This window comes from Psychrobacter sp. DAB_AL32B (assembly GCF_002224105.1).
In the GTDB taxonomy this organism is placed as follows: Bacteria; Pseudomonadota; Gammaproteobacteria; order Pseudomonadales; family Moraxellaceae; genus Psychrobacter.
Genome location: NZ_NEXU01000038.1, coordinates 1 through 44674, shown reverse-complemented (window position 1 = coordinate 44674; position 44674 = coordinate 1). Strand labels below are relative to the sequence as shown.

The 44674-nt window shown below is 42.1% G+C and carries 52 protein-coding genes, 1 other RNA gene and 1 pseudogene; 9 read left to right on the top strand and 45 right to left on the bottom strand.

What is annotated here, in order from left to right; translation table 11 throughout:
• Window positions 1-2 precede the first annotated feature (2 nt).
• The 3 genes from CAN34_RS04680 to ffs all read right to left on the bottom strand — a co-directional run bounded on the left by CAN34_RS04680 (window position 3) and on the right by ffs (window position 3377).
• Complete coding sequence (locus tag CAN34_RS04680; RefSeq protein ID WP_089554658.1) at window positions 3-2411, bottom strand: M48 family metalloprotease; 2409 nt, start codon at window positions 2409-2411, stop codon at window positions 3-5.
• Between the two features lie 58 nt (window positions 2412-2469).
• Window positions 2470-3066 (bottom strand): LemA family protein, encoded by a 597-nt coding sequence (locus tag CAN34_RS04675; RefSeq protein ID WP_089554657.1) that lies wholly within the window; start codon window positions 3064-3066, stop codon window positions 2470-2472.
• A gap of 214 nt (window positions 3067-3280) precedes the next feature.
• Window positions 3281-3377: signal recognition particle sRNA small type (ffs, locus tag CAN34_RS04670), an RNA gene on the bottom strand.
• A 341-nt stretch (window positions 3378-3718) separates the two neighbouring features.
• On the opposite strand from ffs, the gene CAN34_RS04665 reads away from it, so the two are divergent.
• Window positions 3719-4435: an SIMPL domain-containing protein gene (locus CAN34_RS04665; protein ID WP_089554656.1), complete on the top strand. Its 717-nt coding sequence runs from the start codon at window positions 3719-3721 to the stop codon at window positions 4433-4435.
• A 146-nt stretch (window positions 4436-4581) separates the two neighbouring features.
• Here the strand turns inward: CAN34_RS04665 and CAN34_RS04660 are convergent, their stop codons facing one another.
• Window positions 4582-5376: a DUF4124 domain-containing protein gene (locus CAN34_RS04660; RefSeq protein WP_089554655.1), complete on the bottom strand. Its 795-nt coding sequence runs from the start codon at window positions 5374-5376 to the stop codon at window positions 4582-4584.
• A 220-nt stretch (window positions 5377-5596) separates the two neighbouring features.
• On the bottom strand, window positions 5597-7006 hold the full coding sequence (gene glnA, locus CAN34_RS04655) for a type I glutamate--ammonia ligase (protein ID WP_089554654.1): 1410 nt from the start codon (window positions 7004-7006) through the stop codon (window positions 5597-5599).
• Window positions 7007-7852: 846 nt separating this feature from the next.
• On the opposite strand from glnA, the gene CAN34_RS04650 reads away from it, so the two are divergent.
• The 5 genes from CAN34_RS04650 (at window position 7853) to CAN34_RS04630 (ending at window position 14594) form a co-directional block, all read left to right on the top strand.
• Window positions 7853-8476 (top strand): aminodeoxychorismate/anthranilate synthase component II, encoded by a 624-nt coding sequence (locus CAN34_RS04650; protein WP_089554653.1) that lies wholly within the window; start codon window positions 7853-7855, stop codon window positions 8474-8476.
• A gap of 126 nt (window positions 8477-8602) precedes the next feature.
• Complete coding sequence (gene trpD / locus CAN34_RS04645; RefSeq protein WP_089554652.1) at window positions 8603-9739, top strand: anthranilate phosphoribosyltransferase; 1137 nt, start codon at window positions 8603-8605, stop codon at window positions 9737-9739.
• A 94-nt stretch (window positions 9740-9833) separates the two neighbouring features.
• Window positions 9834-10721 (top strand): indole-3-glycerol phosphate synthase TrpC, encoded by an 888-nt coding sequence (gene trpC, locus CAN34_RS04640; protein ID WP_089554651.1) that lies wholly within the window; start codon window positions 9834-9836, stop codon window positions 10719-10721.
• A gap of 141 nt (window positions 10722-10862) precedes the next feature.
• Window positions 10863-11594: a Smr/MutS family protein gene (locus tag CAN34_RS04635; RefSeq protein WP_089554650.1), complete on the top strand. Its 732-nt coding sequence runs from the start codon at window positions 10863-10865 to the stop codon at window positions 11592-11594.
• Between the two features lie 2325 nt (window positions 11595-13919).
• Window positions 13920-14594, top strand: a complete 675-nt coding sequence (locus CAN34_RS04630; RefSeq protein WP_089554649.1) for a hypothetical protein — start codon at window positions 13920-13922, stop codon at window positions 14592-14594.
• 116 nt (window positions 14595-14710) lie between these two features.
• Here the strand turns inward: CAN34_RS04630 and CAN34_RS04625 are convergent, their stop codons facing one another.
• The 39 genes from CAN34_RS04625 to CAN34_RS04445 form a co-directional block, all read right to left on the bottom strand.
• Window positions 14711-15049 (bottom strand): phage tail protein, encoded by a 339-nt coding sequence (locus tag CAN34_RS04625; protein ID WP_089554648.1) that lies wholly within the window; start codon window positions 15047-15049, stop codon window positions 14711-14713.
• Between the two features lie 58 nt (window positions 15050-15107).
• A complete protein-coding gene (locus CAN34_RS04620) occupies window positions 15108-15344 on the bottom strand; it encodes a hypothetical protein (RefSeq protein WP_089554647.1) in 237 nt (78 codons plus the stop codon).
• A gap of 41 nt (window positions 15345-15385) precedes the next feature.
• Window positions 15386-18529 (bottom strand): transglycosylase SLT domain-containing protein, encoded by a 3144-nt coding sequence (locus CAN34_RS04615; protein WP_089554646.1) that lies wholly within the window; start codon window positions 18527-18529, stop codon window positions 15386-15388.
• 70 nt (window positions 18530-18599) lie between these two features.
• On the bottom strand, window positions 18600-18956 hold the full coding sequence (locus CAN34_RS04610) for a hypothetical protein (protein WP_089554645.1): 357 nt from the start codon (window positions 18954-18956) through the stop codon (window positions 18600-18602).
• Between the two features lie 57 nt (window positions 18957-19013).
• A complete protein-coding gene (locus CAN34_RS04605) occupies window positions 19014-19286 on the bottom strand; it encodes a hypothetical protein (protein ID WP_254423089.1) in 273 nt (90 codons plus the stop codon).
• A 14-nt stretch (window positions 19287-19300) separates the two neighbouring features.
• Entirely contained in the window at window positions 19301-19654 is a 354-nt protein-coding gene (locus CAN34_RS04600) for a phage tail assembly chaperone family protein, TAC (RefSeq protein ID WP_089554644.1), read from the bottom strand.
• 61 nt (window positions 19655-19715) lie between these two features.
• Entirely contained in the window at window positions 19716-20201 is a 486-nt protein-coding gene (locus tag CAN34_RS04595; RefSeq protein ID WP_089554643.1) for a phage tail tube protein, read from the bottom strand.
• A gap of 29 nt (window positions 20202-20230) precedes the next feature.
• The gene (locus tag CAN34_RS04590) at window positions 20231-20593 is read right to left on the bottom strand and encodes a DUF3168 domain-containing protein (RefSeq protein WP_089554642.1); all 363 of its coding nucleotides are present in this window, start codon (window positions 20591-20593) and stop codon (window positions 20231-20233) included.
• Window positions 20590-21093, bottom strand: coding sequence for an HK97-gp10 family putative phage morphogenesis protein (locus CAN34_RS04585; protein WP_089554641.1), 504 nt, complete (start codon window positions 21091-21093; stop codon window positions 20590-20592). The genes CAN34_RS04590 and CAN34_RS04585 overlap by 4 nt, the downstream gene beginning before the upstream one ends.
• Before the next feature lie 2 nt (window positions 21094-21095).
• Complete coding sequence (locus CAN34_RS04580; RefSeq protein WP_089554640.1) at window positions 21096-21446, bottom strand: phage head closure protein; 351 nt, start codon at window positions 21444-21446, stop codon at window positions 21096-21098.
• 5 nt (window positions 21447-21451) lie between these two features.
• Window positions 21452-21667 (bottom strand): hypothetical protein, encoded by a 216-nt coding sequence (locus CAN34_RS04575; protein WP_089554639.1) that lies wholly within the window; start codon window positions 21665-21667, stop codon window positions 21452-21454.
• Between the two features lie 60 nt (window positions 21668-21727).
• On the bottom strand, window positions 21728-22018 hold the full coding sequence (locus CAN34_RS04570; protein ID WP_089554638.1) for a head-tail connector protein: 291 nt from the start codon (window positions 22016-22018) through the stop codon (window positions 21728-21730).
• A complete protein-coding gene (locus tag CAN34_RS04565) occupies window positions 21999-23303 on the bottom strand; it encodes a phage portal protein (protein WP_089554637.1) in 1305 nt (434 codons plus the stop codon). Before CAN34_RS04565 ends, CAN34_RS04570 begins: the two co-directional genes overlap by 20 nt.
• Before the next feature lie 5 nt (window positions 23304-23308).
• Entirely contained in the window at window positions 23309-23482 is a 174-nt protein-coding gene (locus CAN34_RS14210; protein WP_165767612.1) for a hypothetical protein, read from the bottom strand.
• Between the two features lie 132 nt (window positions 23483-23614).
• The gene (locus CAN34_RS04560) at window positions 23615-25006 is read right to left on the bottom strand and encodes a phage major capsid protein (protein WP_089554636.1); all 1392 of its coding nucleotides are present in this window, start codon (window positions 25004-25006) and stop codon (window positions 23615-23617) included.
• Window positions 25003-25650 carry an HK97 family phage prohead protease gene (locus CAN34_RS04555; protein ID WP_089554635.1) on the bottom strand — a complete coding sequence of 216 codons (648 nt, stop codon included), beginning with the start codon at window positions 25648-25650 and terminating at the stop codon, window positions 25003-25005. The genes CAN34_RS04560 and CAN34_RS04555 overlap by 4 nt, the downstream gene beginning before the upstream one ends.
• Before the next feature lie 74 nt (window positions 25651-25724).
• Window positions 25725-25979 (bottom strand): hypothetical protein, encoded by a 255-nt coding sequence (locus CAN34_RS04550; protein WP_089554634.1) that lies wholly within the window; start codon window positions 25977-25979, stop codon window positions 25725-25727.
• A 166-nt stretch (window positions 25980-26145) separates the two neighbouring features.
• Window positions 26146-26358: a hypothetical protein gene (locus CAN34_RS04545; RefSeq protein ID WP_089554633.1), complete on the bottom strand. Its 213-nt coding sequence runs from the start codon at window positions 26356-26358 to the stop codon at window positions 26146-26148.
• Window positions 26359-26426: 68 nt separating this feature from the next.
• Window positions 26427-28145, bottom strand: coding sequence for a terminase large subunit (locus CAN34_RS04540; protein ID WP_089554632.1), 1719 nt, complete (start codon window positions 28143-28145; stop codon window positions 26427-26429).
• A gap of 60 nt (window positions 28146-28205) precedes the next feature.
• The gene (locus CAN34_RS04535) at window positions 28206-28442 is read right to left on the bottom strand and encodes a hypothetical protein (protein ID WP_254423088.1); all 237 of its coding nucleotides are present in this window, start codon (window positions 28440-28442) and stop codon (window positions 28206-28208) included.
• A gap of 9 nt (window positions 28443-28451) precedes the next feature.
• Window positions 28452-28871, bottom strand: coding sequence for a terminase small subunit (locus tag CAN34_RS04530; RefSeq protein WP_089554630.1), 420 nt, complete (start codon window positions 28869-28871; stop codon window positions 28452-28454).
• A 111-nt stretch (window positions 28872-28982) separates the two neighbouring features.
• Window positions 28983-29288 carry an HNH endonuclease gene (locus CAN34_RS04525; protein ID WP_089554629.1) on the bottom strand — a complete coding sequence of 102 codons (306 nt, stop codon included), beginning with the start codon at window positions 29286-29288 and terminating at the stop codon, window positions 28983-28985.
• Between the two features lie 61 nt (window positions 29289-29349).
• Window positions 29350-29661 (bottom strand): hypothetical protein, encoded by a 312-nt coding sequence (locus tag CAN34_RS04520; protein ID WP_123891900.1) that lies wholly within the window; start codon window positions 29659-29661, stop codon window positions 29350-29352.
• 174 nt (window positions 29662-29835) lie between these two features.
• Window positions 29836-30303, bottom strand: coding sequence for a hypothetical protein (locus CAN34_RS04515; RefSeq protein ID WP_089554627.1), 468 nt, complete (start codon window positions 30301-30303; stop codon window positions 29836-29838).
• Between the two features lie 38 nt (window positions 30304-30341).
• Entirely contained in the window at window positions 30342-31700 is a 1359-nt protein-coding gene (locus CAN34_RS04510) for a replicative DNA helicase (protein ID WP_089554626.1), read from the bottom strand.
• On the bottom strand, window positions 31697-32248 hold the full coding sequence (locus CAN34_RS04505; RefSeq protein WP_089554625.1) for a hypothetical protein: 552 nt from the start codon (window positions 32246-32248) through the stop codon (window positions 31697-31699). Before CAN34_RS04505 ends, CAN34_RS04510 begins: the two co-directional genes overlap by 4 nt.
• Window positions 32229-33068, bottom strand: coding sequence for a hypothetical protein (locus CAN34_RS04500; RefSeq protein ID WP_089554624.1), 840 nt, complete (start codon window positions 33066-33068; stop codon window positions 32229-32231). The genes CAN34_RS04505 and CAN34_RS04500 overlap by 20 nt, the downstream gene beginning before the upstream one ends.
• Window positions 33034-33474: a DUF1376 domain-containing protein gene (locus CAN34_RS04495; protein WP_089554623.1), complete on the bottom strand. Its 441-nt coding sequence runs from the start codon at window positions 33472-33474 to the stop codon at window positions 33034-33036. Before CAN34_RS04495 ends, CAN34_RS04500 begins: the two co-directional genes overlap by 35 nt.
• A complete protein-coding gene (locus tag CAN34_RS14205) occupies window positions 33455-33604 on the bottom strand; it encodes a hypothetical protein (protein ID WP_165767611.1) in 150 nt (49 codons plus the stop codon). Before CAN34_RS14205 ends, CAN34_RS04495 begins: the two co-directional genes overlap by 20 nt.
• Window positions 33601-33834, bottom strand: a complete 234-nt coding sequence (locus CAN34_RS04490; protein ID WP_089554622.1) for a hypothetical protein — start codon at window positions 33832-33834, stop codon at window positions 33601-33603. The genes CAN34_RS14205 and CAN34_RS04490 overlap by 4 nt, the downstream gene beginning before the upstream one ends.
• A 4-nt stretch (window positions 33835-33838) precedes the next feature.
• Complete coding sequence (locus tag CAN34_RS04485; protein ID WP_089554621.1) at window positions 33839-34462, bottom strand: hypothetical protein; 624 nt, start codon at window positions 34460-34462, stop codon at window positions 33839-33841.
• The gene (locus CAN34_RS04480) at window positions 34455-35030 is read right to left on the bottom strand and encodes a hypothetical protein (RefSeq protein ID WP_089554620.1); all 576 of its coding nucleotides are present in this window, start codon (window positions 35028-35030) and stop codon (window positions 34455-34457) included. Before CAN34_RS04480 ends, CAN34_RS04485 begins: the two co-directional genes overlap by 8 nt.
• The gene (locus CAN34_RS04475) at window positions 35017-35295 is read right to left on the bottom strand and encodes a hypothetical protein (protein WP_089554619.1); all 279 of its coding nucleotides are present in this window, start codon (window positions 35293-35295) and stop codon (window positions 35017-35019) included. The genes CAN34_RS04480 and CAN34_RS04475 overlap by 14 nt, the downstream gene beginning before the upstream one ends.
• Window positions 35288-35563 (bottom strand): hypothetical protein, encoded by a 276-nt coding sequence (locus CAN34_RS04470; protein ID WP_089554618.1) that lies wholly within the window; start codon window positions 35561-35563, stop codon window positions 35288-35290. Before CAN34_RS04470 ends, CAN34_RS04475 begins: the two co-directional genes overlap by 8 nt.
• The gene (locus tag CAN34_RS04465; RefSeq protein WP_089554617.1) at window positions 35550-36077 is read right to left on the bottom strand and encodes a KilA-N domain-containing protein; all 528 of its coding nucleotides are present in this window, start codon (window positions 36075-36077) and stop codon (window positions 35550-35552) included. The genes CAN34_RS04470 and CAN34_RS04465 overlap by 14 nt, the downstream gene beginning before the upstream one ends.
• Before the next feature lie 2 nt (window positions 36078-36079).
• A complete protein-coding gene (locus CAN34_RS04460; RefSeq protein ID WP_089554616.1) occupies window positions 36080-36364 on the bottom strand; it encodes a helix-turn-helix domain-containing protein in 285 nt (94 codons plus the stop codon).
• Between the two features lie 3 nt (window positions 36365-36367).
• On the bottom strand, window positions 36368-36622 hold the full coding sequence (locus CAN34_RS04455; RefSeq protein WP_089554615.1) for an AlpA family transcriptional regulator: 255 nt from the start codon (window positions 36620-36622) through the stop codon (window positions 36368-36370).
• A gap of 117 nt (window positions 36623-36739) precedes the next feature.
• Window positions 36740-37603, bottom strand: a complete 864-nt coding sequence (locus CAN34_RS04450; RefSeq protein ID WP_089554614.1) for a hypothetical protein — start codon at window positions 37601-37603, stop codon at window positions 36740-36742.
• Between the two features lie 159 nt (window positions 37604-37762).
• Window positions 37763-39094 carry a tyrosine-type recombinase/integrase gene (locus tag CAN34_RS04445; protein WP_165767610.1) on the bottom strand — a complete coding sequence of 444 codons (1332 nt, stop codon included), beginning with the start codon at window positions 39092-39094 and terminating at the stop codon, window positions 37763-37765.
• 325 nt (window positions 39095-39419) lie between these two features.
• Between CAN34_RS04445 and CAN34_RS04440 the strand changes: the two genes are divergently transcribed.
• Window positions 39420-40097, top strand: a complete 678-nt coding sequence (locus CAN34_RS04440; protein ID WP_089554612.1) for a DNA-3-methyladenine glycosylase — start codon at window positions 39420-39422, stop codon at window positions 40095-40097.
• Window positions 40098-40109: 12 nt separating this feature from the next.
• Here CAN34_RS04440 and CAN34_RS04435 read toward each other — a convergent pair whose 3' ends face one another.
• Window positions 40110-42068 (bottom strand): mechanosensitive ion channel family protein, encoded by a 1959-nt coding sequence (locus CAN34_RS04435; protein ID WP_089554611.1) that lies wholly within the window; start codon window positions 42066-42068, stop codon window positions 40110-40112.
• A 411-nt stretch (window positions 42069-42479) separates the two neighbouring features.
• Here CAN34_RS04435 and CAN34_RS04430 point away from each other — a divergent pair, with 411 nt between their 5' ends.
• Entirely contained in the window at window positions 42480-44429 is a 1950-nt protein-coding gene (locus tag CAN34_RS04430) for a TonB-dependent receptor (protein ID WP_089554610.1), read from the top strand.
• Between the two features lie 168 nt (window positions 44430-44597).
• Window positions 44598-44674, top strand: a pseudogene (locus CAN34_RS14070) (IS5/IS1182 family transposase); the annotation flags it as partial.

The following is a 44674-nucleotide window of genomic DNA, read 5'->3' as shown; positions in this document are numbered from 1 at the left end:
CTTCATTCATTTAGTATTGTATTCAATACGGGTAGAAGTTGCTGTAAATGCAGCGCCTGCCATAATGCTAAAATCGATGGGGTTCGTAATTCGCTATTATTCGGATGAGTGAATACTGGTTTAAATTTACCAATATCACCTTTTTCACTCATTAAATTATCAGCAAAATTTTTGTTTAAATTGGCTGTTAGCTGACTTTCAATTAACTCAAGCATGCCTTTCTGATAACGACTAAGCGTCTTACGACATTTTTCTTGCTGAATATAATGCTGGTAACTTTGGTGACTATAGCTGTTTTCAGTCTTTAAGCGTAATTCATTGATAGCGTTTTTGGATAAATCATGCTGACACAGTTTTTTCAAAGCAAGTGTAATTAAAGCACTATCTAAGCGGCGGTCGGTACTGGCAACCATCTCTAATAATTTATGATCTATGGTGTGCGGTAAATTTTTCTCATCGCTAGCAATGCCAGTTTTAGATTTAATATCATCATCGGTCGTAGCATATATTTTATCACTAGGAATCCCAATCCAGATATCAGCCAAATCATAAGTTGCAGTCGTTGAGAGTATGCGACCTTGATGGCATAGGATTACCGTCTCGATAAGTGCGAGTGCCCCTAGCGGATGATGAATGTGATTAAGAGTATACTGGGGTAACGAGACTTTTTGTATATCATCGATACTGACTAAGGCTTTCGCTGGTAGGTCGCTATCAGGTTTTGCTTCCCAAGGCTTTAACAACTTATGAGTACCAATCTCACGCGCCTTTACCTGCAAACGTCCATCGATAATGATATCTGCCTCTACGACAAACTCAAGCCCATCGTCTGTTTCTGCGTCCCTACTCATTTCAGCAGTAGAAAATGCTGTGACTACTTTGTCAGTAGCTTCATCGGGATTGCTAGCAACGCTTTTCTTAGTTGAATAACTGTCTTTATTAGCATTGCTTTTATTAATATTGTTTTCATTAATATCGGATGTTGATTGAGAATTAAGTGGTGGAGATTGACTTGCGGTTTTTCCTTGCGTAATTTTACTTAGGCTATTTGCTGTTATCACTCCCCAATCGCCTAATCGTCGCTGCTCATATATCTCTTTGATTTTGTTTTGATTTACGCGCTTTTCTTTAGCGACTTGTACAGCAAATTTTTGGTAAACATTGGTATTAATCGCACTCATACGTTCAGCTAAGCTTGGATGCGTAGCAAACCACGATACATCACCTAAATCTGCGCCACTACTGGCAAAGAAGAAATGACTGAGTCCATTGATATCAGCGATACCTGATAAACGTGAGCCTAGCGAATCTTTATGAATGGCCTGTAAGGTTTCCATAATCGCCGGCGAACGCGTGAGCTGCACACTGGTGGCATCGGCGAGTAATTCACGCTCACGGTTAAAGCTGTGTTTAATCAGCTGAGCACTGGCCATACTCGAGAAGCTCAATCCATGTATCAGCAATGTCCAAATATTACGAGGCGCTTGCCGATCAGTGTCTCGTCTATTTTGTAACCACATTGCTTGACTTTTAACTGATGACTGCTGGCTTTGGGATTGCTTTTGCCAGTAGGTTACCCACTCACTATGAGTGGTAAAACTTGCCGTTTGTACCTCAGTGCTGCGAGCATGACTATCAATGGCTCTTTGTGGTAAAGGTTTATTTTGATTAACAGCATTATCAAAATAATTGTGATGGCTAGAGCCAATATTATTAACAGAATCACTCCAATCATATAACAGCTGTAATCCTGCCAACACCACCATTAGCTGTAGATTGAACGTAGCGTCACCATGCAATATATGACCATATTCATGTCCAATGAGCCCGTATAGTGCCTCATCAGATAGCTTATCAAGCGCCCCTTGGGTCACCACCAGCACCATATCTTGGCTATAACGACCCGCGACGAAACCATTAATCCCTTGCTCATCAGGCAGCACATATAGAATTGGCATACTCAAACCTGAAGCAATGGCCAGCTGCTGGGCAATTTCATAATACCGGCGGTAAACAGGCGGAAAATCACGCTCATCACGTACCGCGATATGACGCGTGCTAAAGCGAACCTTTTGTACCGGCTCATGCTGATGGCTGACCCCGCGACTATGCTCCCAAGCATCTTGGCTATGGTCAACAAACAACCGAACTGCGCCAACTCGCTGAGCAATCGCACGACCACCTGCTGCTAAGCGTCCATACTCCAAAAAACTACCAATGACGAAGCTACCGATCGTCCATACGACCACCAGTATTAATGCCCAATAATAAATGCCACCGGTAAATATCGTCAGCAGCAGCGCCATGACACCTAGTGCCACCGCGATATGCGCGAATATAATAAGAAAAAATAGCCCATATAGCAGTAGGCTGCGCTGAGTACGTTTGCGCTGTTCGCCAAAAAAATCCATCTATTTGCCTGACCTAAAGAATGCTAAATACATTTGAGCCTATGAATGTAGTACAGCACTAGCTCATATTAACAACCGGTGCTTGAGCAATCGCCTTTCTATCTTCAAACACCAATTGACTTAATGGACGAAAGCCAAAGGTCGTGCTAATCAAATTATTTGGGAATACTTCGCGATCATTGTTGTAAAACATCACGCTATCATTATAATGCTGACGCGCAAAACCAATGCGGTTTTCAGTATTGGTCAGCTCATCCATCAGCTCTTTAATCATACTATCTGCCTTTAACTCAGGATATGCTTCTACCACGGCAGAAAATTGACCTAAAGCTTTAGATAACATGCTCTCTGCTTTAGCAAACAACGCCATATGCTCAAGCGACTCTGGCTGATTCTTACTGGAATCTTGTAAACTTTGAGCATGGTTACGCGCACTAATAACACGAGTCAGCGTTTCTTCTTCGTGAGCTAAATAACGCTTTGCCGTCTCAACTAAGTTTGGAATTAAATCATGACGACGTTTAAGCTGTACATCTATCTGAGCAAAACCGTTTTTTGCCTGATTGCGGGCGCGTATCAGCTTATTAAAGATTGATACCCCAAAGACCACGATCAATATCACTACTGCAATGAACAGCCAAACAAACATTTTCATCATAAAACCCCAAAACGTTTCGCATTGATAACGGAAGTTATTGTTAATAAAGGTTACTACATTGTATTTTAACCCATATTTATAACTCAAAGTTTAAAATCGGATGGAATGCAGGCGAAAAAAAAGCCCTTTACAATGAAGGACTTATTGTCAGAATAAAACATTTCAAACGCTTTTTTAATGCCATCATCAAATTTTAGGCAAAAAAAAGCGACTCCATCAGCACATCCTCGGCACACATTATAACTATTACCGTTGCTACCTTCCGGTCCTGGCGGGATTCATAGAACAATGTTGCGAGGCTACCAATGGAGCCACCAGTTGCAGATTATACAAGAATTTTTCATTATTACAACCCCAATCGTCAAACAGATTGGTTTATATGATAAAGAACCTCGTAATCTAGCTAGCAACTTAGCCAGCAACCTACTCCGTAACACACAGCCCGTAACCGTAAGTGACAAAATTCTCACAGCAACTCATCTGAATTTTGCTATTTTAGCTAATGAAGCTAATGAAGCTAAAAGCACTAAACGTCTTCTAATAAATAAAATGCGCGTCTATAACCTCTAGTACCATCGCTTTTAATACAGAAAATAATTTTTAGTTGAACATAATCAATATTAATATCAATTTTATTTCGGAGATTACCATGAAAACCACTCTAATCAATAAAGCCGCTCTCGCCACTGGCACCGCTTGTCTATTAACCGTCATGATGGGCAGTGCTCATGCAGAACCAACGGGCTATGACCAGCTTACTTTCCAAGCAGAAGTTAAAGAAGAGATTCAAAACGATGAGGTCACTGCCAGCTTATATAAAAAAGCACAGGCAACCGATGCCAAAGCATTGGCAACCACACTAAACACTTCAATTAATAATGCCTTAAAAATCGCTAAACGCTACCCGACTGTTACCGTCAGTACGGGACAACAGCGTACCTACCCACGCTATGATAAAAATAACAAAATCATCGGTTGGACAGGACAGGCGAATATAGATCTAAAAAGTACCGACTTTACCGCGACTAGCCAGCTAATTGCTGACTTGCAAGAAACCTTGGTCATGGAAAACCTCAGCTTCGGGGTTTCAGATATCAAAAAGAATGCGTTAGAGCAAAAACTGATGACTGATGCTTCACGCGCCTTTCAACAACAAGCTAAAAATATGACTCGGGCATGGGATGCGCGCAGCTATCGTGTCGTCAACGTTAACCTAAACACTGGCAGCAACTATCCACGTCCTATGTATAACGCGATGAGCATGAAAGCTGAATCAGCCGATGCGTCAGTACCAAGCCAAAACTTTGAATCTGGTAATAGTACGATTTCAGTGACTGCTAATGGCACGATTGAGTTAACCAAATAAGTTAAAAAGATAGATATCATTAATAGTTTCTAAAAATAAGGGCAGCCGCTGAATCCAGTGACTGCCCTTATTTTATATAGATAGCTTTAGCCTGATGATTTAAACCTATTTGAGATCACTAAATACTTAGCACTATTTACTGCGAGTTATTTTATAGCTGGCTGCTCAAAAGTCATGGGTTTATCAGCGATTGGTTTGGTAAATGATTGCATATTAGGTTGCTTGCCATCTTGACGCAGTTTTAACAATACTTTTTGATGCCAAGGTAGACGTTGATAAGCCAAAAGCTGCTGGGCAATTTTCTTATTGTTTTGCAATGTCTGCGTATTTTGAATCACATAAACGGTACGCTCAGCCTGTTTTAGTATCTGCCCTTTTGCATTTTTAAGCACTACTTTTATATTATGTGCACCCGGTAGAATATCGACAGTTGCAATTGAAACGCTCAGACCTTGCGCCACTTCATTACCATCAAGCATGATACTCACGCTATCACCTGCTTGCAGAGCGGGCTTTACTTGTACATTGACATCGATACTTTGTACTGGGCGACGATAAGCACGTTCTTCGCTAGGCTCAATCATGGATAATTGATAATTTACACGCGGCGCTTTGGTAGCGACCGTCGTCGGTGGTGCTGTACTGGTCGTTTGATTCGTTGCTGTAGACACATTATTAGAGCTACTATTGGAATCAGTAGTGATATGGGTTTCAGTAATCTGCTTACCAGCTTGCTGTTCATAGTTCTGCGGACGATCGGTAAAGGTAACTTGACCCGTTTTTTCATCGACAACTTTATAAATAGCAGCGGCATTTGCCATCGGCGCGTAGAGACTGGCTGTGCAAATTAACAAGCCAGTTAATAACATCTTATTTTTTGTATGGCTGCGTATGGTCATGGCGGTCTGAATCAGTCGTGAATATTTCGAGAGTGAGTGCATAGTCAGTCAACCTAATAAATAAGTGCGCGTGTCTAATAAATATGATAATACTATTATGGGTTATTTTTAAGGTAATAACACTAGCGTCTGTCACATTATTTAAATGGATAAATACTCAAAGTATTTTGTAGCTCGGTTATATGATAGATATTGAAAAAGCCAGCTAAATGCATTTAGCTGGCTTTTATTATTCAAAACAATGGAACGTATTAACTACAGATTAGCAGCTGTAATACAAGTCAAACTCGACTGGATGCACAGTAATATTGACGCGCTGCACTTCTTCTTGTTTCAGTGCAATGTAAGCTTCCAACATCTCTTTGGTGAATACATCGCCTTTTAATAAGAATTCATGATCTTCTTTTAACGCCTGTAGCGCCACTTCTAAATTTTCAGCGACCGTTGGGATTAGTGCTTCTTCTTCTGGTGGTAAGTCATACAAGTTTTTATCAGCCGCCTCACCTGGGTGCATTTTATTCTGAATACCGTCAAGACCCGCCATTAATAATGCAGCAAATGCTAAATACGGATTGGCTGCTGGATCAGGGAATCGCGCTTCAACACGTACCGCTTTTGGGCTACTAACGTGTGGAATACGGATAGATGCTGAACGGTTAGATGCCGAGTATGCCAATTTAATAGGCGCTTCATAATGTGGCACCAGACGCTTATAGCTGTTGGTCGATGGGTTGGTAATTGCATTTAGCGCGCGTGCATGCTTAATGATACCACCGATGAAATATAGCGCCGATTCAGACAGACCCGCATATTCATCGCCTGCAAAAGTATTGACGCCGTCTTTTGAGATTGAGATATGCACGTGCATACCTGAACCATTATCACCAACGACTGGCTTTGGCATAAAGGTGGCTGTTTTACCGAATTGATGCGCGACATTATGTACCGCATACTTTAGCTGTTGCACTTCATCAGCCTTTCGTACTAAGGTATTGAATGCAACGCCAATCTCTAACTGACAAGGGGCAACTTCATGATGATGAACTTCGATGCAACCTTCACCAATCATATCTTCGATACGCTCACACATGACCGTACGCATATCTTGTGAGCTATCGACTGGCGGCACTGGCACGTAAGCACCTTTGACACGTGGACGATGACCCATGTTGCCCCACTCATAGTCTTTATTGGTGGACCAAGCTGCTTCTTCAGCGACAATCTCATGGCTCACACCAGACATGTCAATCGACCATTTTACTTCGTCAAATACAAAGAACTCAGGCTCAGGACCGAAATAAGCGGTGTCGCCGATACCTGTAGATTTCAAATATTCTTCAGCACGGCGCGCGATAGAGCGTGGATCGCGGTCATAGCCTTGTAAGGTTGACGGCTCAATGATGTCACAAGTTACGACAACGGTAACTGCATCGAAGAATGGGTCGATAAATGCGGTCTCTGGATCTGGACGCAAAATCATATCTGACGCTTCAATACCTTTCCAACCAGCAATAGATGAGCCGTCAAACATTTTACCATCTTCCATCGATTCTTCATCAACGCTATGAGCTGGGAAGCTCATATGATGCTCTTTACCGCGGGTATCGGTGAAACGAAAGTCCACCCATTTGGCATTGGCTGATTTGATAAGGTCTAGTAGTTTATTTGACATAGATAGTTTCCCTTGTGGTTATCATGGTACTGAGGTTAAAGGTTAATATTTAAAGCGGTTATAGATAATTTAAAGCGGTTATAGATAGAAAGTGTAAAACCTGTTGCTAAAAAACAGTATGGTTAAACCCAATAATATTTTGAGCTTTATACTTGTTATTAGCGCTATGAACCAGTGTTTTTCTTGATGAGTAGCGGCGAATATTTATTGGCCAAATAAATGCAGCTGCTATTTTAACAACATCTGACTCATAATGCTGAACTCTTCAAATGCTTATTAGTAAAAATCCTCTGCCGCTGAGCGGCATAAGATATTGTTATACAATAAAACTGCAACTGCTATGCCAATCTATCGAGATACTGACACCACCTACCATTAAATATTATATTTATCATTAATAAATACAATAACTTATAGAAAATATAGTAATATTTTAAATTAATATAGTCACATTATGGTTGTTCCTAACGATAACTATCAAGCATTTAACATGTTAATAAACGCACTATAAAAGTGCGACATAAATGCTTTTACTGACTACCTGTGCACCCTTATAGCGCATTAATTTGGTGTATTTAGAAAATACATTTCGTTTAACCCGTTTGATTATGCACTGCTACCTCCAATTAATAATTAACAACACTTTTTATTTATCGCTCGTCAGCATACAGATGCGCTACATTTGATAGACTGCAAAATAGTGGTAAGATAACGACGTCTAAAAGAGCATTTGCTGTAATAAAAGTCAGTTAACCTGGTGAATTAAGATAAGTGAAAAGCAACATAGATAAGCAAAGCACTGCACAGTACTTAAAAGCAAAACCAAATCAATGAGTTGAAGCCATAATGATTCTGATGATCGATAATTACGACAGCTTTACGTACAATATTGTACAGTACTTCGGCGAATTGCAGCAGGACATCACCGTTTGGCGTAACGATCAGATCAATATCAAAGAGATCAAAGCTCTTGCACCTGATATCATTGTCATCGGTCCTGGACCCTGCGACCCTGACCGTGCAGGTATCTCACTAGAGGTCATCGATACCTTTAAAGGTATCATCCCAATATTAGGTATTTGCTTGGGTCATCAGGCTATCGGACAGGCGTTCGGAGGAAAGGTCGTCAAAGCTGGCGAAGTTATGCATGGACGTTTATCTGCGGTCTATCATAATGGTACAGGTGCTTTTACCAACTTACCTAACCCTTCACAATTCACCCGCTATCACTCGCTGGTGGTGGATAAATCAAGCCTACCCGATTGCTTTGAAGTCACCGCTTGGACACAGCATGACGATGGTAGTATTGAAGAAATTATGGGCATTCGCCATCACAAACTTGCTATTGAAGGCGTTCAGTTCCATCCTGAGTCTATTTTAAGCGAAGCGGGCTATCAGTTGCTCAATAACTTTTTGCAAGCGCATGACTTAGCAGTAGTAAACGCAGATGAGTTGCCACAAGTAGGCTAGCTATGTATCAATACTCTTTTTATCAGCAAGCGGTCTATAACCAATGATATAGCAAGAGCTGCTACGTTTAGTTTAACCAATTTATTTAAACCAAAAATATAAAAGATAATAATAAGTGAGAATATTATGACCACTGCGACTATGCAGGATGTATCTTCTACTCTGAATCAGAATCCCGAAGATATCAGTCATCTGTCTGATGAGAGTATTCATCAGCTACTGACTAGCGCCTTAGGTAGAATTTTTCAGCATATTGATTTGACTTTTGATGAGATGTATCAAGTGATGCTCATCATTATGCAAGGTAGATGCAGCGATGCCATGATGGGTGCTATTTTGACCGGTCTGCGTATGAAAGGTGAGTCAATCGATGAGATTACTGCCTCGGCTAGTGCGATGCGTGCTCTAGCGGCCAATATCGTACCGAAAAACTGTCATTATTTGGTCGATATCGTTGGTACAGGCGGTGATGGGGCCAACTTATTTAACGTGTCTACAGCGGCGGCTTTGGTTGCAGCAGCAGCAGGTGCGCAAGTGGCCAAGCATGGTAACCGCGGCGTTTCTAGCAAGTCTGGTAGCTCAGATTTACTTGAGCAGGCTGGTATCAGCTTGTCTTTGACACCTGAGCAAGCACAAGAGTGTATCGAAAATCAAGGTATTGGTTTTTTGTTTGCGCCCAACCATCATAGTGCGATGCGTTACGCCAATCCAGTGCGCCGCGAGCTAAAAGCGCGGACGATTTTTAATATTTTAGGCCCGCTCACCAATCCTGCTGGCACGCCCAACTTGGTCATTGGCGTCTTTACCGCGCAACTGTGTGAACCTTTAGCGAAAGTCATGAAAAACCTAGGCGCACGCCATGTGATGGTCGTCGGCGCAAAAGATGGTTTAGATGAAATCAGTCTTGCGACATCGACCACAGTGGCTGAGCTAAAAGATGGAGAAATATCCGTCTATGAGATGATGCCAGAAGATGCCGGTGTCGAATCACAAACCTTAATCGGTTTGGATGTCGATTCTCCAGAGCAAAGCCTAGAGCTGATTCGTGCCGCTTTATCAGGGTCAGATACCAATGATCGTGCCGTGCTCAAAGCGCGTGATATGATTGCCTTGAATGCAGGTGCTGCAATCTATACCGCAGGGCTTGCCAGCAACTATTCAAATGGTGTAAGCCGAGCACAAAAAGTCATCCAAAATGGTGATGCGTTAACTAAGCTTGAAGCGTTGGCTAATTATACGCAGCAACTAGCAGCGTCAAATTAACGACTATTATTTTTTATGATGATAATTTAAATGTATCAGTACACAGTTCACGCTATGATTGTTTATTTATATTTAACCATATTTGGATACCGCCATGCTTACTAATACGACCTCCCGCTCAGATATTCCTTCGGTATTACAGCGTATCGTCGCCACCAAACACGACGAAGTTGCCACTGCTCGTAATGAGTTATCGCTTGAGGAATTAAAATCACAAGTTGCTGCTGATAGACAGCCTCGTCGCGGTTTTGCCAATGCTTTACGAGCCGCTGATATTGGCATTATCGCTGAGATTAAAAAAGCGTCACCATCTAAAGGTATTATCAATCACAATTTTGCGCCGGCCGAATTTGCTAAGCAATATGAACAAGCAGGTGCTAGCTGTCTGTCAGTGTTGACCGATCGCGATTATTTCCAAGGTGACGATAGCTACTTAACTCAAGCGCGCGAATCTTGTGATCTGCCGATATTACGTAAAGACTTTATGGTCGATGTCTATCAGATTTATCAGTCTTATTTGCTAGGTGCCGATTGTATATTACTGATTATGGCGTGCCTTGATGATACGCAAGTAAAAGAATTACATGCGCTGAGTATTGAGCTTGGTATGGACGTATTGATCGAAGTCCATACAGCAGGCGAGCTTGAGCGTGCGCTACAATTGCCACGTTCAGAGCACAATATCTATGGTATTAATAATCGCGATTTGAATACCTTTACGGTAGACTTACAAACCACGCTTGATTTAAAGAATACACTATTACGAGAGCTAGCTAGTAATGATGCTCTGGCTGCTAATCCAAATGATAACTTACAGCGACCACTTATCGTCACCGAAAGTGGCATCCATAGTGCAGACGATATTCGCTTAATGCTGAGCCATAATATTCAGCACTTTTTAATTGGTGAGCAGTTCATGAAGACTGATCATCCCGGACAAGCATTACAATCCTTACTTGCGAGCGTCGCAACACAGGCGTAAAGTAAGTTAAAACAGCTTAAAGTCAAATAGCTTAGGTGGTTTAAACAAAGCCAGCATGATACTGATCACTCTATTAATTGGCTTTATTACTTGGTCAATCATTAGTACATTCACTCACTAACCAACGATACATTAATTATTATGTCAAACTCTCTGTTTTCAAAAGAAATGCAAGACCAACTTAAAGAACTTAAAGGTCAACTAAGCAAAGGTCGTGATACCACCTCACCTGATGGCGACAATGGAAAACCAACTGAGCCTGTGTCGCTATTGACCCAAAAACAAGTCAAAAAGACTGTTAAACAGTTAGACTCTGAGCATATCGACGATGATAAAGTATTGTTTATGCAAGCGATGCATGGCGTCAATCAGCTCGATGATAAGAACGTGCGCTCACCGGCCAATGCAGCAAAAGCCAAAAAACCTGACGCAGCGACGCTATCAAAGCGTGCAGCCGCTCAAGGTAGTGAAGGTGCAGACTTAGGTGCTGGCTTATCGGACATGCAAGCGCTCCTTAATCCTGTCGCTGGTGAAGCCTACTTATCTTATAAAAATCCAACGCTACAAACCAAAGTGTTTACCCAATTAAAACAGGGTAAATTACGTTGGTATGATGCGGTTGATATTCATGGCTGTACGATTGAAGAAGCGCGAGTTGCAATGACTCAACTGCTCAGCCAAGCAAAGCAAAATAACGAAACTATGGTAAAAATTGTCCATGGTAAAGGTAGTGAAGCGATTCTCAAAACCTGCGTCAATGGTTGGTTACGTCAATTGCCAGAAGTATTGGCATTTTGCTCAGCCCCACCAAAAGACGGTGGCAATGGCGCAGTATTGGTATTATTAAAAAAATCTAAAACAGATGGCGAATAGGCTTTCTGGTTTAGGAACAAAAAAGGACTGCGCTAATGCAGTCTTTTTTTATCACTTAAGCTATTGTTTTAAATATCTATTATTAATTGTATTTATTTTTTGGTAGCCGTTTTGGTAGCCACTAGCTTTATTTTTTGGCTATTGACAGTTACAACCTTAATAATACTTAACAGGCTAAACCTCAAAAGTAGTCATTTAGGTTTCAACATGCCAACAATTAAAAGCCATAACAATTGATAACAAGCTGATAGCCTCTAACTTGGCGTTTAGCTAACTTTGTACCATATCAAGGTTAAAACACTGTAGGGGCTGAATTTAACGGCATAGGTAACGTGTTAAAGCTCATATCATTGGTTACTGACTCAATAGCCACCTGTCTGCCTCGTTAATTGTCGCAAAAGCCCCTTATGCTGCCTCACGCTATTTGCCTCGAAACTATCCAGCATGGGTAAAACCTACCCCGTGCGCGTACTGTTCTATAAACTCATCTCTTTTATGAACTCCGAAAACTAGGTAACGGCAAGATTACGGTAAGGGTTAATAGGCTTAGGTTTTATTGATGAATGTTAGCATTGGCGGTATGTGATCTGGTTTTAAATATACGGTTTTGCACGGTTCTTGGTTGTGCAAAATGCAAGGTTTTATAAGGTTCTAATCTTGTGATTCTCTTAGGGTTCGACATCATGTCGAACCCTATCCACTATCAAAAAATGGACAGTGATGTCGACTCGCTAACTTTGAGGAAGGGTTGGATTTAAAATCCAACCCTTATGAATTACGTGTTTATCAAAATTAGTTACAGCCATATTCAGTTTGCCTAGGCTATTCCCTCGCCCAACTTTGGGCAGGGGTAACGCGACCCCCATTGGGGGATGGGATTAATTGATACATCCATTTTAGGATGTATTGAGATGGGCGCAGATTTGCTCACATCTATTGTCATTTTGGAAACAACTCGCCTTACGAATTTATCTAGCATTACCGGCAACGGCAATCATGCTCAATAAAAATAAGTACCAGGGTCTCCCCAAGAAGTTGCACACCCATTAAGTTGTTCGAAGAATTAGAATAACTGGATTAAACTGTCCGATAATTCCGGATAGTTAGTCTATGAAGATTCCCATGCGTGCCGAATATCGTGTTCGATCACCAGTGGTGAATAAACTCCATTGGAGGTAATTCAATGGTGCCGCGGGTGCATACATTCAGTTTGACCGCCTGAGGGTAGGAGGGCGTACCATTTGGTACACCCTCCTGATAGGGTGTGAAGAAGTTAACACCCTGTTTTATAATCCCGCTTGATGTCTGCGTGGAGGAAATCACCATACAGATAGTTTGATACCTGCGTCACTGAAATCGTGATACAGATGAGAGTTGGTAGGGTGTCCTGAGTTCTGAGGACACCCTCACCCATCAGGTGAAGGCTAAAGCATGGGGCTTCCTATTCTTCAGGAAACCCAAGCATGCATGCTCCCCATTGGGGAAGATGGTTTAGATACGTCCAAATCTGGACGTATCGATTAATGCCGCAACTGTGGTCAAAATGGTGATAGTTGATTCAAATATGTTCAAGGGTTGCCTCATCATCTCGGATGGTAGTAATTAACACCTTTGAAGGCACGGACTGCGGGGTTTACGGACTCGGTACGAATACCCAAGGTGGCAGACCGACTAATAAACGCTCTTGGGTTAGTGGCGACTCCCCAGTCTTGGGGGATGAATATCGCATTATCGGTAACAATGCTATAAGCCTTTATTATCGGGGTTCCGCATTTGAGGTGCGGAATAGATAAGTCCGTCCTCAATTTGAGGTTGGGTAAACAACTTCCTCACGTTGAGGGAGTTAATATATAGGGTCTGCTGAAAAACAGTAGACCCTAAGAGATGGGTCCAAATCTGGGCGTATCACGAAAATCGTTATACCTGCAGAATGCTGATTGAGTGGCCGTTTGATAGAGATAATAGGGTGATAACTTTTTACATCCTAATGCACCCAAACTTGGGGACATCTCATTGCATCCAATTATGGATTTATTGCAGCCAATTGCATCGGGTTGCAGCTGCTGGCAAATTAGGTTTACCTGTGGGTTATCTAAATCATTAGTGAAACTCACTATTTTTAATATTAGCATGAATAAAAATAAACACATAAATTTGTTATAGAGGGAGAGAAGTATGACTCCTACTAACCCATTAACTAGCATTTATAAGGTTGCTCTAACGTTACTGATAAGTTAAAGTATCTTTCCATAGAACAAAGTTCACAAATAAAAATTTCCTTATTTAATTAGACTTCTAACTTATATAGTATTAAAGGGTTTAAAAATGAAAAAGCTACTCTTAGCGTCAACAATTTGCCTATCCATGGTTGGTTGCGTTACTCCAAGTTATAACTATACGCCTACCACTCAAGAGATTAGTAAACCACCAGTAGGAGAGGTTACAAAAGCCTATCTTGGCGACCATATGCTTACGCAAGGGGTATTCGTAAAACAAGATGCGATCTATATAGATAAAGCATATAGGCTCAATATGGGCTATGACATAAGCCCTGGTTACTTTGCTAAACAAGGAGATAGTGATAAATATGAGCAGTATAAAATATCAAGTGGAGTCGAAGCAGGTAGAATAGTTCCCAAATTAATGGCAGAGCCTGTGCATGTTTTACTTGTACGTAAAGAAGATAATGCGATTTGTGTAATGTCATCTCTTAATCAAGTAGGAGCCTGCAATCAAGAAGTAAATTTCGAAAGGCGAAATTGGGAAACAGCGAATAAAAACAGCTTTCAACAAACTCTGATTTATAACGGTAAAGTTGGTAATAAAATTAATATAGGCTATCGGGAATTTAGTAGCGACACAGCTAGACCTGCATTTAATAATGATGTGGAGTATGATCTGTCTGAATCTAAGCAAATAGGTTATAAAGGCGCTTTGATTGATGTCTTAGAGGCTAATAACCAAGAAATTAAATATAAAGTGATTAGAAGTTTTAAATAGATGTTTGCTGTTTCATGGTACGTATTGAACCCTACACAGATTACCCTGCTTCTCAAATTTTAGGCACAAAAAAAGAGCCCACCTAAATTAATAGGTGGGCTCATTGATTTGTTGGGTTATGGCACAAACACTTGCTTGAGATTGAATGAAATTTGCCAAATGGCGCCACTAACTTGTGTCTTGTTGATATTGCCATCTGTGCGATAGGTCTTAGTCTCGCCCTTCATTGTCACGATAAAAGGAGTGATGCCTTTATGATCCATCAAAAACTGATAGATAGCGTTAATCTCATCCAGATTAGCAGTCTTTGCGACCTGCCACGATGCGCGCGCATTATTAACACCAAAACTAGATACCTGCTCATAACCATCGCCAAACTGCGTGACGTTAGTTCTAAGCCCCGTATCTTGCGTTGCACCGGCATCGACGCACCATGCAAATGTTCTAAGTACCATATATTTCACCCATAAAAAAACCACCTGTTAGGGTGGTTTGTGTTGCTGTTGCGGTGTATTAGTCGTTATCTCTGATAAAACTCAAGTGTTCATCAAAAATCTCTTTAATGATTTCTTTAGACAATATCTCGTTAGCACCGCCTATTTGTTCCATACGCTGCATTGACGCATACTTTACTACCTCAGCATGTTCAATGTACTCAACCTCATCAATAACGCCTGTCTTAATAAGATAAGAAACTAGGGTTTGTGTTATTAGTTGATTAGCTAAAAGCCCTTTGGTTACTTCGTCCATAATTAATCCTTATTTGTAATAAAAATAATAAGATAGCTACTTTATCTCCTTAGTTGCTTACTTATCATACCACCTTGCCTCAATTCTTTTCTAACCACATTAAGAGCAGTTGCCTCCATTGCCTTCCCCATATCTCTTGCAAAGCTATTAGCAGTATCGCCACTCATTGAGCTATTACCCTTGGCATCAACGTTCACAGTGATATTAACGTCGCCTACTCCGCCACCTGAACCGCCGTTACTCATAAACTTGGTTAAGTCTGAGTTTTGATTGGGTGATAAAACGCGCTCACCCTTATCAAGCAAGTAGGTCTGCTCTTTAGGCACGTAATCAAGACCACCGTGGGCGATTCCACTAAATGCCGGTGTGATTGCTTGCGCTGCGGCGGCTAACGCACCTGTCTCAAGTGCCGCCATTGTTACCGCGCCCATATTATACGGGAACGGCGCAGAAGCCCATGCCTCGGACAACGCAACCTCGTTATTTAGATATATCTGAGCAAGCGCATAACCTTTTTGCGCAGCAAACATCATCTGACTGACTCGGTTATTCTCTCCAGCAAACACACCAAGCAAACCGGCCATAGCGCCCATCGTATTACCGTAATTTTGCAACTTAGCGTCCTGCATCTGATCGCTTAACGTCTTTTCTTTGAGCGCATAGTCTTGATCCATCGCCCACATATTATCTATATGCTCTTGCTTAGCAAGCTCTAGCAACTCAAAGCGTTCAAGCTCTGGTAGCTCAAAATCACCGCGCTCATCTTTGCTATTAATCTCTTTCTGCCGTTCAGAATACTGATCATTGACTGAGTAAGAGGTTTCGTCACGGTCTTGCGCCAATCGCCATACTGAATAATCATTACCGCTCATGGTACGTTGCGCCATGCGGTCAAGCCCTTCGTTAGCGACAATAGCTCTATTAGACTTAATGCTGTTGGCAATAGACTGATACAGCTTGTCTTGCTCGCGAGCTTTTGCCCCTGCTGCAAACCTAAAGTTATCTAAATCTTCTTGGTAGGCAGCTTTTTGCAAATCAATGAGCAGCTGTCTTGTTGGGTCGTCTTCAGCAAATGCAGTGTTTATTCTTTCTAGCTCTTGATTGTGCTCATACGTCAGTCTTTCTTCACCTTTCATGTAGTTTTCAAGTATTGACTTGGCGGTAGCAGTGCGCTTTTCATCATATTCAATCTTTGCTCGATTCAATAAGTCTGTGCGCTCAATCGAACCGTCGGCATACAAAGACTCAATCTCAGTGATATCAGCAGCGTACTCGCGGTCTAGCTTTTCTCGTTCGGTTGCATATTTTGCTTGTATTGAACCTTGACGACGCAGCGTGTCTTCTTGCCGCTTTAATGTTTCCTTATCCTGTTCAACCATGCTGTCATAAATAATCTTGCCAGTTTCGCTGGTAACCCCTTGCATATAACCAAGTACGTTTTTCGTGTACTGTTTGGTTTGACCTACCCCTGTCTTTTTATCGCGCGCCCAGCGGTCTGACAAAATCAAAGACATAGGGTTTTTGTCAACATTACCTTCGCCGGTGTTATAGGCTGCCACAGCCTTTGCTAAATCGCCGTCAAATCGTTTAAGCAACCAGCTTAAATACTTAGCAGCCCCTTCAGTTGCTTGCTTCATATCATAAGGATTGCCAACTTGGAAGCGCTTGGCAGTATCATCGATAAACTGAAAGCCTCCTTTTGCTTTGCCATACTTGGTCATCGGACCTGTAGCATTGGCATTGCCGCGTGACTCTTGCATATGTATGCCAGTCAGCAAGCCGTAAGGTAAGCCGTACTGAGCCTCATAGCCTGCAAATCCGTACTTCTCAGCGTTGGCCAAAGAAGCTTTGTTTGGGGTGAGTTTTGTCTCACCAGCTACTTTTTGAGCCTTTTTCAGTGCGGCACTGCGTTTATCTAATGCTTTCGCATTTTCCTCCGCTTCGGCTGTATTAATTGCCAGTCCATCGCTATGGCTTTGCAAAAAAGTATTAGTGTCGTAGTAAGTGGCAGCCAATCCAGTAAGCTTCTTTTGCTGACCTGACATCAGCGTGTCTATCGTTTTTATGGCTTTTTCATATTTGTCTGTAACTGACATATAGCCGTCAGCTGCAATAACGCCTGTTTTAACAAAGCCGACCGCTAACGTCTTGCCTTTAGCAATAACACCATCTGCACTAAAGAACGCTTGTGAGGTTTCTCCGATATTACGCATCTGAGAGCCGACTTGCTGAAAAGCCTCAGCAATAATACTCACGCCTGCAGCAAGACCAACAAGAGAAGCGGCGGTAATCTGAACTGCCGAACCGACACCGTTAACTTCGTTCTTAAACCCCCTGCCCTTGGTGGTACCCTCAGTAAAGTGATTGATCAATGTACCAAGCGCTGGAATCATTTCAGCCACTAGTTGTGTTTTTAGGCCCTCAAATTGTGTCTGAATAGCCTGGGTCTGTGCTGCGAGCTTTCTTGACTGATCAATAGCAGCTTGAGTCTTAATAACCCCTGCATCTTCAAGCTGCGCGCCGTATTGTGCAAGTATCGCACCGCCATCAGCAAATAATGGCATCAAGGTGCCCAAATCACCTGCTAGGCTATTCATGATGAACTGCTGTTCTTGCGATGTTGCGCCTAATGCATCAAGCTCGTCTTTCAGGTACTGGATAGCACCTACGCCATCTTTACCTTGTATCGTCTTACTAAGATTGCGAATTTCTTCGTCTGTCATCTTAGTATTGTTTTGCAATGCTTCGAAGAAGTCAGCAGCACCGCCGCCGCCGGTCGCGCTAAACTCACCTAATTTCTCTTGAGTGTCTGCCAAGGTTGCAGCCAATGCTTCTTGTTCAATACCAAAGCCTGCCGCTGCATGAGTTAATACCTGAAAGCTCTTTAAGCTAGTGTTAGCCGTGCCCGCCATAATTCCTAGCTGCACGTCCGCCTTGGCTGTTTCTATCGCAAAAGCCGCCAATGCACCCGCTGCAACTACCGCACCGCCGATAGCCATACCAACAAATGAGCCTTTTATCTTACCCATGTCTTCAGCAATACTATCTCGCAAATTACCTACTGAATCACTGATATTGCTTGCGCTATCACGCGCTTGGCGTTCGGCTTGCGTCAATCCATCGGTAAACTCGCTCAGCCTTACAGCCAAATCTAACGTTAATGTGCCAAGTGAGCCTGATGCCATGACGGTTTATCCTTATTTTGGGCAAAAAAAAGCCTTGAAATCAATCAAGGCTTAATAAACTATTGCTATGTTATTCAATATCACTGGGCTTGGCGTTCAGGTACTCCTCTATGCAATTATCTCTAATGACTTCTGAGACATTTATCTGATAGAGAGCCCTTTCTGCCGGATTCTTATTGGTGGGCGCGTTATCGTAAACCATTTTAGTGAGATTTTTTGCAAGCTCTGTCACTTCCAAGTCGGTGCCAACCATATCAAGCAAGGAGTATTGCTCAGATAAGGTTTTTCCCTTATACATCTCACCTATGACACGATAGTAATTCTCATAATATAAATCACATTTTTGATTTATCGACATATCATCGTCTGGGTGAGCAATTGAAGCAATAGGAGTAAGCAACAGTAAGCTGAACAATAACGCTTTCATAATAATCTCAAGATAATTGTTTTATCTATTGATAGTATGACTAAATATTAAGAATATCTAGTCATCAATCTGCGCCTCAAAGCCAATCTCAATATCGTCTTCATGCGGCATCAACTCTAACGGCTCAATCCAATCCGCTTGCTGACGTTGACTGTTCATGTGAATGGCCATCATGCTAGCGGCGGTTTGTTCAAATCTGCGCGCCGTATTTAGGCTGCCACGTCTTGAGCGATACTCAGACCATTGGTTGATCTCTAGCATGGTTAGATTGCTTTTAACTTGATGGATAGTGTTGCCACCAATGCCGTTTAACGCAAGCTCATAAAGCAATTCGTTTTCACCTGCTATGAACCCTTTTTGCTCTTGGCTAGCTCCATCGACTTTTTTATATTGTCAGCGTTCCACACCATGTCAAAAATTGCGCTTGCTAATGTCTGCACAAAATTGTTTTCTACTTGCGCCTGCGTAAACATGGTTTTGCCTTTATCGTCGACAAGGGCTTTACTAATCCATTCAGATACCACATTCTCTTTATTGCCCCAACGCAAGAATAGAGACTCAGTTTCGATAAATGGTAGCTGCTTGATGCGAATATCAACACTGCACTCTTCGCCGTTGTGCAAAAAGGTAGCGGTTTCATCACGCACTTGTGAGACAAGACTGCCTGATTTAATATCCGCTAGATTTAACTTTGCCATCTTTGTTGCTCCAAATAGATAAACCCCTAATTAAAGGGGTTTGATGTTGGCTTGTGATAATTTAGGTTGTTTTGTAGATGGTCCGCGCTCTAGTTTGGCGCTTCATTGAGATGGTGTGCTGTACCAATGAGTCCGCTTCAAATGTAGGGGAAGAGTCCTTAAGTAATGCGGTAAATGTGGTAAATGTACGGGCTGTTGGCATCGTTACTTCGTCGAGAAGGATGCTCGGTTCTGTTGTGCCGTCTGACCAACCTACATAAACCTCAACGCCTTCATTTTCTGCAGCCAGCTCTAGTAATGTAATATGACTTAAGTTATCAGGGTCAGTGTTGATTGTAATCGAACCCTCGCCTGGCTGGTTAAGACCATACATAGACGTTGCACTATCCATCTCTTCTAAGCAAGTGTTTGTAATTTCTGTCGGGCTGTCATCGCCCAACGTAATACCTGTAATGCAAACCATTTTGGTTAAAATTGCGGTAGAAGCGCCGCTTTTAATCCATACTTGCGTACCTTGCGTCAGTACGCCTTTTTTAACTTTAGCCATAATGATATTTCCTGTAATTGTGGGGTTTCTTAACGCTCTAAAATCCAATTTGCATCGAATCCGCGAGCGTAAAGCTTGGTTTCAGTTTCGTACTGATTGATTGAGGGATTGTTTATCCATGATCGCGACTCTAAAGCACGTCTTGCCGCATCGCGTAGCTCGTATGCTTGACGAGGATTATCGGCATAGACCATCAATTGGTACTGTGTTCTGTCAAAATTTGCACCCGCATCTAGGTGATTAAGTGCCTGACCACTGATTGTTTGCCAGACCATGTAAGGTGTAGGTGTTTTATGTGGCGCAACGTCCTCATGCAGACGTGTAGCAACGTCAATCAATGCACTGATAGCTGTATCAGCCTTAAGCGTTCTGAATATGGGTAAAAAGCTCATAGCTTGGCAATCTCCTTGTCTAGCTCTTCTGAAAAGGAGCGTTTGAACTCAGCTTCTGCCGCGCCTTTGTTGTTATTCAGCGCTGGCCGCAAAAATGGCGTGGCTGAGTTGGAGGCACTCCCATATTCCAAAAAGCGCCAGTACCAAGTATCGCCGCCGGAGTTCTTGGAAGACCCACCAGTTTCGTAGGTTTGGCCAACAACACCTTTTCGTCTGTTTGGTGCAGTGTTTGGGTATTTCCTAGCGCCGCCCTTAACGCCAACTCGCATCATCAAATAACCGTAACCCTTAGTTTTACTAGGCTTCGTTATGATGTTTTTCCATATTCTGTTTGAGCTGTCTTTATCATCTAACCCTTTGGCGCTCTCAATGGCTGCTTTTCTGACAATATTCATTGCTTTTCGAGCTGAACGAGTAGCGGCATTCTTAACCTTACGAGGCTCACCTAGCGTACGCATACGAGCGATGACCTCATCAAGCCCCTCTATTTCGTTTGCCATGACTAGTCCTTATGATTCTCAATACCGCTACTTAGGTTGAAAGTTGTGTAAGTCATACCGTCTTCGTTGTCGTCCAATCCCTCGCTATCAATAGCAAACGTCCGACCCTTCCAAATTACACGCATAGTTGTATCAATCTCAGTGTTATAGCGCACCATCATGCGAGCTGTGACCTCTGATTGCTCAGCCTGCGCGCTTAACAAGTCTTTGGATGATAATGGCGTGACCTTTGCCCATAGCTTGCCATGCTCAATCCACTGTGACGGTAATTCAAAGCCGTCATCATCACGCCCACCTTTTACGTATTTTTCAATAGTGACGCGGTGTCTTAGTTGTCCGGCTCGTACTGACATATCAATCACCCATCTAAGAAAGTTGAACCGCCTGGCTCGTCATATTCCTGCATATTTTCGGATAACTCAGCCAATGAACCGTCTATTTGCTCGACTAGCTGCATAATGACTTGCTCTTTATTTGCTGACTGCTCAATTAAAATGCTATTTTGTTCTACTATCTTTGTCATCAGCGGCAGTAAGTCTTTGCAGCAGCAGCTTTGCTCGTCGTTTTGCTTCATCTTTTTGCTTCCTTATCCATTCACGTCTTTCTTCACAACCTTTGCACGCCATATCACGCCTCACTCTACTGTTGGTTGGCGATAAGGCCATAACAAAGCCCGTACGGGTGCTGGTAAATAGTTACCATCACTAGGCATATCTTTATCCATGTTGCGATGGTAATCGTAGTAACCAACTAGCAGTAGGGCTGCGACCTTAATATCAGGAGTCGCAGCAGCTGTGACCTTATCTGTTATGTATCGATTAATAGTAGCCTCAGCGGCAGCGATATAAGCGACTAGCATTGGGTCGTTACTATCATCGTCATAGCGCAGATGGTACTTTGCTTCTTCAAGCGTTACCCAAGTCATCGCCGTCTCCTTGTGGTTGGTCGTCTGCTTCAGCAGGGACCGGTGTTTTAGAAAACGGATCTTCACTGGTATCGCGTTTAGCAATGGCAGCAAGGCTGAAGTTCTGCTGTTGTATCATTGGGCTTTCACCGCCAGCAACTGGCATATAACCCAGCTTGGCGCGCGCTTCATTTGGTGAAAGTATTGCGCCCTTAACGCCTTTATCTAAGTAATCCATCTGACTTCCAGCATCCATTCGTAATAAAGCATCAAGACAAAACTCAGCCTCAACACCTTCTTCCAATTCAAGATGGTCATTGAGAAGCGTCTCTATGCTTTCGATATAGTGCTGCAAACAGTCGCTGTAATAGATATCGTTATGATCGCTAACTTTGCCACCGGGTAACGGCGCAAGCCCGATTTTAAAGGCAGGCACACCGAAAGCTGTACAAACAATCTCACCAGATAACTTTAACTGCTCTACTAGTTGCGCGTCGTTGGCAGCAACTGAGACAGGAACGTAAGTCACGCCGTCGCCCAACACTGCTGTTTTACCTGTTCCGGTACCAGAGTAATTTTCGTTCCATTGTTTACTCATTTCTTTTGATTTTTCTGGGCTGATTGACCCCGGTGTGACCAAGATTCCCGATGGGCGCGATGCATTAGCAAAAAATGCCTGTGCGTTACGCTGAATACTAATGCCTTGAGCGGCTGATAGTGCGCAAGCTGTGATTGGCGATAAGCCGACTAAGTGGTGATAAAAGCAATTGAATCGGTCATGTATGATTTCAGACGCGGGTATCATTAAGTCTTCATCGAGGTCAAATAGACGTTCACGGCGTACTTGGTAAAAGACATTACCCTCATTATCTACCAACACTTTGACGCGCTCAGGGTCAAGTACAACCAATCGCCATAGCTGACCATACAAGTTACGAATCTTCCAAACGTAAGTGTTGCCGCTGGTAGCCTTACTGGTCGCCCACGCCTCAAAGAACTGCTGTGTGTTTTGATAGTGATTAGGCTTGTTCATAAGCGCATTCATGCGGCTTGCATGTTCTTGCCAAACACCTTCTGACTTCTTTTTGGTTTTTAGTTTTAACTTTCCAATGTCGCGGGTGATAAGTGAAACACAAGCAAAAATAGCATGGTGCCGCATCTGATCATTCTTGCTAATCTCAATCTCTTCATTACGCTGCCATGCACCCATTGTGGGCTCATGTATCGTTCGCCAAGCATCGCCGCCACTAACAGGTTGGGCGTTGTTTGTAGATTTCTTACCGGTTAACCAGTCAAACATGCCCATAGTAATTACTCGCTGTCAGTTTTGGTTTTAGGTTTTGTCTTAGCTTTAGGTTTTGGCTTGTCAACTTCTGCTAATTCAGCATAGCCCGTTAATATCAAAATATTGCCTTCAAAATCTGTGACATCATCATTGCTGCCAGCAGGACCATTGGGTGCATCTTTAATGTATTTAATTTTCATAGTGACCTCGTGTTTTTTAGGAGTAGGTACTGATAGTGAATGGAGGACGCTACCACTACCAATACCTACTCATAAAAAAACCCCAACACATGGTTGGGGTTTAATCAGTCTTAAGCTAAACGATGTTTAGGATTATGGGATTAATGAGTAGTCAATATAAGCAGCAGCTGCTACGCGGCGTTTTGCCCACGTGATATAACGCTCAGCACGAATAGCGATTTTGTTCTCTTGGAACAAGTTCACTAGCGTCGATGCGCCCATATCAATGGTTGCTTGGTCGCTGTAATCAATCTGGACTTCGCCGTCATCAGCCAAGTAAATCTCAGACGGTTTAACCAAAGCAATAACATCCGCTGATGTTTCAGACTCAATAACTGGTAAGCCGCCCAGTGTTTTCTCACCAAGTGGGGCATCCATACCGCGATAGTACGGGTTACCAAGGGCATCACGCAGCTCACCGAGGTCACTAGCACGAGTTTCACTCATGATGTAGTGAGCGCCGCTGAGCGATAAGCCGTTACTAATAAACTGACGACGTAGGGCTGCAAGGTCAGCGCCATAAGTATCGACAGTGATACCCGTTGCCACAACTTTAGGAGCGCCGTTCAAGATACCCGCTGGGCGGTTAGCTGTTTGTGGCAAATCATCCAAGAAAGTTGTATCAATCAAAGCGACTGAGGCTTCAACCAAGTCATCCAACATCATCTTATCAGCGCTTGGTGTTGCTAATCGCAGCAACTCTTCCGTCATAACAACGATACCAGCTAGTTTATGATGCTTGATCTCAATATCTAGAAAGGTTGGGTTAGTAGCGGGTTTCTTTTCACCTTCGCCAACCCATGCAGCGGTTGAGCCAGTTGCCAAACCTGCAACAGTAGTATTAAACGGCGCCGAACGCATACCTTCTGCAATCTTATCAACGACCGTTTGCGCTCTCAGTAAGCTGACAAATTCATCAGCCATTGTATTTTGTACCACTAAAGAGCTTGAGTTAGAGGTATCTAGCACCACTGCTTTCTTCAAGGCTTTAATAACACGCGGGTCCATGCCTTGCGACTTGGCGATTTCTAGCGGGTTGACGTAATTACCTTTGCGCTGATTAAGAATAGAGATTGCCTTTGCTTTGGCGAACTGTGCAAACGCAATACCTTTTTTGGCATGGTTAGGTTTGACGCTGACGTAATTCTTTTCAGAAGAGCGGCGACGACGGCGGCGACTACCTTTCTCCTCTTCTTCGTCTGGGTCTTCATCTTCCATCAGAAGCTCTTCGATTTCTTCGTCATTCTCAACGATAACCTCAGCAGCTTCATCGGCAGCATCAAGGATGTCTTCTAAGATTTCCTCGATGCGCTCTAGGTTGGTTTCTAAGATTACGATTTCTTCTTCAAGAACCTCAATCTCTTCTTCAGCCTCTTCGTCCGGCGTCTCGTTTTCTTTGGCAGCCTTCGCAATGATACGCTTAATCTTACCTTTCTTAGACTTGATGGTCGCAATTAGTTGCGCGCGTTGTTTAGCCCAGTTCATAATTTATCTCCAGATATTAGTGATATACCGCTTTTTTTACGGTTAACCAAAGAAATGCTTCGTTTAGATGTCTTTGCCAACGTGTTTCTCGCTGTAGAGACGGTGGTTTTGTTTTGCGAGGCTCTTGTTTTGACGCGACGATTGGCGTTAGGGTTCTCAGCGTCTAAGAACGCCTGCTTGATACTTTTCACGCTGGTGATTACAGCATCAGGATTGGCACCAACCGTCACAGCGGACAATTCATACCAATCCCACTTCATGATGTTCATACCGGCACCATCGTTAATCCATTCGTAATCCACAACACCAAAGCCGATAGATAAGCCCTTAACCAAGCCATTCTTAAGAGAGTGCCAAGCTTCATCGATGCGGTCTTTGAGCTTGCCTTCTTCTCTAATGACGGCGACTTCCATTACCACCTCTATCTGATCCTCGTACACAGTGACATCGACAACCTCACCAACCGGCTGACAATGATCGTGCTGCCACATAAAAGGGAAAGGCAATGTGTACTCGCCACCAGACATACTCAGCGTGTCACCGTCTCTATCAAGACGCGGAGTAGACGCGATGCCGGTAATCGTTCGTTTCTCACCGTCTTCGGTGACGGACTTAACCTTGAGCGTGCTATAAGCCTTAGTCATATCGTTTCTCGTTATAAAATTTGGACAAAATAAAACCGCCTATTTGGCGGTCTTGGTTATTTATTTGGGTTGTGTTACTTGATATTAAAACCTTGCTTAAGCGCTATAACCTGCTGACTTAGAATGTCATTTTGCTTGCTAATTTCTTTTCTTTTAAGTAACTCCACTTGCTCAAACTCTTTAATCATAGCTCTAGCAAATAAATAGATATTAGAGTCAAGGTCGACTGAGCCGTCAGGTTGTATCTGCGGCTCAAAGCCGTAATCCTTAGCAATAATCTTAATATCTCTATCTGATATGTCGTTATCAGTAGGTACTTTTCTAGTCATAATATCTGCTCACAGATTTGGATTATGTAATGGTTTGGGTGGTGGTAAAGGTGCTCTATACGTACCATTGCAAAGCTCGCTAAACTTTTTCAAGAGGCTTACCGCATAATCAAATCCTAGATGCAAAAAACCCACCGATTGGTGGGTTTAGTGGACTGATTTACTTTTAATTTATTACCATACTAAATTTATTATTAATCACACTAAAGCTATCTCTAGTGTAGTAAGTTCTGTCCGAGGTAATAATAACGCGTCGACTGCCATGATCTAAAACGCCTGTTACGCTACCCACCCTAATATATGCAATATAATCCATACCGTCTTCAATACAGGTTAGTTTGATAAACTGATTGTTAATTTGCTGTAACGCAGTATTCATAAAGCCTCCGTTTAAATTTTAAATGCTGCTACTTATATTGGAGGCTAGATTGGATATATCAACAATTTTCAAATAAAATGCAAAGTAGGCCCATCAGTGTTCGGCGCTTCAGGATTTTGGCTCATCAGTGCGACGGCGTTTAGCATCCCGATAACGGGGTCAATCTTAGCGGTACCAGATTCAGCTTTTGATAGCATCGTGCCGCTACCCCTGACGACTGTTCGGCAGTTACCAACTGACCAACCCATGATTGGCTGACTAGCGTGAAGCATGTCTTTACGCGCAATCTTGTTCTCAGTAGTCTTGATATAGCCTGACATTTTAAAGCCCTGCGTTACGCCTATGAGCTTATCGTCTGGTATGCCTATCATTACTAGCTCGTCAAGCAATGCGCCAATACCTAGCGGATCAAGTCCGATTTTATCCAACTTGCCACTATCAAATATTTGCTTGGCAATCTTGGCGAGCTCATCAGTTTCATCGCCTATGTTTTTAACGATAGACAAGTCGCCTTGCTTCTCAAAGTCACGTAGCGTATCAGCAATAGATTTGCGCCTTTCAAGTGCAATCTCATGACACCATGCGCGCGTCCATACCCACCACGGTTTTACTTGTACCTTTTGCTTGCTTACCCTGTCTTCATATTCACGGATAACCACGGGCAGACGGCCAACAACTGCCATACCTAATAAGTCGTCAAGACCGCCGCCATCGACACCCATCGTAATAACTTCTGATGCTTCTATAAGCTGCTCTAGAGTGAATGGTGTTGGCGCTGCTGCCTTCTCCCAAAATTCACTGGCTGCCCATCTATTAGCTCGCATTGATACGCCGATTTGAACGTTTAAATGCTTGGCTGTGAAGTCCTGCAGCTCTTCTTTGCCCTCGTCAGATGCTTTCTTGAACTCACGCTCAATGTACTTCTCGTTAACTGAGGCACCCATATTAGGGTTTGTTATGTACCAATTCTCTTGCTTGAGATAGAGCTCATCATCTAGGTACTTTTGAGGGAACTCATAAAGCAAGCCTAGGAACTGCGGGTCATCAACCTTGCCATCACGTACTGACCTAGCATAGTCAAGCTTCTGCTTCATCGCGCCTGTTGGTGGTTCATCAGGCATGGTTGTTAGATATATGACAAAACCCTCTGGTCTCGATGCAAGACCACCGGTAGCCTCACGCAGCATTGAGCCTGCATTAGCACGTTTGCCAAATAACCATAATTCATCAACCAAGATATAAGATGCCTTGATACCTGCTAACGCCTCTGATTCAGCAGCAATAACCTTTAGCTTTGCATTAGTACCTAAGTGGGTAATCGTTCTTGTATGCTCACTTACGTTGAACATAGCTGACAATTCAGGGTCAGCAGCAATCATGTCGCGCGCTGGATTGAATGAGTTACTAGCAACCTCTTTGGTTGGTGCAATAATCACTAAATCAGCACTGTGTCTTTCATTCAAGATAAGCGCGGTCATCATGATGCCGGCTGCCAATGTGGACTTAGCGTTCTTCTTGGCAATGAGAAGCATGAACTCGGTAATCATGCGAATGCCGGTTTCAGGGTCATACGCACCAAAGATAGACGCTACAAAATCTGATGACCATTTGAGTGATGCTTCACCCAATGTGGGTTTGCCAATAACATCGACCAGGACAAGGCTGTTAAAAACCCTTAATGCAATGTCTGCAACTTCTTGATTGAGTGGAGCACAAGGCAGTAGTGATTCTTTTTGGACTATGCGCTTTTCCCAATCAGGTAGCGCCGTTGTCCATTCAGTAATCATTTATCTTCGCCCATAAAAAACCGCCCATTAAGGACGGCTTGATTTATTATTAATATTTGACTACATAGTGTGTATAGGTGGTTGTTTTATCATCTCGATGTTGATCAGCGCCTGATATTCATTGTTTGTTGCATCTTCATCTAAGCACCATTCAAGTGTATGCACTCTATAGCGCTTATCTTTGAAAACTAAAATATCGCCAATGCTTGGAACTTGTGAAAGTATGCGGCGACCAAACTGCTCTTTGGTTCTAAAGATGTAAAAATTTATAGCGTAATGATTTGGGAAGATAGACATTACCAATCCTTATTGCATTTTGTCCGACTGCTGACTGAGTGTTGAAAACCTACCAGTTTTTGTTGCCTTGATTGCCCGCTCTTTCTCACCAACTTTTTTACCGGCCGGTGCAATTCTTGCGTACATATATGGCATCAGCGTACTGGCTGCACTTAGTGAAATCTTTGGGTCTGGGTCGTTTAATAATTCCAGTAACTTCTCTTTAGGATCAACCACGTTTTTTTTAACATGCACGGTGCCAGCTTCTACTTGTTCACGCTCCAAAGTCTTAGCTTCGATATACTGAATAACATCTTCGTCTTTGAATAATCTTGAGCCTGCTTGTGAGGCTGTAGCCTTTGAGTAACCTGCTGTCATAGCAGCTTCGGCTTTAGTTTCACCGTCCATGATAGCGTCAGCGTATAATCTTTTTTTTAGTGTGAGCGCCATCAGAACCTCCTTTAACTTTTCTTGGTAGGCTTTAACATATTCGGTAAAGACAGAATTTTTTTATAAATGAGATGGTGTGTGGTGTCCTGTGCCCTACAGAGGAAAATAAAATTACCTCCCCCCTGCCTTACTTTCATCCAAGGTTTTAACCTGATGGCATTCAGTACATAGAATCTGCAAATTACTTTCATCATCAGTACCACCAACGGCAACATTAACGATATGGTCAAGCTCAAGCTCACCACCGACGCGATGACATGACTGACAGGTGTGCTTATCACGTAGAAGTATCTTATCTTTCAATCTACGCCAAGGTCTTCCACCTCGTCCATGTCCCCATTTAGACTTTGGCTGATGAGTATCAAGGCCCATCTTATTCATCTCGTCCAGTCTTGGCTTTAGCGCTTTGAGTGCCATCGCTTGTTACCTCATATAAAAAATGCCCGGACCAATCAAGGCGGGGCAAAAGTGTTTTAAGTTAGACCTCTAAACAACCATCCGCGATTTGCTGATCTATAGTCTCTTTAATCAAAGCCCAATCATCAGGGTTAATTGCTAAAGACTCACCATCCTTAGTGTCGGTTACAAAGATAGTGTTATTACTGACACTAACCTTTATATTCGAGTAGTCGTTGTTCATATGAATAAGTATCGTATTAACGTACTGGTCTGCATCTTTATCGCCATAATTGGCACGCGTATTCAAAAAGTTAAACCAGTAGTTTCTGGCTGCCTGCTTCTCTGCAAACTTCCAACGGTTGAATACTTCTGCATTTGATATTTTGCACATAGCATCTCTGCCAAAATTTAGACAATAAAAAAGCCCGATATGGATAATCACATATCGAGCATAAAATGGTAGGCAATAAAAAAGCCCCATCAATGAAGATAGGGCCTGAATAGGTTGGCTCAACACATAAAATGCGGAGCATAAAAGGATATTACTACATAGCTCAATGAGCTGTCAAGACATTAATAGGGCTTCAATAAAGCCCGCTCCGCGCTCCATGATCGCCTTTACTCTTACATCCGTTATCTTTTTACCCAAAGCCTTGGTCAAATCTCTAGCAATACGACTAAACGATTCATCATATCGATAATGCCTAACCAATACGGCATACATCAACACGCAGATTAGCAAATTATCATCGTCGAGCTCATGCTCTAACATATGTCCTAATGCTACGTCTAATCGCGCTGAGTAGCGTTTAAGCGTTGCCATAGCTCGCTCTACCTCCAGCGCTTCTTCGTCGCTTATATGCTCAACCTGCTGATACCTAGCATAGCGTTTTACTTCGCTGTCACAAAAAGGCGCGCAGTTTATTAGCATTTGCGCTGGACTAGAATAACCTTGACCCTTGCCGATGTTACGAGTCCAAACGGCCCACGATGCTAACCTTACCTTCACATCTCTGTCGATTATGTCGCTCATTTCTTCACCTCAGTTAATCCATATCTGTTGTCGTTTTTTCACGCCTTCTTCCCGTATTCCGGCACATCATTAAAACTATCGTGATATGGCATGTGATTACTAAAACGCCCCATATGCCCCTCAAAAGCCAATCTAACTGTATTGGTGCCACCGTTTCTATTCTTAGCCACTATGATCTCAGCCATACCGTCCAGCTCAGTGCTACCATCTTTTTTCTTGTAATAATCATCGCGGTAAATAAATAGCACTTGGTCTGCGTCCTGCTCTATTGAGCCACTGTCACGTAAGTCACTTAATACTGGTCGCTTATTCGGCCTACTCTCTACCGCCCTGTTTAACTGTGATAGTAAGATAATTGGACATTCAAACTCAGCGCCCATCGCTTTCAGTGCCTGAGTGGTAGCACCTATCTTTTTAACGGAGTCATCGCCGTTCAAGCCGTCCATCAACTGTAGGTAGTCAATGCAGACTGAGCCAATCTTGCCGTACTCACGCTTTAATTTATTCATGTGCGTTCTGATATGTGAAACGGTCAAACCTGTCTTGCGTACAATCTTGATCTTCATTTGCGCTCTAGCAGTAATCACCTTCTGAAACCTTGCTTGCTCATCTTCATTCATCTGCCCTGCTATCAATCTGTCAATCGGTACACCAATCTCAGCCGCGAACATTCGGTTGGTTAAGTCTGCCTCGTCCATCTCAATGCTAAAGAATACCGATACGCCATCTTGATATTTCGCTAAGTGTGTCTGCATATTCATAGCGAGCAATGACTTGCCTTGACTTGGACGCGCTGCCACGATGCACAAATTACCAGCCTTTAATCTCATCAAGTTATCAAGCTCAGGGAATCCAGTATCAATGTAAAGCTTGACTCCATCATTAGCTGACTGAATACGCTCAACCAACCCATCTATCATGTCGTCAATATCAAATATTTCTTTTTCATCAACTGATCCCTCTAAATTAGCCAATGCGCTCAATATCTTGTTATTAACGTCATTCGTCTTACTTTCTGCATCTTCTAAGCTGTACAAACCTTGCTTTAAGGCGTTTATCGACCGCCTGCGTAATGAGCTAGCTTTTATAAGTTCTGCATGACTGCGTAGGCTTCTAGGGCTTGCTCTAGGCATATCGAATAATTGAGCAAAATAACCTGATGGGCATTTATCATCACCAATCTGACCGCGCTCAGCCATCAAATCACTAACCATGACTAAATCGTAAGGCTTGTTTTCTGCTGCAAGGTCTGCAACTGCTTGGTAAATATATTGATGCCTAATAGCTTGAAAGTCATCAACTGTCAGTAAGTCACTGGTCACATCAAAATCACCATCAAAACCAAGAAAACTATTCAGAATGGATTTCTCTGCTTGAATACCGTTTGTAATAATCATTTCGTGTCACCCGCTAACAGTGCCTTGAGGTTGGCTAAGTATTCGCTACTGACTGGACTAACAATAGCTACCTCTGCGCCTTCATTTGTAATTTGCAGTACTTGTGGCTTTTTAAACTCTGCGCCTTGTGAGTGAGCTTGTATTACTTCTTGATAATGCTTTTGCCACAATGGATAAGTTATGTACTCATAACCTTCTCGCATTTGACCGAATCCCACTCGTCTAGCTGTCTCATAAGCAATTGGGCAATCTGTGCGCTGATTCGCTGCATCGAGATACGCTTGACGCATATCAGGGTAATTCTCTGTTACTGCACCTCTGGCTAATTCTAAAAAGTCGGCTGGTGCTGTTGGTGGCCATGTCATCGATAAGGTTTTTCGTTTGGCTGTCATAAATTCATCAGGGGTAGTTGCTAAGTCGTTCAGTGCGATATACCAAACAGTCACTGTCTCAATATCCCAATCTTCATCTTTCATTTTTGTTCTAAATAAACGCTTCCAACCCTTAAACAAACTCGCTATATCGCCTTTAGTTAACTGTGTATTCATGCCATCCCCCTTCTTCTTCTGCGAGCTGTGCATCAAGCATGTCATCGAAACTTCTTGATCCTGATTGCCTTGGTTGTGTGTTTGCATAATTTGGTACCTGCGTATTGGTTGGCTGTGGTTGACGCTCGATAATTTCATCTAACCAACACTGACCGTTTAAGTAAGTAAGTGGGTTTTTTCGATACTGCTTGTCGCTGTTAGCTGCCACATAATCAAAGACATTAGCCATGATCTCTTTGTGCTGCTCATGAGTTAGTTTTGACCATTTGGTTTTGCACTTAGCTGTATCGACTTTTTTACCGTAAGCATTCCAGAAATCATCAAACTCAATCACGCCATTAGAATCTGTGTTTATATCTGGTTTACCATCTGTGTTTATATCTGGTATAGGTCTTGCACTTTTGAAGAATGCATTTTGCAATTCTGCAATATCCATTTTGCAATATTGAAATATCCATTTTGCAGAAGTGAAAATTGCATTTTGCAATAATGAAAAATGGCTGTTATCAAGGGCTGCAACGCAAAAATTAGGCATTGAGTACCATTTGGTCCGGTCATAACCAGCTTTGTTGTAGTTACCTGACAGTATTAATCCGTCATTTTCCATCTGCTTTAACAACCTATTTACCTTGCTTGCTGTGTAGTAAGGAAATAGCACCGTAAATGCTTGAGCTGAGTTGTAAGTCCAGTAGTAACCGTCATGCAAATTCTTATTGCTTGCCTGATTTTTTTCTAACCAAAATCGCAAGTTATAGAGAATTACTGCTTTCTCTACGCCATGCTTTTCAGCGTCGTGAACGTAAAAACTGTGTGACTTCATTTTTTACCCCCAAGATGCTATTTTGCTTGCTAACCTCTCTGTCACAACGGTCGTTGATACAATCATCTTCTGTAAGCTCAAAGAAGTAACGCAATACGACCGCAATGCTATCGCTATGCGAACGCATACTTACTAGTAATGCGATTTCATCAACATCACTCGGCAGTGGCTTTTCGTTCAGATAGCAATAATCCATCATTCGACGATGTACTTGGAGGGATGCCAATTCGTAAGCAGGTATGCTATGATCATTCTCGTGGTTTCTAACCACTGTTTTGAATGATGTTCGCTTGTCTGCTAGTCCTTGCCGTGGAGTTAGCACGAAAGTATTTATCGCTCTCAAAAAGCCTGAGCTTATCGCTCGGGCTTTTTTGTGTGCGTTCTTTTTACGCGGTGTGGTAGTCATTTTCCCCTCCCTGCTCGCTTATTTCCTTGCGACTTGGCTTGGTGGGCTTACGCGCAGACTGATACTTTTGGTAATGATTCTTACGCTTGGCATGACTACGGTTACGTTTAGGCTGCGGGAAGGTCTTCATAGAGAACCCTCCTTGTCAGCAAGTAGCTGTGCCAGTTCGTCCTCTGAATAATGCTGAAGGTCTTGGGCTAAGTATTGTCCAAGGTCGGCAAGTTTTTGCGCTTTGTGAATATCACCACTCTTAAGATCATCTTTGATAGTAGTGAATAAGGCATCGATCCAGCCTAGGTGGATTTGTTCGCCTGTCTTGGTATCGATATACTCTTGTCTTAACTGATTGATAGTTTTCATATTCTTAACCCTCTACCTTGCCAAAACCAGTTTGTTCTAATGGTTTATTGAGCGTATCAAGTCGGTGGTTAAGAATGCTATGCCATCTATCAGTAGTATCGTGCACAAGGCGCGCCATTGACTTAACTTGATTAGAGGAGATGTCCTCTCTATAGATTAGGTTGAGTAGCTGACCAATATCGTACATGACCTCAGCAGCGCCAGAAACGTCACAAGCGGTATCAGACAACATGCAAGGCGATATTAAGACAACCTCGTTATCATCTGCTTCGGTGGCGTCGATTACTTTACGCTGGCTTGATGGGATAGTTGGGGTATTACCGTATAAGGTATCGATTGCTAGCTGATTAGAGGGTGTGTTGTGGTAGAGGCTTGGTTGGAAGTCACCCGTTTCACTATCATTAGCGCTGACAAAAAAGCCTTTAACGTCATAGTAGAAATAGCTACCGTCGAACTCGAGCGCCAATACGTTACGATTGCCGTATGGGTCACGCTCCAACAGAAAAGGATAACTGCTTAATGACGGGCACAGCACAACATCACCAATATCAAAGGTCGTTTGACTGGCTGCCGGTATGAATTTTGGGGTGGTGGTGCTTTTAGAGGTCGTACGAACTGAATTACCCATGATGGATAGCTCCTAACGTTTTTTGAGTTAATGCCACGCTATACGGTAAAAGTATAGGGTGACGGGTCTTACTCTCGGTAACGTTAGTAACCGCCCTGCATATTCGCCTTTCGGCTCTTTTATTTTGCAGCGTCAACCCGTCATAGTCGGTTAGCAAGTGACTTGCTATAGATATGAGGGAATGCCCCCTTGATACGCTTAAGTGCGCTCTTAGGGTGGTGCTTGATTGCATAGTAACAGCTTGAGAGGCTGCGCTATTATCAGGCACAAAAAAAGCCAATAAGTTACGGCTGGCTTGTCCGCTAACGTTTTTTGAGAGATCTACATAGTAACGCTTGTTAGCATGACTTGTAAAGTCTTGTTTTTCACTATCGCTAAAATCAAATAAATGGGTAACCACCCTTGTTACATCATTTTTTATATGCGTCATTATTGTCTGATATTTAGTGGGCTGCTTTGCTTTAGCGAACATATTTATAATGCTGCTACTAAAGCTCGAATTCATGTCACTTAGACTCGAATTTGCCCCGTGGCGGCCTTTTAGATTGATTTTGTTATCGTTGCTCATCTCTTACGTCCTCCACGTTAAAAGCGATTTCTGCTATATTTTTCGATAGGTTTTTTAGTGACTCTACTTGCCTATTAATTTTGGGTATCATTGACAGGTTTTGCATTTTGTTCTCAATCTCTGCAATTTCTGTCATGGTGTTAATCAGGGTCACATTGGCGTGCAAGGTAATGATTAACTGGTCAATAAAGCCATCAGGTATCATCAAAAAGCCCTGTTCTTTTAGCCTATCCATCACCTCGTTTACTAAGTCACTACTACTCATGGCGCGTAACCTCCATTTCAGGTAGCAATATAAGTCCGCTCATCATTTCGCTCACGATGCTTCCCAACTCACTATTGGCAAGCAAGGCAGACCTTACGGCGACTATCACGCCCTTGCTTACGTCATCGTCGGTATTGATCGCATTGAGCGCCATTGCTAGGCTCTCAGCATCGTTTGATAGGTCTTGTATGCGGTCATCGATGACAGACAAGTAATAGCTATCTACTGCCACTAGGCGCGGTTCTAAGATGTCGTTATTGCTTTCCACTGTCAGCACCTCCTACAAGTTCAAGGCTGGGTTGCATCTGCTTAAGGGTGCTATTAATATCTTGCTGTATCTGCGGCTTGATCTGCTTACCGCCAATGCAAAGAAAACGCCCTGCTATAGTGAGTCCAGCATCAACCGCGCTTAAGTCACGGCATAAGCCATTAAGTCGTTGGCTAAGTTTCTGTTGCTGATTGGCAATTGAGTCAAAGGCACGTATAACCATTAGTTGAAAGCGTGGGCTAATCCACATCGCATAACTATAAACAAGCTCACGGCATACAAAGGTGCCTTGCTGTTGTGACTCACCACCTTGAATGACTTTGTAAGCTATTGAATTTGTTCCGTTACTCATATCTGAGGAACGCTCTATTTCATCAATTAAACCCTTTGTGGCTTCTAACCGCATAAAGTTACTGGCTTGGTGCTTCTTATTACTGCCACTGGCTCTATGTAGTTCATTGAGTGAGTAAAGCCCGTCTTTCATACCTATGGCGCTGTTTGAGATAGTAAGCATGATTAAATACCCTCAGCATCAGTGATTGACTGCATATCAAGTAAGGTTGCTTCATCGAGCCAATAGACCGAAAAACGCTTGTCGTTGTGCGTAACTATTTCGCTTTGAATGGTTAGCCCTGCGGTTCTTAGATCATGTATGCGTTGAGCCAAACAAGTTATTTGATAAAGGCGGTAAGCGTCCCATGTGGTGATTGTTGCCCCGGTCATCAGGTGCGCTTTAACAATCTCTAATTGAGTTTTAGGGGCTTGCTCATTAGTCACTGGGGCGGTGGCTGTAGTCGTCATGATCTACACCTCGCTAGCAGTTGAAGTGTGATTTTCGAGCCATAGCAATAGGTCAGCATTCCTAAACATTGGAATACCGTTTACATTGATAGGTTTTGGGAATTTACTTGCTTTCCACCAGCGTCTTAGCGTTTGGTGATGAAGTCCGATAAGTTCAGCTGTAGGCTGAATACGTGAATAGCCTTGAGGGTTTAGTGGGGTTGGTTGCTCATCTCTAGCTTGGTTGCTGTCATTGATGGTTGCATTGGTATGGGTCATAAGATCACCTGTTAGTTAATGATTAGTAACAGGTGCCATATTAGGATTATGATAGATAAGGCGGTAGATAGGTATTCTAGAACTTAGGGGGTAATCCTAGAATTTAGGGGTCTTTGGTTACAAACTTCTACAATCAATTGGGCTTAACTCGCTAAGTATTTTTGATATTAATTGTGTGCGTAACTTGTTTTCATTGCGTGTGTTGCCATAGTCTTGGATTGCATACTTTTTCAAAATGCCTGGCGGTACTTCACCGGATTTCTTAAGCCAGTTATCAACTTGAGGTATTGTTAATCCTAAATGAGGTAGCAGATCAACTACTAAGGCCGCCACTTGTATGCGCATTAACAGATTTGTATCTTTATCATAACTCCATATCCTTTTTGCTAAGGGGATTGCTATCTCTTTTTTCTCATCAGTATGCCTTTGTATAGGCGTAGGTTTACGTTTTTCTAACTCCTCGTAAGATACATAGCTATGATTTGCTACTACAACTCCAAGCGCATTACCTGAGCCAAGAATATAGTTCATAAAGTGATGCTCTTCTCCTAAAATTAAATATATTTCAGCAAAGGTTAATAATATAGCGGTGTAGGTGATCTGTTTTGCGCTGGTATGTTTGTTTTGTTCAATATTTTGATCTAATTCATTATAGTAACTGCCCATTAATTTGTTTTTTATAACTTCTAAGAAGTTCTCTTCTTCATCGTCATAGTTATTTGTAGCGTATAACTCAAAAAATAACCTTAATACTTCTAGCCTTAAAGCGGTAAATTCGTTTAAGGCTGGCTTAATAGGCAAGCCCTTTTCTTTCACTAAATCTCTTAAGTGACCATGAAACTGGGTTCTTTCATGTAAGATATACCTAAATAACTCTTCTTTTCTTTCAGTGTCTAATACAAGGCGTATGCCTATAGGTGTTCTTTCACTGTCAGCAATTACCTGAGATAAAATCTTTAAATTATATTTCTTGTCACTCATAATCATGCCTTACTTGTCATTCATACCTTAATAAAAAAGGTGCAAGGCAAGCTACCTAAGGCATGAAACGGTAGCAGTTCGGGTAATTAGTCCTAGCCTTGCATTCGGTATGACAGCCCGTAAGCTATCAAAACTGGTTAATCTGTCTGCTACTTGGCTTTAGCCGTGTTTTTGTTTGTCTGCTTTCTTGAAGTCTGCACGGATCACGTTATCAAACTTGCCAGCTTTTATATTGTCTAGATAGTTCGCCCAGTCGTTCATCATGTCTGCTCTTTGCTCTAAGCCTGTCATGCGGTTGTATGCTGTGCCATATGCGTTTAGCATGCGGTGGCCTAGCGCCAGCTCGGTTATCAGTTCGTCATAGCCTAGTCGCTCCATTAGCATAGTTTTTGCGCTACTTCTAAAACCGTGTGGGCTATGAATGTCTTTGTAACCTTGGCCGTTGTTCATTAAATCACTATTCAATACTTTATTGATTTCTTGTGTATGGTGGTAAGGCTCTTTTTTGCGCCTAGTGTTATGAAATACATAGTCGCTATCACCTGTAAGCGGCTTCATTTTCTCTAATAAGGTAATAGCTTGCGGTGCTAGTGGTATAACCATACTGGCAACCATGTCGGCCCTGTTACCTGCTTTCTGTGGCTTAAGCTCCCATTGTTTTTTTAACCAGTTAATATCTGTCCATTTCATCGTACAAACGTCACCAACTCGAACAAACGTTAATGCTAATAGCTGTAATACGTGCTTATTGTGTAGCTGGCTTGCATCGTCTAATTGGTCAATATTTTTTAGCAGTTCGGCAAATTCTTTAGGCTGTGTTAGTGATGGGTAATGGTTGGGTTTATGAGCTTTTAATGTGCCCCTCAAGTCGCTGGCTGGATTGTACTCAATAACCATATGAGCCTTAGCGATTTGTAGAATGCTCTTTAATAAACTTTTGACTTGTAGGCCTTTAACTGGGCTAGTTTTTTGTATATCAGTTATAAACTTTATAACTACGCTGGAGCTAATGTTTGTAACCTTCATATGTCCTAGTTTTTGCTGAATTGGTTTTAATATAACCTTATTATTTTTTATAGTAGATTTGGATAAATCTTTGCTCTTTTGTATTTCACTCCATTCATTGATAAAGTAGTTTAAAATGTTTTGGCGGTCTGTTATGTCTTTTTGCTTGGTGTCCGCTCTTTGTTCTATTGGATCAATATCTTTGGCTAACAGTTGCATATTGTCGCTATGATATTGACGGGCATCGGCAAGGCTTAACGCTGGATATTGTCCTAGCGTCATGTAAGGGCGTTTGCCAGTAATTGGGTGGGTGTAACGGTGTCTAAAATCGGCTGTAGCGTCTGGGTTATCTTTATGCGGTCTTATGCGTACCTCTAAGCCTGTATAGCCAGCTATAGGGTAACTGATAGTCTTGCCAGCTTTGATAGTGTCTTTGATTGCTCGTTTGATTTGGGTATCGGTTGTTAAGTCTGTTTTGATCGTCATCATATCACCTGCAAACTGGTAGCCACCTTGGTAGCCATTTAATTAGCATTTTCACACTTGCTCTATCGTTATCACAAGTGACATATTAGCACTAAAGTCATGTTAAATAAAGGCTTTGGCGTTATCAGGTTTTATTAGTCTTTATCAAAATAGACTACGCTAATGCAGTCCTTTTTTTATAGCGATACTGAATTTATATTCTAGTAACTCAAAATATAATACGTGCGATTGTCACAACATTCTGCTGGTATAAATTTTATGGTTAATCGACTATAAATAGCTTCATTCATGTTGAATAGCTTTAATCATATAGGATAAGTCTGTCATGAGCTTACAAATTATTGAGACTATTGAAAGCGCTGAAAACATCGACGCCGTTGAAATAATGGAAACGACTGAACAGCTAAAGCTTCACATCAACGCACTGATCGCTATTGAGCCAAGATTTGCTCCTATTTACGATCAAGTGGGCGTACCAGACTTACGACTTAACGCTGGTGGCTTTGAGCAGCTACTAAGAGCGATGGTGGGTCAACAACTCTCCGTAGCAGCGGCTTCAAGCATTTGGAAAAAACTGCTTGACGCTAACCTCACCTCACCGCAAACGATTATTCAGGTAGAAGACGATATATTGCGAGCACAAGGTCTATCTAAACAAAAAATTCGTTATGCGCGCTCATTGGTTGAGCATGATATCGATTTTGAAGCATTAACCACAATGAATGATAACGAGGTGCTTAAAACACTCACTGCCGTCGTTGGCATTGGCCGTTGGACTGCCGAGATGTATTTATTATTCTCTTTGGGGCGATCTGATGTACTCGCTGTCGATGATTTAGCGATTAAAGTCGCTGCGATGCATTTATTAGGCTTAGCAGAACGCCCAACGCCAAAGCAATTAGAGACAGCAACTAAAGAGTGGTCGCCACATCGCAGTGCTGCTAGTTTACTCCTATGGTCACATTATGGCTGGCTGAATAATAGAAAAGCTCTGCCAGTATAATAGGCTACTTCACTACATGTTTTTTACTTTAGGAAATCGAAAGCTCTTTTTTACCTGTTTGAACTTTAATCTCGCTAAAGCATAACCGCGATTTTTATGAATGTGTTTGTATCTATTATCCACCATGTGCTTTTTTAAGGTATCTTTGGGCTTCTCTATTATCTGCTCATTATCAATAGTATCCACATCTTTGCTTAAGTTAACCGCTTGCGGCTTATCAGCAGCAGCATTTTTTTGATCAGCCTTCTTGTCAGCTGCCTCACTTTCGCCTTCATGTTCTAATTGAGCCAGAAGTTCTGGTTGCTTGACAATAAGCTGCTGTGTTGGCAAGGCATGCTCTACATCATATTTTCTAACTTGCATTAACAGATCAACGAATAACACGTTTTGCTTATCGTAGAATTCAATAATACCGCTAGCATTGACGTAGGCTTGTAATTGAATAATATAGCAATCTTGACGTAACTCTAAAATATTGACCTGATTCCATTCTTGGTTGGTCAACTCGTGTTCATCCAAAAACTTATCCAAGTGCTTAACCATTTGGAAAACAACGTCGATATCAGCCGTACGTTTGATATATAGCTGATGTAAAAAGCGGAACATATCACGCGAGGTAAAGTTTTCAATTTGCATCGATGAAAAATCACCGTTAGGTACGGTGACGATAGTACGGGTCAAGGTACGCACGCGCGATGAACGAATACCAATATCGATGACAGTACCCTCATAAGTACCAAATTTACAATAGTCACCGATGCGTACGGGCGAATCGGCCACCACCACGACACTGCCTACTAAGTTTTCGATGGTCTTTTGCGCACCTAATGCTAACGCTAAACCACCTACCCCTAATGCGGCAATACCAGTCGTTAAATCAAAGCCCAAATTGCCGAAGGTAACGATGACTGCAAATATCAACAGCAGCGCTTTGACAATTTTGCGTAGCAGTCCCAAAATTGAGACCCGTTCAGTATAGTTTTTCTTATAGCTTAAATTCACTGCACGGGTAAACAAGGCGTCGATAATGCGTAATAACAACCACGTTATCGCTACCCATGAAGCAATCTCAGCGAAGCGGTTGACCGGCTCGCGCAAGGTCACTGACACGCCAGCGTAAACCATCACCTCAGATAGAATCAGTGCCATAATCACCACAGCCAACGGCAATATGACTCTATCTGGCAATGGCAGTGGTACACCACGGACACGAGGATAAGTGAGTTTTAACAAATGATACAGTAGCCATACGGCAATATAAGTGAATAAAAAACTGCTGATAGTCATCGCCAAAGCGGCTACCAAGTCAGCCAACTGATAGCCGAATAGTTTTTTACCTTCTAAAGAATCAATGGTATAGCGAGAGACTAAAGTGGGCTCAGAATTTTCTATGACTTCTGGTATTGAGCTGAGCGTATCAGTAGAAAACTGCCAGTATTGTTCCCCTTGCTTAGAAACCACTCTTTCAAGTACCAGCGGTACACTTTTATCACTGACGTTGATGACACCCACATTTTCTTGGCTTGGCGGTAGCTGATCGGTTAAATTGCCTTCAGGCGTATTATTAATTTGCAAATCAGGCTGAAAACGGCCACCCGCATCAAGCGCTTGTTTAAACTGCCGCACGATTGTAGTCGGATTATCAGACTTGGATAAATTTAAATAATTACTCGCCAGCAGATAATCGTTTTCTCCCAGCGCATTGAGAAACCCTTGTACAGTATGACGCGGCGTATCACGTCCAAATGAATCCGGTATCGATGTATCAGCTCCTTCTTCCGTTTTTGTGCCACCCACACCCAGTATGCTCGCTTCAGCGGCCAGCGCACTATGTGGCGTGATGACACTTAATATCATGACGATAAGAAATGCGATCACCATTAGCGGTGTCTTAGTTAATAATATTAATGAAGATGGAGATTGCGAGGAACTAGTACTCAGATTACGCTTAATAGACAAAACAAACCTCATAGCTTTATGAATGGCATAACGAAAAACAGATAAAATCTGCCACTATAATAGCAATTATTTATGACAGCAATGCTTTTGATTGCGTGTTTTTATGGCGAAACGTGTTATGCCTACGACGCTTTCACTTTTTATAAACGACATAGCAATCTTGATGATAAAAACCATCATCACTCGTCAACAACATTATCTAATAACCTTGTAAAAGTCGCTGATAGCAGTTAAACCAATAAATAGCAGCCAACCTTGAGAGATATTCACCTTATGATGAATAAAAATTAGGTTAAAGTGGTTTATAAGTCGAGCACTTTTATAGATAATGGCGACGTGTAGTTTATTTATTACTTTTTGTAATTTTTCACTTCTTGGCTCTCTCTTCTGTATTTTATTTATTTGACCAATTTGGAATTAAATATGGCTTTATCACGTACATCTTCGACTACCTATCTTCGGTTATGTATTTTAAGCACGCTTGGCGTATTTGCCATGAATACAACAGCTGCCACTAGTGAACTAAATATCGTCAGCGCCATGAATGATAGCGAGCTACCAGAAGTTGAGCTTGATAAAATCGTCGTTACAGCCACGCGTACGCCCACTAAAACCAGTAACGTCATTGCACAAACTCGCGTTATTGATAAAGAAGACTTAAAGCGTTTCCAAGGTCAAAATGCACTTGATATTATTAAACGCCAGCCAGGTATTAGTCATTACACCAATGGTGGTCCTGGTACCACCTCAAACTTTTATATGCGTGGATATGATAACAAGCAAATACTGGTGCTTATTGATGGTGTACGCTATAGCTCAATTAGTGCTGGCGGTGCAACATTAAGCCTATTGCCTGCTGATCAAATCGATCGTATTGAAATACTGTATGGTGCCTCAGGTTCCAGTATTTACGGTGCCGATGCGATGGGCGGTGTCATTCAAGTATTTACTAAAGGGGCTAATATCGGTAGAAGCAATGTATCAGTAACTGCAGGCATAGGCTCACATAACGAGTATTTATATGGCGCTAGCGCTCAGTTCACTAATGAAAAAGGGACAACATTAGGCTTATCAGCGAATCATAATGAAACTGACGGCTATAATGCGACGCTACCAAGTAATTTACCTTCTCAAACAGATAATGATGGGTTTAAAAGTAATAACTATAGTCTTTCATTTAGCCAAAAGATTAATGATAACTTGAAATTTGGAGTCACTGGTATTTATTCAAAATCAAAAACCGATATTGATTCTTATGATGATTACCTTACTAATGCTCCTGCTTTAGAAAATGCTTTTGCAGAACAAAACAATGGTGCTGCTAGTGCTTATATTGAGCATTCTGATGATAATGGTAGTAATACTAAGCTCACTTATGGCTATAGTATTGACGAGTCAACAACCTATGAGACGAGTTTAAAAAATGGTAGTGGATACAACACTAACCAACAACAGATAAGCTTAATTAGATCTCAAAATTTACCAATTGGCAAAGCCGTTTTTGGTGCTGAACACTTAAATCAAGAGCTAAAATTGAATGTATACGAAGCAGCTGACAGAAAAGTAACTAGTGGGTTTGCTGGTTATAATCTAGTGAACAACACATTCGATCTACAAGCGAATTTGCGCCACGACGATTATTCAGACTTCGATAGTAAGACGACTTACAGTTTAGGTGGTGCGTACCATATTAACCAAAACCTTCGTACTGGCGCTAGCTATGCCAAGGGATTCCGCGTCCCTACTTTTAATGATTTATACTACCCAGATTCAGGCAATCCTAACTTAAAACCTGAAACTAGCGATAACTATGAAACCTTTATAGAATATGACACAGATATCCAGTCTACACGGTTAACTGGATATCATAATAAAGTTGATGACTTAATCGGCTTTGTTTCCATATTTGATGCTAATGGCTATTATGCGGGCGGTAGTAGTGAAAACGTTGATAAAGCTAAAATTGAGGGTGTTACCTTAACATCAGATTGGATTGTTGATAGCTATTTATTTGGTGGTAGCTATGATTATCAGCAAGCTAAAAACGATAGCGGCGGTCTTGAAGATGGTAACTTCTTAGCTATTCGACCTGAGCATAAAGCCATGGTATATGCAGGTTACCGCTTACCAAGCTTGGATGTTCGTGCTGAATACCAATATATTGGCGATTATTATAGTGATGTCGCCAATACAGATTCACAGTTGGTCAATTCCTACGGTTTATTGAATATCAGCGGTAACTATAAACTCACTGATAATTTATCTATGACTGCTCGTTTAAATAATATTGCTAATAAAAAGTACATTACTCTACCGGGTTATAACACTGATGGCACAAACTTCTTTACCTCTTTAACCTATAACTGGTTCTAAGCTTATTTAGTGAAAATCACAGCTTATGTATTAATAATCAAGGTCATCAATTGGTGGCCTTTTTTATGGGTCTCAATAGGGCGTGTTGAACATTGGCGATAAAGTGTTGGCAAAAAAAATAGCGAACGTCTAATCTTTAAGTTCTCACACCAAAAGATCACGTTCGCTATGCCTCGTACCATGCTCAAAGATGAACACTGGACTAGACTAAGAACTATATTCCTAGAACTGAATATTTATGACAC

Bases quoted from the DNA above. Each gene is read 5' to 3' on its own strand.
- CAN34_RS04595 (WP_089554643.1), bottom strand. From the start codon at position 20,201: ATGGCTAAAGTTAAAAAAGGCGTACTGACGCAAGGTACGCAAGTATGG.
- CAN34_RS04665 (WP_089554656.1), top strand. From the start codon at position 3,719: ATGAAAACCACTCTAATCAATAAAGCCGCTCTCGCCACTGGCACCGCT.
- trpC (WP_089554651.1), top strand. From the start codon at position 9,834: ATGCTTACTAATACGACCTCCCGCTCAGATATTCCTTCGGTATTACAG.
- trpD (WP_089554652.1), top strand. From the start codon at position 8,603: ATGACCACTGCGACTATGCAGGATGTATCTTCTACTCTGAATCAGAAT.
- CAN34_RS04540 (WP_089554632.1), bottom strand. From the start codon at position 28,145: ATGATTACTGAATGGACAACGGCGCTACCTGATTGGGAAAAGCGCATA.
- CAN34_RS04480 (WP_089554620.1), bottom strand. From the start codon at position 35,030: ATGAGCAACGATAACAAAATCAATCTAAAAGGCCGCCACGGGGCAAAT.
- CAN34_RS04625 (WP_089554648.1), bottom strand. From the start codon at position 15,049: ATGGTACTTAGAACATTTGCATGGTGCGTCGATGCCGGTGCAACGCAA.
- CAN34_RS04505 (WP_089554625.1), bottom strand. From the start codon at position 32,248: ATGAATACACAGTTAACTAAAGGCGATATAGCGAGTTTGTTTAAGGGT.
- CAN34_RS04535 (WP_254423088.1), bottom strand. From the start codon at position 28,442: ATGTCTATCTTCCCAAATCATTACGCTATAAATTTTTACATCTTTAGA.
- CAN34_RS04450 (WP_089554614.1), bottom strand. From the start codon at position 37,603: ATGAGTGACAAGAAATATAATTTAAAGATTTTATCTCAGGTAATTGCT.
- CAN34_RS04660 (WP_089554655.1), bottom strand. From the start codon at position 5,376: ATGCACTCACTCTCGAAATATTCACGACTGATTCAGACCGCCATGACC.
- CAN34_RS04510 (WP_089554626.1), bottom strand. From the start codon at position 31,700: ATGATTATTACAAACGGTATTCAAGCAGAGAAATCCATTCTGAATAGT.
- CAN34_RS04435 (WP_089554611.1), bottom strand. From the start codon at position 42,068: ATGAGGTTTGTTTTGTCTATTAAGCGTAATCTGAGTACTAGTTCCTCG.
- CAN34_RS04575 (WP_089554639.1), bottom strand. From the start codon at position 21,667: ATGAAGCAAAACGACGAGCAAAGCTGCTGCTGCAAAGACTTACTGCCG.
- CAN34_RS04485 (WP_089554621.1), bottom strand. From the start codon at position 34,462: ATGGGTAATTCAGTTCGTACGACCTCTAAAAGCACCACCACCCCAAAA.
- CAN34_RS04430 (WP_089554610.1), top strand. From the start codon at position 42,480: ATGGCTTTATCACGTACATCTTCGACTACCTATCTTCGGTTATGTATT.
- CAN34_RS04580 (WP_089554640.1), bottom strand. From the start codon at position 21,446: ATGTCAGTACGAGCCGGACAACTAAGACACCGCGTCACTATTGAAAAA.
- CAN34_RS04570 (WP_089554638.1), bottom strand. From the start codon at position 22,018: ATGACTTGGGTAACGCTTGAAGAAGCAAAGTACCATCTGCGCTATGAC.
- CAN34_RS14205 (WP_165767611.1), bottom strand. From the start codon at position 33,604: ATGAAGACCTTCCCGCAGCCTAAACGTAACCGTAGTCATGCCAAGCGT.
- CAN34_RS04600 (WP_089554644.1), bottom strand. From the start codon at position 19,654: ATGGCAAAGTTAAATCTAGCGGATATTAAATCAGGCAGTCTTGTCTCA.
- CAN34_RS04560 (WP_089554636.1), bottom strand. From the start codon at position 25,006: ATGAACTGGGCTAAACAACGCGCGCAACTAATTGCGACCATCAAGTCT.
- CAN34_RS04475 (WP_089554619.1), bottom strand. From the start codon at position 35,295: ATGAGTAGTAGTGACTTAGTAAACGAGGTGATGGATAGGCTAAAAGAA.
- CAN34_RS04675 (WP_089554657.1), bottom strand. From the start codon at position 3,066: ATGAAAATGTTTGTTTGGCTGTTCATTGCAGTAGTGATATTGATCGTG.
- CAN34_RS04445 (WP_165767610.1), bottom strand. From the start codon at position 39,094: ATGACGATCAAAACAGACTTAACAACCGATACCCAAATCAAACGAGCA.
- CAN34_RS04530 (WP_089554630.1), bottom strand. From the start codon at position 28,871: ATGGCGCTCACACTAAAAAAAAGATTATACGCTGACGCTATCATGGAC.
- CAN34_RS04585 (WP_089554641.1), bottom strand. From the start codon at position 21,093: ATGGCAAACGAAATAGAGGGGCTTGATGAGGTCATCGCTCGTATGCGT.
- CAN34_RS04550 (WP_089554634.1), bottom strand. From the start codon at position 25,979: ATGACTAGAAAAGTACCTACTGATAACGACATATCAGATAGAGATATT.
- CAN34_RS04455 (WP_089554615.1), bottom strand. From the start codon at position 36,622: ATGACCCATACCAATGCAACCATCAATGACAGCAACCAAGCTAGAGAT.
- CAN34_RS04465 (WP_089554617.1), bottom strand. From the start codon at position 36,077: ATGCTTACTATCTCAAACAGCGCCATAGGTATGAAAGACGGGCTTTAC.
- CAN34_RS04520 (WP_123891900.1), bottom strand. From the start codon at position 29,661: ATGTGCAAAATATCAAATGCAGAAGTATTCAACCGTTGGAAGTTTGCA.
- CAN34_RS04515 (WP_089554627.1), bottom strand. From the start codon at position 30,303: ATGAGCGACATAATCGACAGAGATGTGAAGGTAAGGTTAGCATCGTGG.
- CAN34_RS04650 (WP_089554653.1), top strand. From the start codon at position 7,853: ATGATTCTGATGATCGATAATTACGACAGCTTTACGTACAATATTGTA.
- CAN34_RS04545 (WP_089554633.1), bottom strand. From the start codon at position 26,358: ATGAATACTGCGTTACAGCAAATTAACAATCAGTTTATCAAACTAACC.
- CAN34_RS04500 (WP_089554624.1), bottom strand. From the start codon at position 33,068: ATGAAGTCACACAGTTTTTACGTTCACGACGCTGAAAAGCATGGCGTA.
- CAN34_RS04630 (WP_089554649.1), top strand. From the start codon at position 13,920: ATGAAAAAGCTACTCTTAGCGTCAACAATTTGCCTATCCATGGTTGGT.
- CAN34_RS04615 (WP_089554646.1), bottom strand. From the start codon at position 18,529: ATGGCATCAGGCTCACTTGGCACATTAACGTTAGATTTGGCTGTAAGG.
- CAN34_RS04440 (WP_089554612.1), top strand. From the start codon at position 39,420: ATGAGCTTACAAATTATTGAGACTATTGAAAGCGCTGAAAACATCGAC.
- CAN34_RS04555 (WP_089554635.1), bottom strand. From the start codon at position 25,650: ATGACTAAGGCTTATAGCACGCTCAAGGTTAAGTCCGTCACCGAAGAC.
- CAN34_RS04525 (WP_089554629.1), bottom strand. From the start codon at position 29,288: ATGGCACTCAAAGCGCTAAAGCCAAGACTGGACGAGATGAATAAGATG.
- glnA (WP_089554654.1), bottom strand. From the start codon at position 7,006: ATGTCAAATAAACTACTAGACCTTATCAAATCAGCCAATGCCAAATGG.
- CAN34_RS04610 (WP_089554645.1), bottom strand. From the start codon at position 18,956: ATGAAAGCGTTATTGTTCAGCTTACTGTTGCTTACTCCTATTGCTTCA.
- CAN34_RS04590 (WP_089554642.1), bottom strand. From the start codon at position 20,593: ATGAGCTTTTTACCCATATTCAGAACGCTTAAGGCTGATACAGCTATC.
- CAN34_RS14210 (WP_165767612.1), bottom strand. From the start codon at position 23,482: ATGAAAATTAAATACATTAAAGATGCACCCAATGGTCCTGCTGGCAGC.
- CAN34_RS04680 (WP_089554658.1), bottom strand. From the start codon at position 2,411: ATGGATTTTTTTGGCGAACAGCGCAAACGTACTCAGCGCAGCCTACTG.
- CAN34_RS04620 (WP_089554647.1), bottom strand. From the start codon at position 15,344: ATGGACGAAGTAACCAAAGGGCTTTTAGCTAATCAACTAATAACACAA.
- CAN34_RS04495 (WP_089554623.1), bottom strand. From the start codon at position 33,474: ATGACTACCACACCGCGTAAAAAGAACGCACACAAAAAAGCCCGAGCG.
- CAN34_RS04490 (WP_089554622.1), bottom strand. From the start codon at position 33,834: ATGAAAACTATCAATCAGTTAAGACAAGAGTATATCGATACCAAGACA.
- CAN34_RS04460 (WP_089554616.1), bottom strand. From the start codon at position 36,364: ATGACGACTACAGCCACCGCCCCAGTGACTAATGAGCAAGCCCCTAAA.
- CAN34_RS04565 (WP_089554637.1), bottom strand. From the start codon at position 23,303: ATGGGCATGTTTGACTGGTTAACCGGTAAGAAATCTACAAACAACGCC.
- CAN34_RS04635 (WP_089554650.1), top strand. From the start codon at position 10,863: ATGTCAAACTCTCTGTTTTCAAAAGAAATGCAAGACCAACTTAAAGAA.